Annotated in this window: 47 protein-coding genes; 24 read left to right on the top strand and 23 right to left on the bottom strand. The window is 35.8% G+C overall.

Annotated features, from left to right (window positions below; genetic code table 11):
* Window positions 1-350 precede the first annotated feature (350 nt).
* The 5 genes from MM213_RS18775 (at window position 351) to MM213_RS18755 (ending at window position 5,527) form a co-directional block, all read left to right on the top strand.
* Window positions 351-1,349 carry a 3-oxoacyl-ACP synthase III family protein gene (locus tag MM213_RS18775; protein ID WP_241414432.1) on the top strand — a complete coding sequence of 333 codons (999 nt, stop codon included), beginning with the start codon at window positions 351-353 and terminating at the stop codon, window positions 1,347-1,349.
* 1 nt (window position 1,350) lies between these two features.
* Complete coding sequence (locus MM213_RS18770; RefSeq protein WP_241414431.1) at window positions 1,351-1,905, top strand: hypothetical protein; 555 nt, start codon at window positions 1,351-1,353, stop codon at window positions 1,903-1,905.
* Between the two features lie 185 nt (window positions 1,906-2,090).
* A complete protein-coding gene (locus MM213_RS18765) occupies window positions 2,091-3,686 on the top strand; it encodes a toxin-antitoxin system YwqK family antitoxin (protein ID WP_241414430.1) in 1,596 nt (531 codons plus the stop codon).
* A gap of 41 nt (window positions 3,687-3,727) precedes the next feature.
* Entirely contained in the window at window positions 3,728-3,898 is a 171-nt protein-coding gene (locus MM213_RS18760; protein WP_241414429.1) for a Lacal_2735 family protein, read from the top strand.
* Window positions 3,899-4,132: 234 nt separating this feature from the next.
* Window positions 4,133-5,527 (top strand): DUF6600 domain-containing protein, encoded by a 1,395-nt coding sequence (locus MM213_RS18755; RefSeq protein WP_241414428.1) that lies wholly within the window; start codon window positions 4,133-4,135, stop codon window positions 5,525-5,527.
* Window positions 5,528-5,588: 61 nt separating this feature from the next.
* Here the strand turns inward: MM213_RS18755 and MM213_RS18750 are convergent, their stop codons facing one another.
* The 6 genes from MM213_RS18750 to MM213_RS18725 form a co-directional block, all read right to left on the bottom strand.
* Window positions 5,589-5,825 carry a hypothetical protein gene (locus MM213_RS18750; protein WP_241414427.1) on the bottom strand — a complete coding sequence of 79 codons (237 nt, stop codon included), beginning with the start codon at window positions 5,823-5,825 and terminating at the stop codon, window positions 5,589-5,591.
* 2 nt (window positions 5,826-5,827) lie between these two features.
* The gene (locus MM213_RS18745) at window positions 5,828-6,253 is read right to left on the bottom strand and encodes a hypothetical protein (protein WP_241414426.1); all 426 of its coding nucleotides are present in this window, start codon (window positions 6,251-6,253) and stop codon (window positions 5,828-5,830) included.
* Window positions 6,246-6,752 (bottom strand): DUF4920 domain-containing protein, encoded by a 507-nt coding sequence (locus MM213_RS18740; RefSeq protein WP_241414425.1) that lies wholly within the window; start codon window positions 6,750-6,752, stop codon window positions 6,246-6,248. The genes MM213_RS18745 and MM213_RS18740 overlap by 8 nt, the downstream gene beginning before the upstream one ends.
* A 75-nt stretch (window positions 6,753-6,827) precedes the next feature.
* Window positions 6,828-7,481, bottom strand: a complete 654-nt coding sequence (gene msrA / locus MM213_RS18735) for a peptide-methionine (S)-S-oxide reductase MsrA (protein ID WP_439647570.1) — start codon at window positions 7,479-7,481, stop codon at window positions 6,828-6,830.
* 33 nt (window positions 7,482-7,514) lie between these two features.
* Window positions 7,515-7,766: a hypothetical protein gene (locus tag MM213_RS18730; protein ID WP_241414424.1), complete on the bottom strand. Its 252-nt coding sequence runs from the start codon at window positions 7,764-7,766 to the stop codon at window positions 7,515-7,517.
* A gap of 5 nt (window positions 7,767-7,771) precedes the next feature.
* Window positions 7,772-8,314, bottom strand: coding sequence for a class I SAM-dependent methyltransferase (locus MM213_RS18725; protein WP_241414423.1), 543 nt, complete (start codon window positions 8,312-8,314; stop codon window positions 7,772-7,774).
* 423 nt (window positions 8,315-8,737) lie between these two features.
* Here MM213_RS18725 and MM213_RS18720 point away from each other — a divergent pair, with 423 nt between their 5' ends.
* Window positions 8,738-10,435 carry an LTA synthase family protein gene (locus tag MM213_RS18720; protein WP_241414422.1) on the top strand — a complete coding sequence of 566 codons (1,698 nt, stop codon included), beginning with the start codon at window positions 8,738-8,740 and terminating at the stop codon, window positions 10,433-10,435.
* Here MM213_RS18720 and MM213_RS18715 read toward each other — a convergent pair.
* The 5 genes from MM213_RS18715 to MM213_RS18695 form a co-directional block, all read right to left on the bottom strand.
* Window positions 10,432-11,634, bottom strand: a complete 1,203-nt coding sequence (locus MM213_RS18715) for a hypothetical protein (protein ID WP_241414421.1) — start codon at window positions 11,632-11,634, stop codon at window positions 10,432-10,434. The two genes, MM213_RS18720 and MM213_RS18715, sit on opposite strands and share 4 nt — an antisense overlap.
* Window positions 11,634-12,875: a YaiO family outer membrane beta-barrel protein gene (locus MM213_RS18710; RefSeq protein ID WP_241414420.1), complete on the bottom strand. Its 1,242-nt coding sequence runs from the start codon at window positions 12,873-12,875 to the stop codon at window positions 11,634-11,636. Before MM213_RS18710 ends, MM213_RS18715 begins: the two co-directional genes overlap by 1 nt.
* 17 nt (window positions 12,876-12,892) lie before the next feature.
* Complete coding sequence (locus MM213_RS18705; RefSeq protein WP_241414419.1) at window positions 12,893-14,317, bottom strand: glycosyltransferase family 2 protein; 1,425 nt, start codon at window positions 14,315-14,317, stop codon at window positions 12,893-12,895.
* A gap of 16 nt (window positions 14,318-14,333) precedes the next feature.
* On the bottom strand, window positions 14,334-15,866 hold the full coding sequence (locus tag MM213_RS18700) for a HEAT repeat domain-containing protein (protein ID WP_241414418.1): 1,533 nt from the start codon (window positions 15,864-15,866) through the stop codon (window positions 14,334-14,336).
* 62 nt (window positions 15,867-15,928) lie between these two features.
* The gene (locus MM213_RS18695; RefSeq protein ID WP_241414417.1) at window positions 15,929-16,291 is read right to left on the bottom strand and encodes a response regulator transcription factor; all 363 of its coding nucleotides are present in this window, start codon (window positions 16,289-16,291) and stop codon (window positions 15,929-15,931) included.
* 239 nt (window positions 16,292-16,530) lie between these two features.
* Here MM213_RS18695 and MM213_RS18690 point away from each other — a divergent pair, with 239 nt between their 5' ends.
* The 5 genes from MM213_RS18690 (at window position 16,531) to MM213_RS18670 (ending at window position 22,552) form a co-directional block, all read left to right on the top strand.
* Entirely contained in the window at window positions 16,531-18,225 is a 1,695-nt protein-coding gene (locus tag MM213_RS18690; RefSeq protein WP_241414416.1) for an amidohydrolase family protein, read from the top strand.
* Between the two features lie 12 nt (window positions 18,226-18,237).
* Complete coding sequence (locus tag MM213_RS18685; protein ID WP_241414415.1) at window positions 18,238-19,620, top strand: amidohydrolase family protein; 1,383 nt, start codon at window positions 18,238-18,240, stop codon at window positions 19,618-19,620.
* A gap of 35 nt (window positions 19,621-19,655) precedes the next feature.
* Complete coding sequence (locus MM213_RS18680) at window positions 19,656-20,957, top strand: amidohydrolase family protein (RefSeq protein ID WP_241414414.1); 1,302 nt, start codon at window positions 19,656-19,658, stop codon at window positions 20,955-20,957.
* 81 nt (window positions 20,958-21,038) lie between these two features.
* The gene (locus tag MM213_RS18675; RefSeq protein WP_241414413.1) at window positions 21,039-22,223 is read left to right on the top strand and encodes a C40 family peptidase; all 1,185 of its coding nucleotides are present in this window, start codon (window positions 21,039-21,041) and stop codon (window positions 22,221-22,223) included.
* Window positions 22,220-22,552, top strand: a complete 333-nt coding sequence (locus MM213_RS18670) for an antibiotic biosynthesis monooxygenase family protein (protein ID WP_241414412.1) — start codon at window positions 22,220-22,222, stop codon at window positions 22,550-22,552. Before MM213_RS18675 ends, MM213_RS18670 begins: the two co-directional genes overlap by 4 nt.
* 212 nt (window positions 22,553-22,764) lie before the next feature.
* Here the strand turns inward: MM213_RS18670 and MM213_RS18665 are convergent, their stop codons facing one another.
* The gene (locus tag MM213_RS18665) at window positions 22,765-25,929 is read right to left on the bottom strand and encodes an AsmA-like C-terminal region-containing protein (protein ID WP_241414411.1); all 3,165 of its coding nucleotides are present in this window, start codon (window positions 25,927-25,929) and stop codon (window positions 22,765-22,767) included.
* A gap of 378 nt (window positions 25,930-26,307) precedes the next feature.
* Here MM213_RS18665 and fsa point away from each other — a divergent pair, with 378 nt between their 5' ends.
* From fsa to MM213_RS18640, 5 genes are all read left to right on the top strand, one after another.
* A complete protein-coding gene (gene fsa / locus MM213_RS18660) occupies window positions 26,308-26,967 on the top strand; it encodes a fructose-6-phosphate aldolase (protein WP_241414410.1) in 660 nt (219 codons plus the stop codon).
* Window positions 26,968-27,082: 115 nt separating this feature from the next.
* Window positions 27,083-27,286 (top strand): fructose-6-phosphate aldolase, encoded by a 204-nt coding sequence (locus MM213_RS18655; protein ID WP_241414409.1) that lies wholly within the window; start codon window positions 27,083-27,085, stop codon window positions 27,284-27,286.
* A gap of 2 nt (window positions 27,287-27,288) precedes the next feature.
* The gene (locus MM213_RS18650; protein ID WP_241273456.1) at window positions 27,289-28,002 is read left to right on the top strand and encodes a cell division ATP-binding protein FtsE; all 714 of its coding nucleotides are present in this window, start codon (window positions 27,289-27,291) and stop codon (window positions 28,000-28,002) included.
* 299 nt (window positions 28,003-28,301) lie between these two features.
* Window positions 28,302-29,750, top strand: a complete 1,449-nt coding sequence (locus tag MM213_RS18645; protein WP_241414408.1) for a S41 family peptidase — start codon at window positions 28,302-28,304, stop codon at window positions 29,748-29,750.
* 122 nt (window positions 29,751-29,872) lie between these two features.
* The gene (locus tag MM213_RS18640) at window positions 29,873-30,322 is read left to right on the top strand and encodes a GNAT family N-acetyltransferase (RefSeq protein ID WP_241414407.1); all 450 of its coding nucleotides are present in this window, start codon (window positions 29,873-29,875) and stop codon (window positions 30,320-30,322) included.
* Here the strand turns inward: MM213_RS18640 and MM213_RS18635 are convergent.
* Window positions 30,309-31,418 (bottom strand): glycerate kinase family protein, encoded by a 1,110-nt coding sequence (locus MM213_RS18635; protein ID WP_241414406.1) that lies wholly within the window; start codon window positions 31,416-31,418, stop codon window positions 30,309-30,311. The genes MM213_RS18640 and MM213_RS18635 overlap by 14 nt on opposite strands.
* A gap of 1 nt (window position 31,419) precedes the next feature.
* On the bottom strand, window positions 31,420-32,778 hold the full coding sequence (locus MM213_RS18630) for an alanine/glycine:cation symporter family protein (protein WP_241414405.1): 1,359 nt from the start codon (window positions 32,776-32,778) through the stop codon (window positions 31,420-31,422).
* A 306-nt stretch (window positions 32,779-33,084) separates the two neighbouring features.
* On the opposite strand from MM213_RS18630, the gene MM213_RS18625 reads away from it, so the two are divergent.
* The 3 genes from MM213_RS18625 to MM213_RS18615 all read left to right on the top strand — a co-directional run bounded on the left by MM213_RS18625 (window position 33,085) and on the right by MM213_RS18615 (window position 37,579).
* A complete protein-coding gene (locus MM213_RS18625) occupies window positions 33,085-34,548 on the top strand; it encodes a Gfo/Idh/MocA family protein (RefSeq protein ID WP_241414404.1) in 1,464 nt (487 codons plus the stop codon).
* Window positions 34,549-34,680: 132 nt separating this feature from the next.
* Window positions 34,681-36,546 carry a DUF4139 domain-containing protein gene (locus tag MM213_RS18620; protein WP_241414403.1) on the top strand — a complete coding sequence of 622 codons (1,866 nt, stop codon included), beginning with the start codon at window positions 34,681-34,683 and terminating at the stop codon, window positions 36,544-36,546.
* A gap of 427 nt (window positions 36,547-36,973) precedes the next feature.
* Window positions 36,974-37,579: a hypothetical protein gene (locus MM213_RS18615; RefSeq protein ID WP_241414402.1), complete on the top strand. Its 606-nt coding sequence runs from the start codon at window positions 36,974-36,976 to the stop codon at window positions 37,577-37,579.
* Between the two features lie 265 nt (window positions 37,580-37,844).
* Here MM213_RS18615 and MM213_RS18610 read toward each other — a convergent pair whose 3' ends face one another.
* From MM213_RS18610 to MM213_RS18595, 4 genes are read right to left on the bottom strand one after another with little or no spacing between them, the layout of a single operon-like run.
* Window positions 37,845-39,230 carry a TolC family protein gene (locus MM213_RS18610; RefSeq protein ID WP_241414401.1) on the bottom strand — a complete coding sequence of 462 codons (1,386 nt, stop codon included), beginning with the start codon at window positions 39,228-39,230 and terminating at the stop codon, window positions 37,845-37,847.
* Window positions 39,231-39,236: 6 nt separating this feature from the next.
* A complete protein-coding gene (locus MM213_RS18605) occupies window positions 39,237-40,586 on the bottom strand; it encodes an HlyD family secretion protein (protein WP_241414400.1) in 1,350 nt (449 codons plus the stop codon).
* 12 nt (window positions 40,587-40,598) lie between these two features.
* Window positions 40,599-42,299, bottom strand: coding sequence for a peptidase domain-containing ABC transporter (locus MM213_RS18600; protein WP_241414399.1), 1,701 nt, complete (start codon window positions 42,297-42,299; stop codon window positions 40,599-40,601).
* Window positions 42,289-42,969 (bottom strand): TetR/AcrR family transcriptional regulator, encoded by a 681-nt coding sequence (locus tag MM213_RS18595; RefSeq protein WP_241414398.1) that lies wholly within the window; start codon window positions 42,967-42,969, stop codon window positions 42,289-42,291. The genes MM213_RS18600 and MM213_RS18595 overlap by 11 nt, the downstream gene beginning before the upstream one ends.
* Before the next feature lie 211 nt (window positions 42,970-43,180).
* On the opposite strand from MM213_RS18595, the gene MM213_RS18590 reads away from it, so the two are divergent.
* The 3 genes from MM213_RS18590 to MM213_RS18580 all read left to right on the top strand — a co-directional run bounded on the left by MM213_RS18590 (window position 43,181) and on the right by MM213_RS18580 (window position 48,244).
* A complete protein-coding gene (locus MM213_RS18590; protein ID WP_241414397.1) occupies window positions 43,181-46,426 on the top strand; it encodes a TonB-dependent receptor in 3,246 nt (1,081 codons plus the stop codon).
* Window positions 46,427-46,556: 130 nt separating this feature from the next.
* Window positions 46,557-47,234, top strand: coding sequence for a Crp/Fnr family transcriptional regulator (locus tag MM213_RS18585; RefSeq protein ID WP_241414396.1), 678 nt, complete (start codon window positions 46,557-46,559; stop codon window positions 47,232-47,234).
* Entirely contained in the window at window positions 47,228-48,244 is a 1,017-nt protein-coding gene (locus MM213_RS18580) for an alpha/beta hydrolase (RefSeq protein ID WP_241414395.1), read from the top strand. Before MM213_RS18585 ends, MM213_RS18580 begins: the two co-directional genes overlap by 7 nt.
* 184 nt (window positions 48,245-48,428) lie before the next feature.
* Here MM213_RS18580 and dinB read toward each other — a convergent pair whose 3' ends face one another.
* The 3 genes from dinB to MM213_RS18565 all read right to left on the bottom strand — a co-directional run bounded on the left by dinB (window position 48,429) and on the right by MM213_RS18565 (window position 51,581).
* Window positions 48,429-49,514 (bottom strand): DNA polymerase IV, encoded by a 1,086-nt coding sequence (gene dinB, locus MM213_RS18575; RefSeq protein ID WP_241414394.1) that lies wholly within the window; start codon window positions 49,512-49,514, stop codon window positions 48,429-48,431.
* On the bottom strand, window positions 49,514-50,779 hold the full coding sequence (locus MM213_RS18570) for an anthranilate synthase component I family protein (RefSeq protein WP_241414393.1): 1,266 nt from the start codon (window positions 50,777-50,779) through the stop codon (window positions 49,514-49,516). Before MM213_RS18570 ends, dinB begins: the two co-directional genes overlap by 1 nt.
* 79 nt (window positions 50,780-50,858) lie before the next feature.
* Window positions 50,859-51,581 carry a YceI family protein gene (locus MM213_RS18565; protein WP_241414392.1) on the bottom strand — a complete coding sequence of 241 codons (723 nt, stop codon included), beginning with the start codon at window positions 51,579-51,581 and terminating at the stop codon, window positions 50,859-50,861.
* 240 nt (window positions 51,582-51,821) lie between these two features.
* On the opposite strand from MM213_RS18565, the gene MM213_RS18560 reads away from it, so the two are divergent.
* Window positions 51,822-52,337, top strand: coding sequence for a gamma carbonic anhydrase family protein (locus MM213_RS18560; protein WP_241414391.1), 516 nt, complete (start codon window positions 51,822-51,824; stop codon window positions 52,335-52,337).
* A 19-nt stretch (window positions 52,338-52,356) separates the two neighbouring features.
* On the opposite strand, the gene MM213_RS18555 is transcribed toward MM213_RS18560, so the two are convergent.
* Complete coding sequence (locus tag MM213_RS18555) at window positions 52,357-53,820, bottom strand: hypothetical protein (protein ID WP_241414390.1); 1,464 nt, start codon at window positions 53,818-53,820, stop codon at window positions 52,357-52,359.
* Window positions 53,821-53,827: 7 nt separating this feature from the next.
* On the bottom strand, window positions 53,828-55,003 hold the full coding sequence (locus tag MM213_RS18550) for a hypothetical protein (RefSeq protein ID WP_241414389.1): 1,176 nt from the start codon (window positions 55,001-55,003) through the stop codon (window positions 53,828-53,830).
* Between the two features lie 222 nt (window positions 55,004-55,225).
* Here MM213_RS18550 and tnpA point away from each other — a divergent pair.
* The coding region (gene tnpA, locus MM213_RS18545; protein ID WP_439647569.1) for an IS66 family insertion sequence element accessory protein TnpA at window positions 55,226-55,415 on the top strand (190 nt) is incomplete at its 3' end.

Here is a 55,415-nt window from a genome sequence, read left to right as displayed (position 1 = left end):
AATTTTAATTCATTTCAATCAGCTGCGATAGCTTTTGCGCAGTAGTATAGATAACTTTGACCTATACCATAGAAACAAGTTGCTGTAGAATATTTACCGATTAAACGAGAAATATTCTGATAGTGGAGTCATGTCGGGTAATCTGCAATTTTACTATTCAACACAATTGGCAAAAAACAGGTAAAAACAAAAGAAACCAAATCTGCCTGAATAGTTTCTCAATCTAAAAAAAGTTAATTACTCCCTCTTTTTCAAAACAAATTATTCTTCAAGCTATTTCACTATTATATTTGTAAAGAATTTTAAACTATATTTTAGTAAGCATTAAACCCAATTTAAACTTATTGTTTATGAAAAAATCCAGAATAACAGGTGTTGGCCACTATGTACCGGATCAAATTATCACCAATGACTATTTATCTTCCATCATGAATACAAATAATGAATGGATAGTAGAAAGAACTGGAATTGAAGAAAGGAGATGGTTTACCCCTGGCAAAGACACTGTCACAAGTATGTCATTAGCAGCTTCTAAAATGGCACTCCAAAGAGCAGGAATAGAAGCAAAAGAGATAGATTTTATAGTATTTGCGACCATCACACCAGATTATTTTGTACCGGGCAATGGAGTTCTGCTACAACGAGAGTTAGGAATACAAGGAAAACCTGCTCTAGATATTAGAAATGCCTGTTCTGGTTTTATCTATGCCCTATCTGTTGCAGATCAATTTATAAAAACAGGAATGTACAAAAACATTCTGGTAGTTGGAGCCGAAATACAATCATCAGCATTGGATAAATCAGATGAAGGAAGATCAAGCGCAGTAATCTTTGCGGATGGTGCTGGCGCTGCAATCCTTCAAGCTGTAGACCAAGACCAAAATGGCATACTGTCAACACATCTTCATGCCGACGGAGATTATGCTGAGGAATTGTATCTCAAAGACCCCGGTAGTAGTCGAGAAGTCCGCCTTTCTCCTGAAATAGTCAATGAATCAAGTTTCAAGATGTTTATGAATGGAAATACTGTTTTCAAGCATGCTGTGGTGAGATTTAGTGAAGTTATAAATGAGGCATTAGAAGCAAACGGCAAAGACAAATCGGAAATAGACCTCTTGGTTCCTCACCAAGCTAATTTGAGAATTAGTAATTATATACAACAAAAAATGGGCTTGAGTGATGAAAAGGTATTTAATAACATTATGAAGCTGGGCAATACAACAGCCGGAACCATCCCTATTGCACTAAGTCAAGCATGGGAACAAGGCAGGTTAAAAGAAGGAGACTTGATAGTACTTGCCGCATTTGGTAGTGGATTTACTTGGGCATCTGCGATACTCAATTGGTAAGATGGAAGAATCTGAAAAGATTGATATTGAATTAATAAAAAACATTAAACTGTTTGAAGATATACAAGCACAAAAAAACATCTTTCTTAATCTCTTTACAGAAATAGCTAACCAATTTTCCCAATCGATATTAATTCAAGCTTTTGTAAATTCAAAAGGAACAAAAGTATCCCAAGGAATAAATCTTGAAAACTGTCCTTATCAAGTTCTCGATATATTCAGAGATTTCGATCGAAATAATGGATACAATATTAGAATTCTTAATTGGTGGGGTCATGGCTTGTATATTTTGATTCAATTTGGGAAGAATACAGCTGAAAATCATAAAACAGATATTGAGATTAAATTCAAAGAATTCAATGTTGGATTAGCTTCAAATGCTTACGATTACAAGGAAATACTATCCTCAAATCAGACTCTTGACTCAATCAATTTAATCAATCACATAAAAGAATTTGATGGTCTTTTAATATTTAACAAAATCCCATATAACCAATCTGTTGAAAATCTAAAGTTCGATTTATTGGAAAAAATCAAATTCATCTTGGACAAATAATACAGGGTATTCTTTTAAATATAAGGTAAATTGAAGTAAATTAGAACCGAATCAAATCAATTGCGTAATAATTAATCGAATTATTGAAATGAATGTTTTAGCATTACTTTTGACCTCCTTTATTTCAATGGTCTCAATAATCAACATTGCTCAAAAGTAAAATGGAAAAAATGAAATCAGATTTTATGAAATATATACTTGGCTGTTTGCTCCTTATAACCCTACCGTTTTCTCTTTTTGCCCAAAGCAATTCCAATGTTGTCACCCTATATAATTCAGATTCCACTTTTGTGGGAACAGGGTTGATGAAAGACAATAAAATGGATGGATTGTGGAAATTTGAAAACCCCAAAAAAAGAATCCTGATTCAAACATCAAATTTTACTAATGGCAAAAGGGATGGCAAAACAATTGCCTACCATGATGGTAAAATAAAACGCTTAGAAGCTGAATATAAGCTTGATAAACTCAATGGTTCTTATAGAGAGTATGATATTTTTGGAAATTTGAAAATTGAATTGGTATTTCAGGATAGCATACCTGTGGGACCGTATAAAGAGTATTATCCAAAAACAAGCCAAGCGACAAATTTTAACCCAAACATAGAAAGAATGGAGGGTCAATACGTCAACGGGAAGAAAGACGGAGTTTGGATCACCTATTTCAACGTTCGCCCAGCTGCCATAGCCATCAAAGAAACCTATAAAAATGGATTTCTGGAAGGCCCATACATGGAATATGATTATGATGGTACAATGATGGTAGAAATAAATTATGTAAATGGAAAGCCTGACGGTTCTTTTAAAAGATTTGCTAACAACAAGATGATTTGGCAGGAAGGTCAGTTTGATAAAGGAAGAAAAGTTGGCAAATGGCTTTCATACTTCCCCGGAACAAAGACACTAGAGTCGGAAGAATACTATGATGATAGAGGAAATAAGACTGGAGAGTGGAAATACTATTATGAAAACAAAAGAACTGCTAGGATAGAAAAATACGAAAATGATATTCCAGTAGGCACTTGGGAAGAATACTTCCCTAATAGAAATTTATCCAAAAAGAAAACATACGAACTAGGAGTTCCTGTTGGAGATTATATAGAAAACCATTCCAATGGATCTGTGTCAGTAGAAGGTCAGTACAAAGGCGGAGTAAAAGATGGTCTTTGGAAAAATTACTTTCCTGATGGGAAATTGTATTCTATTGGGGAATATAAAAACGACCTTAAATCAGGACTTTGGAAGTATTTTAATAAAATCGGAATATTAATAGCTGAGGGAGAGTATAGCTTAGGCTCAGAGAATGGCCAATGGTTCTATTATTATGATGGGGGTCAGTTGAAATCAGTGGGAAGTTACTTCCTAGGTTTTGAAGAAGGTAAATGGGGATTGTTTTATGACAATAAACAACTCACCCAAGAAGAATACTGGAGTAATGGAAGATTGATGAATCTAGGCGATTATTTTACTTACAATGGATCCAAAACTCTTGATAAAGGCACCTTAAAAGATGGGAATGGAACCAGAATCACATATTATATAAATGGTAAAAAAGAATCTGAAGGAAGCTATAAAAGCGGAAAGCCTGAAGGTAAATGGTCTTATTATCATGAAAATGGAAGAGTCGCATCCGAAGGTGAAATGGTAGATGGTAAAAAAGAAGGAGTATGGAGATACTTCAATATGAATGGGCGACTTGAACAGATCATTACTTTTGAAGATGATGAAATCAAAGAACCAAAAGATCCAGAAATTGAGATAAAGTTCAAAACCTTTGAATAAGTTATAACAATCTTAATAGTAATCAGTTTCATTAAAAAAATATGTTCGGATTATTCAAAAAGAAAACAGAAGTAGAAAAGCTTCAGGAAAACTACAAAGCGTTACTTGAAAAAGCACATAAAGTATCCCATTCAAATAGAACTGAGTCGGATAAATTAATGGCGGAAGCTGAAGAAATAGCAAAAAAAATAGATAGCCTTAAAAGTAAATAACAATATTTAGAAGCTATGCTCTAATATTAACTTATTGAACTCACGTAATTTTCGTGAGTTCTTTTTTTGATTACACTTTTGCCAAATTTCATAATGTTTTTTTATATTTTTTCCAATGATTACTGATTTGCTAAAACGTTTTTATCAAAATTTTATCAATTTGATAAATTATTTATCAAAACATTTTTTCAAAAAGGCACGTAAAACAAACTATAATACTAAACCAAAACAATTATGAAAAATCTAACTCTAATCCGATTGGGACTTGTTTTGATGCTAGGCATCGGAATGTCTCTAAACAATAAAGTAGAAGCTGCACCTTCTCCTATGGGGGTTAGTTTTCAAATTTTCTACAATGAATTAAGTCCATATGGTGACTGGGTAAATGATAGAAACCATGGATTTGTATGGATACCAAATGTAGGTGGCAACTTCCATCCTTATGGCACTAATGGTTATTGGGAAATGACAAATTTTGGAAACACTTGGGTTTCTCATTATGACTGGGGATGGGCTCCATTCCATTATGGAAGATGGTTTTGGACTGATTTCTATGGATGGGCTTGGGTACCTGGATATGAATGGGGACCAGCTTGGGTGAATTGGAGAACTGGTGGTGGATATTATGGATGGGCACCTCTTGGACCTGGTGTTGGAATCAACGTCTCGATAGGCTTTCATAGCAATCATTGGAGATTCGTGCCACAAAGAAGATTCAGACATCGTCATTTCTACAATTACTATGTCCCTTCTCGAAACGTAGTAAGCATCTACAATAGGACTACTATTATCAACAACACTTATGTCTATAACAACAGAACTTATGTGTCTGGCCCTGCTAGAAGAGATATAGAAAGAGTTACTAGAACTTCAGTACCAGTCTATCAAGTAAACAACAGCTCAAGACCTGGAAGAGCATCAGTAGGCAATAATAGAACCTTGAGTGTTTATAGACCTGAAATTGACAACTCCAGAACTGCGAATGCACAAGCAAGACCTTCAAGAGCTTTGACAACAGATGAATATAGAAGTAGCCGATCGGCAAATCAAAGCAGATCAGCTGTAAACAGTAGAAGCGCTGACAACAACAATAGAAGTGTTAATAACAACAGTAGAAGCGCTACTTCTAGGGAAGCTAACTCCAGGGTAAATTCGCAAAGTAGAACAACAACTCAGGAAAGTAGAGCTGCATCTTCAAGCAGAACTCAAGCTGCACCACGGAATACCAGAGAAAGTTCGGTACAGAATTCTACTAGACCATCAGACGTGAGATCTGCTCCTCAGCAAAGTCAAAGTGCTCCTAGAGTAAATCAAAACAGTAGAAGTTCAAGAGAAGCTACAGCACCTGCTACGAATAGATCAAGTCAGCCAACAAATGTTAGGCAGTCTGCTCCTAATACAAGGAATACAGGAACTGTAAATTCTGCTCCAGCTAGGCAAACAAGAACAGCACCTGCAAGATCTAGTAGTCCTGAAAAGGTTAGGCAGTCTACTCCTAATACAAGGAGTTCCAATACTGTAAGGTCTGCTCCAGCTAGGCAATCTACTGCTTCTCCTGCAAGATCTAGTTCAAACACTAGATCATCATCAGGAACCTCTTCGAGAGGTGGTGGTAGAGGAGATATCTAAATCATTCATAATTTTAAATAAAAAAGGGATGCCAATTATTTGGCATCCCTTTCTGTTTTTTCTAAAACTTCTTTGGTACTAATCCTCTTCCCTGATCGATAAGTTCGTCTAGTTCATAATCTTTCCCTACCCCCCATCTCAAAAGTTCCTCAATGGTATATATTTCTGTGGTATCTAAATCTTTTACTTTGAAATTGGAACCTGAAATTCTGGAAATAACTTCCAACTTTCTGTTTTCTCCCATGTTCCGAAATTCATAAACCCTACCTACCCTAAGGTTGTCTAAAGCAATTGCCATGTTCAATCAATTTTCAATAAGTTAATCCTTTTAACTGGCCCTGGACAAAAATTGTTGTGACAAGCTAAGCAAGAATTTACCAAAAGTTGATAATTGTCCAACAACTCTTCTTTATTACTATTCTCCAACTCCTTAAGACTTGCCAAATAAGCCATTCCCATAGATTGAAATGTTTCTGATTTCACATTGGCATCAGTAGGTTTTGCAGTCAATATCGCTTTATGCTTTTCAAGATACTGTTTTATTGACTTTCCTTCTTCTACTGAGACTTTCATTTCCTCCATGTCTATAAACATATTTCTCATCAATAGCGCCAGAGGTGCATCTTGATTTGGATATTTTATAGTTTCAGAGACATTCTTTTTTTCTTTTTGAGAACACGAAATAACTATTGCCAATAAGAAAATAAAAAATAGAAATCTATGCATTTTCCTTTATGATTACACCTACTGCCTCAAAAGCATATTCTTCTTTAGGTGCTGTGATCTCTTCGATCTCTGCTTTAGATTTACCAGCATCCTCTGCATAGTGTCTCAAAGTAGCTACATCAGTAACTGTCTTGGTAGCTACGCCTTCGATGATTACTGGATAGCCCTGAGATGTCAAAGGAACAAAAAAACCATAATCTTTGAATGTCACCCTCATAGTCTCACCACTTGGTAAGTCCATAGTCATCCAACATCCTTTTTTGGAACAAACCTCTTTGATTTGGCCGACTACTTTCCCTTCAAATTCACCTGAGCCTTCCAATTTATCATACATTTGAGCTACTGATAACACCCCAATCTCCTCCACTTCAGCTCCATAATTACCAGGAACTTGGCTTGTCTCTTCTACAACTTCTGTCTCAGTATTTTGATTTTCAGAATTATTGCAAGCAAACATAAAAGGGATGACTGCAAAAACTAGGATCTTGATTCTTTTCATTTTAATGCGGGTTATGTTTTTATGATGTAAAAGTAACCAGATTTTGAAATTACCTCAATATCAATGTTCTAAATTTTATTTATTTTTCAATTTATCAGCAAAAACCTTCTTAAATTTCTCAACTTTAGGCCTAATGACTATTTGACAATATGGCTGCATTCCGTTGTCATTAAAATAATTTTGATGATAATCCTCCGCAACGTAGAAATTGTTGAATGCTGTAATTTCAGTTACTATTTTGTTGTCAAATGAACCTGACTCATCCAGTTTTTTCTTGTAAAATTCCGCAACCTCTTTTTGCTTATCTGAATGATAAAATATTGCTGATCTATATTGCGGACCGACATCAGCACCCTGTCTATTCAGTGTTGTTGGGTCATGAGTTGACCAGAAAATTTCCAAAATCTCTTCAAAAGATATCACCATAGGATCAAAAGAAAATTGGATGACTTCTGCGTGGCCGGTGGTTCCAGAGGTAACCTGTCTATAGCTCGGATTATCTATATGACCACCACTATAGCCCGATTTGACACCTTCTACACCCTTTAGATCTTGATAAATAGCTTCTATACACCAAAAGCATCCTGATCCTAATGTTGCTAGTTCCATTCCATTTTGCACTTCTACTTTTGTTTTGGGAATTTCTTTCATGGACTTTGTTTTTTGTTGTGCTTGAATATTGGATACTCCAATAATACTTAGTATTGTGAGGAAAAATATTTTTTTCATAACCCTTTGTTTTTCTTAAAACAACAAAAGATGCTATGTAGTTTTGAATTTTGTGTAAATTCTGATTTTTCCAATTTCTAAGTTTCTCTCAGATGAATCAACAAATACTTTACCTTCATTTATCAAGCGATTGGTTTCAGATTCCAAATCTTTGAAAAAATGACTCCAATCTTGGGGGTAAATCCATTTTATTACTTCCAAGGGGTGAAAAGGTTCTCCATTTTTCATCCTGCCCATTTCCAAAATAGCAACTTCGAGAATTGATATGTTAAGAGTTTTCTTCAAAACAATTAATTACAAATCATTATAAATGCAGGAGGAAAATTCTTTAATGTAAAACTTGTTTTTATAGTAGAAAAATAGTCTGCAAACTGATACTTCAACAAATAAGAATAACATATCTGAATGAATTTACCTTTTTCAGTTACTGACTCTTTACTTTTGCGATAAATCTGCGCTCTTATATCCTTCGGTATAAGACTAAATGGCAATGAAGATAATATAAAATCAGCCTTTTCCCCACCAAGATATTTGTCAATATTCTCTGCTGAATCACAGATAATCTCAATGTTTTTTTGCGGAAACATTTTCTCAAGGTTATCGCAAAAATTCTTTGAAATCTCAAACACTAAAAGTTTGGCATCTGGATCCATTCTTTCAACAATACCTTTGGTTATACTACCATCTCCTCCACCCAATTCAACCAGTATTTTCGCACCCTTGAAATCAGCAAATGACAACATTTTATCAACCAATGGTTTTGAACTGAATGTAACAGCACCTGTGGTTGAAATATTTGTAAAAAGCTCTTTAAAGAGCAAACCTTTCTTCATAACTTAACTTGTATAGTTACGCAATATAGGTAATTTAGAAAATTAATAAACGAAAAAATTCATATCCCTCCAGCTCTCGCAGTTATCACCCTAATTATGAGCCAAAAAGCAGAAATACGATCAAATTTACTTTTGAACATAAATAACATTTTAACTAACTTTTGGAAAATAAGTATTCCTTTTTTCCTTTTGATGCTTACACTTCGAGTAGTTGAAATTATTTGGGTTTTTTCAATTCATCAAATAGAAAAAGAACGAGTTTGGACAAGTATTAATGGGGTTTTATTTGATTTAGAGTGGATTTTTTATGTACTCGGAATTCTTTTCATATTCTTCCTAGTACTTTATGGATTTTTTCCTAAAGTCGCCTCCATTCTATTTAAAATAACATTATCAATTTTTGTAATAATACAAGCAGGGCTAATGTTTTATTTCACCAAGATGCTTCTTCCTTTGGGAGAAGATTTATACGCCTATTCTATCACGGACATCATTGCAACTATAAAAGCTTCTGGGGAATTAAACTTCATTAATCTTTCAGCTATAGCGATAATTTTCGCTTTGATTTTTTTTATTCTTGGTCTTGGAAAAAAACTGCCTATCAATTTAAAAAGCTCACTAATACTCACTAGTGGCTGCTATTTATACTTATTGGTTTTTAATTTTATACCTCAAGAGGGAATAGGTTCTGCCTCTGAACTGGACAGAAACCTTAAAGTAAACAAATCCTTCTATCTCTATAATCAATCATACAATTATTTTACAGCAAGAAATTCAATGTACTATGACTTTTTCCTCACCTCAAGTGGCGGAAATTCTTTAGTAGATAAGAAATATGTGTCCACAGAATACCCTTTCCTGCACGAAAATAACTATCCTGATGTACTAGGTAAGTTTTTCAATGAATTTGATACAATGCCTGACATTGTTTTTGTATTGATAGAAAGTTTGGGAAAAGCTTATTCTGGAAAAGATGCTTACTTGGGAAGTTTCACACCATTCTTAGACTCTTTGGAAAATCACTCTTTATATTGGAAGAATAACCTCTCTACTACTGGGAGAACTTTTGGGATATTGACTGGTACTTTTGGTTCTTTACCATTTGCGAAAAACGGCTTTATGGAATTAGCCCCAAACCTTCCAAAACATTTGAGTTTGATGTCAATTTTAAAACACAACGGCTACACTGTAAATTATCATATTGGTGCCGATAAAGCATTTGACAATGTAGGTACATTTTTAAACTATCAAAATGTCGATAGAATCTTAGACATTAGTTCATTTGATCCTGATTTTAAAGAAACACCTTCTAATACAGGGTTTTCCTGGGGATACCCAGATAAGGCAATGTTCGAAAATGGTATGAGAAAAATAAGTAGAGAAACTAATCAACCTCAGTTATCTATTTTCCAAACGCAAACTTCCCATGATCCTTACATTATACCAGATGAAAAAATCTATCGGGAAAAGTTTGTGGAACATTTAAAAAACACCTTAAAAATCGAGCCTCAAAGAATGAATGAATATCTAAAGTACACAAATGTATATTCTAGCATAATTTATACTGATGATGCTATCAGGGAGTTTTTTAATGCTTATAAAAGAATGCCAAATTTCGAAAATACAATCTTTATATTCACCGGGGATCACAGATTACCAGAAGTACCTATGTCCACTAGGATTGACAGATTTCATACTCCTTTGATGATTTACTCCCCAAAACTAAAAACCTCTAGAATGATGGCTGGTGTCACTACTCACTTTGAGATCACACCGACAATATTGAGCTTGTTATCAGCTAGATATGAAATAAAGCAACCTACACTGGTAGCTTGGAAAGGTTATGTTTTGGATACCGCTATAAATTTTCAATCAAAAATCTCACAACCTTTGATGCGGAATAAAAACCAGCTTCTTGAATACATTAGCGGAGAATATGTATTATCTGACAATCAATTGTTTATACTTTCTGATGGAATGAATTTAGACCCTATCACGGACAATACACAAAAGGAGAAACTAAACAGGGAATTTGGAAATTATATCAACGATAATAGACACGCTACAGAATTTGACAAAATCATTCCTGATTCATTGACTGTCTATATGCCTAAAAACTAATGTTTGGTCTTATTCGAGTATGTTTCTTTCGTTATTTCTTTCATTAGAGGATAGTAGTAGTTCCAAAAGAAACTTCTTCTCTGTGAAAAATCATCAGCATGCAAAAACATCCTCCACATTCTCCCCAAACCTTGAAACTTATAAGAATTATCAGTGATTCTATTATCTGAATAATCTCCAGCAAAATAGTAAAAGGAGCCATTTCCCTTTCTTCTTTTGATGACTGCCGGAAAATATCTGGGAAGCCCCATTTCATTGAGCAATTCTATACCTTTTGGAGTAGGGTGGACATCATAGTGAGAAATCACTTCATATTCCCTACTTATCAGAAGTATATCAAACCAATATGGGTATTTTACCACTTCAGAAAGACCATATTTTTTTTGATTCAAGATATTCGTAACTACACTCGGTACAGGATCTCTCAAGTGTTCATTGTCGCGCATCACTTCTATCCTGCCATTTTCATGTAAGAAAATTATGCCTGAACCATTGAAATCCCAAATACCATCGTGCTGGTTTTTGTAAGTTGTGATCATCCAATCTGGAATTTCTTCATTGAGAACTATATTCAGTTCATCAAAATATCTCCCAATCCATCCAGTCCATTTTACTTCCATCAAATTCTCAAACTCTGTCCTTACCTGTTTGCTTGTAGGTGATGCGATCGAATTAAATTCCGTAATGACAACTTTCTCTGCCTCATAAGCACTTTTGATCATGTAAAGATCATCTGCATTCATTCCCCCATAGATTTTCTTTGACCTGTCTTCCCCTACATTTTCAGTGAAATCATTTTCATAAACACCATAAGTATCTGATATATATAATAAATCTAAATCTTGGACAAGTCTATCTTTTACTGAAAGAGACATATTTGAAAAATCATTGATTTCATGCTCTCCTTGATCACCCCGTAGATAATAGCCAAAATACCCTTTTTCACCCAAATATTTCGAGCCATTCGTTTTGGTATATTTCAAATGATTGAGAACCCACTGAATACTTTGAAATTCCCCTTGTTCCTTATTCGGAACTGTCTTATCCAAAATTACCACTTCTAAACCCGCACTTGGCTTTCCTTGCCAAGAAAGATAACTCAACAAAGGAAAAGCAAAAAACACCAACATAAAAAAGATGATCCATTTGAAAAGCAGTCTAAATTCAATCGGGAAATATCTATCCAAAAACTTCTTCATCAAAACCTAAATTCAGTTCCTATTGAAATATTTAGATTGTTTCTGAAGTTTCCTTGATTGATCTCATCTCTGGAATACCCCACAAACCCAAAACCCATCCACCGATCAGTCCACAATTGCTGATATCCAACTCTAGCTCTGTATGAATTCAATAATTGTGATTGAAAATCCCTGTTCTCTTCGTCGGGAGAAACACCTGTACTAAATTGAATACTAAAGAAATCTTCGGCACCTTTGAAGTAATATCTCGTTTGAAAATTTCCGCTTACAGAACTTCCATCAGCCCCCGGAATAACATTTAACCTAAGATTGAGCCACCAATTGCTAACATATTTACCAAGAGAACCTGTAAGAATATGAGTAACTTCACCAAACTTCAGGTGGCGATATCCTGCGTCTATTTCAAAAGCTTTAGGGAGATTCCAATAAACACTTGCCCCAAACCTATACCTTGGAAAAAAGAATGAATCAGAGTAACCAACATTGAAATAACCATAGGAATTTTTCTCCAAGGAAGGATAGGCATCTACTTCAAATTGGGTTCCATTGGCATCAAATCGAGAAGAATTTGTCACTCTGGCAATAAGTGATCCTGTCAATTTAGTAGTGGTTCTTCCATATAAGGAATAAGTGTTCCAAGCGCTAATCTGACCTCTGAAATTATCATAGTCGTAAGTAGCACCTACAGCATTATTTCTCCCCAGTCTTTGAAGAGTTTGGATGTAGGTCAAAAGACCTTCTATTTTGTTGTCCTTTTCAAAAACCTCGCGAGCAACTTTCAGTGCGTCATTATATTCCTCTTTGTAATAGAACAATCTTGATTTTCTATACATCAAAAGTGAGGACTGTGGACCGATTTGTTGAATTCCCTTATCAATGATTAACTCTGCCTTTTCATAGTTTTCAGACCAGAATAGATTATCGATATAGGCTATATAAGCATCTTGATAAGCTGGACTTGCATCTATCGCTCTTTCAAAATATACAGAAGCAGAATCATAAGCACCATCCCAACTATATGATCTTCCTACCAAAATCAAAACATCTGCATAAGAAGGGTATTTTTCTAGAATCCTCAAAGCAATAGTTCTGCCTTCTTCCCTCTTACCCTCCAAAATAAGTTTTCGAGCATCCAAGAACAACTCGTCTGGGTCGAAGGAATCCTGCGCACTTACATTTTGAACAACTGTAAACAAAAGCACTAGGACAATAAAGAAATTAAACAAATTGTATTTCCCCATAATGATTTTTTTATAACTTATTCAGCTACTTTTTGCTTATCAGTAGCCTTATCGAATCCTTTTCTGATCATGACTCCCCATCCACCTTTTCCTTTTATAAAGTCCCAATGACCTTTCAATCCCCACCATACTAATTTGGGATGGATAATAAAAGGTTCTAGCAAAATTGTCTGAATCAATTTATTGAGGTCTTTCGAGCTTTTATAATTATTGTATGCAATTTCTTCATAGAGAATACTGAAGGAAGAAATCATTATTGCAAAAAAGTATATTAAAATAAACAAGCCTATAAAATACAATGCACTGATATCACCTGTTACAATCATTGCCAAAGTATAAAGAATACCTAAAAATTCTAAAATCGGTGCACTTTTTTCAAAAACGGACCAAAAAGGGTATGATACCATTCCCATAATTCCATAATCAGGATTAAATCGAATCTTTTGGTGGAGTTGAAGTGTTTCAATTGTTCCACGCATCCACCTATTTCTCTGTCTTGACAATATCTGTTCAGACTCAGGAACTTCTGTCCAACAAAGTGGATCTGGCACAAAGCCTACTTTGTATGGGATTTTGTTCTCTTCCATATATCTCCGCATCCTTACCACAAGTTCCATATCTTCACCAACTGTTTTTGGAAAATACCCTCCCACTTTTAAAACCAAATCTCTTTTGAAAAAACCAAAAGCACCTGAGATCAACATCAAGCCATTGATTCTAGTCCATGCCATTCTTCCCATCAAAAATGACCTGAAGTACTCAATCACTTGAAATCTTCCCAACAAACTATCAGGAACTCTGTATTTTGTAACCGTTCCATCTGTGATATCGCAATTATTCGCTACTCCTATTACTCCACCAACTGCAATTACTTGCCTGTTGGTTTCCTCCATAAATGGACGCATCATCCGGGTTAAAGAATCACTAGAAAGTATACAGTCCACATCTATACATGCAATAATCTCATTACTAGATATGTTTATTCCTACATTCAATGCATCTGCCTTTCCACCATTTTCCTTATCAACTACGGTAAGTTTAGCATATGACGGATTGGTAGATTTATAAACTCCTATCACTTTCTGAGCCGATATAGCTTCATGGTAGGCGTAGTTTGTTTTTTTCAATTGAAAGTTTTCAATTAAAATTGATATCGAATCGTCCTTTGATCCATCATTTACCAATATCACTTCAAACTTTCCATAATGAAGTGAAAGCAGACTCTTTACATTTTGTACAATCGTATTGCCTTCGTTGTAAGCCGGTGCTATGATAGAAATACTCTGGGCTAGAGGTGAGGTTATGATATCTTTATAATCAGCAAACTTATTTTTCCTCAAATGATCTCTCATTTCCAATGCTGACAATACTGTAGTAAGTAAGTAAACCAATATAATTGCAAAACTATATAACAGAAAAAAAATCCCTAATATATCAATCAATATGTTAAAAAGAAGACTATACATCGCTTAGAAGTGGGTCTTGTAAATGGTTTTGGATGGCAATAAACGTCTCATTACTTTCATCCATCACAAATTGATCAAAACTATCTTTGTTCAATTTTACTAATGCACTTAAAATCTCTTTTTGAAGGACAAAGCTGTCCACTGATTTCAGTCTTTCCTGAAGCAATAATTCAGACTTCTCATCTCCGATATTTTTCAAGGTTTTTATTGCCTGCAAACAAAGGCGCTCTTTATTTGAAAACAAAGATTGATGAACATGATCTAACTCTGTCTGTGCACCAAGAGAATTAAAACCTTTCAATATTTCTATTTTTTCTTCTTCAGATGCGGCAGGATACATTTCTGCTAATTTGGCTATCCTATCCATTCTCCCTAAATATCTCACTAATTTGATTCCAAAGATCCTAACGGAAGGATTTTCTGACTCCATTAAGTAAATGATCTTTACGACATCTTTGGAAGAAAGGTATTTAATGATCCTCAAATAGATCATCTGCTGCCATGCAGATAATGGATAGGTTTGGTTTGCTAATACATTCAGGTTTTTATCCAAAGAAAGGTTCAATTGTGTAGCGACAGCACTAGACCTTATATGAAAGTTTTTGTGATTCACAAGTTTTTCTATCTCTGGAAGTGCTTCTTTTAAGTCCATTTCATTGATTTCTACAATTGCCGATGTCACCACATCCCAGCTTTTACTTTTGAGTCTATTTATACTGAAAAGATGAAGATCAAGCTTTCTATAAAAAAGTTTTAGCTTCAATTTAAATTCACCTTTCATGTTTTTATTGAGGCTAATAATCTCTTGGATCAAGACCATTTTGAACAATGGTTTTGAAAGGTAATTCTTCGGTAAATAAGATTCAATCTCTGCTTTAGAATAACTTTCAATCTCTTCAAGACTTTTGTCAAACAAAATGATAGAAATTGGCTCGTAAGTCAATTCTTTAAACTTTTTTGACAATTCATTTCTTTGCTTATTCCTTGATTTAATAAAAATCATGATAACTACCAAAATGATTGAAGAAAGTAGAAAAAGCACCAAAATGGATATCAAAATAATCACTTTAATATCTTGGAGAAGTTTCAGTTTAAGCTTGTGAAATGGTTTAAAATCAACTTTTGAACCTAGGATTATAAGTTCTCCATCTGACACCTCCGAAGCCCCATTTGTCATCGGTATAAAAATTTCATTTCTGATCAAGTTATTCAAATAAGAATCTACCGCTTCCCTATCTACTTCTTTATCAAAAATTATATACTTAACATGAAACTTTAAATTATACCTTTCTTCAAGGATTGATTTTAACACTAAAGCATCATTGTAAGTCTGAATAGTATCTGACAACCAAAAATTATTATTTTTAAAAAACCCTTCATTTTCAATTTCAAACAATTCATATTGTTTTACTTCAACTGAAAGCTGAAATAATAAACCTTGAATATTAGACTCCAAGATCAAAATCTCTTCTATTTCAGAAGTTGAGAGCGAGTCTACTTGTCCTTTACAAATGTATGAATTCAAAAAAATGAAAGTTAAAAATAGAAGTGCACTATTCTTTGAACAGAAGAATTTCATTAATTAAGTTAATTATTTAACAAGCGCTTTACCCTTATTGCCAACTCATTAGGATTGAATGGTTTTGGTATAAAATCCGAGGCCCCTAAATTAAATGCTTCCATTACGGTACCTTCTTCTTCACCCAATGAACTTAAAACTATAATTGGGACTTTAGGACTGAATTTCTTTGCATGATTGATGATCTCTATACCGTTTTTGAAAGGAATCATCACATCTGTTATGATCAAATCTGGTGATTCATTCTCAATAGCAATAATACCTTGAAGACCATCCTCAGCCATTATAACTTTATAACCATCCTTTTTGAGTCTAAACTGTACTAAGCGTGAGATAAGCTTATCGTCTTCAATTATCAAAACATTTTTCATCCTTCTACATTTTTCCTTATTCGAAAGATACGTGGTTTTTTTTATAAAAAAAGTTATGCCAAATCACATCCAAAGTACAATTTTAATGGAGATATTTATAAATATATGAATTTGATTTACAATTTAATAAAATTGCCGTTCCTAACATTTTTAAGCATAAAGAAAAAATAAAGATTTTTCAAAAAAGAATCTTTTACTAGATTACAATTTAATAATTCAACCAATCATCAATCTATAGAATGAAAATCTACACAAAAATTAAGTTACAATGTAGCTTTTTGATGGTGATGTTTTTCTTAGCAAGTTCCAACTTACTAGCTCAAAGTGATCCCAGCGGGACCAAAAGGGTAACTGGAAACTATGCTATCAAAAACGCTACTATCACAACATCACCAGGGAAAACTATCAGTGGAGCCACCATCGTTTTGAAGGATGGTCTTATCTCAGCAGTAGGAACAAATATCACAATTCCTGCTGGCACTGACATCATTAATGGGGATTCGCTATTTATCTACCCAGGATTTATAGACGGAGCTAGTTCGGCGGGTATTTCAAGACCAGCAGATCTTGAAAGACCATCAAACTTTGATTCCTCCAACCCATCAGACGAGCTTGCTGGGATCACTCCTTGGAGAAATGTTCTTGATCAACTCGATATGAATAGCAACTCCATCAATGATTGGAGAAAAGCTGGCTTTACAATAGCGCAAATGATACCTGATGGAGGTATGATCTCTGGGAAATCAGCTATTGTAGTATTTGGAAGTCCAAATTCAACAAATGTTTTGATGCAAAACACAGCTGTCAGTGCACGATTTAGAGGCTCCAGGGGAATGTACCCTGGTACTCCATTAGGTGTAATGGCAAAGTTTAGGGATGTTTATAAAAACGCTGAATTATCCTCAAAACATACCAATCTTTTCACTTCAAACTCAGGATTGAATAGACCAGAGATAAATAAAACACTCGTGGCAATGTATCCTGTATTGGATAAGAACATCCCAGTCATCTTTGAGGTTTCCAATGATCTTGAAATTAGAAGGGCACTAAGACTACAAAAGGAACTTGGATTCAAACTGGTACTCTCAGGAGTAACTGAAGTTGAAAAAGTAATCCAAGAAATCAAGGCTGCTAATGCAACTGTGTTGTTGGCTTTGACTTTGCCAGAAGACAAAACTAAAAATAAGTCTGAAGACCTAAGTGAAGAAGCTGAAGGTCGCACAAACCGCGTGAAAGAGGCATATGAATCAGCTCTAAAACAAGCAGGGATTCTTGAAAAAGAAGGTGTGAAATTCGGTTTCACTACTAACGGATCAAAATCAGGAGACTTGATGAAAAACATCAAAATCATGATCGAAAATGGTCTAAGTGAAGATGCAGCTTTGGCAGCTTTGACGATCAATTCTGCAGAAAATTTAGGTATCCAAAAATTCGCAGGAACATTAGATAAAGGCAAGTTGGCCAATATGGTAATTACTACCGCTCCATTGTTTTCAGAAGATGCTCAGATCAAACACGTAGTGGCCGATGGTTATGTTTTTGATTATGAAACCAAAGCAAAAAAAGCCTCCAATGGAAATAAAAACGGCAAAACGAGCGAAGCAGTAGCTGGAACTTGGGAATACATGTCAGAAACTCCAGCGGGTAGCTCTGGTGGCACGATGACCATAGGTCGTTCTGGCGATAGCTATGAAGGGACAATTACTTATGATGACCCATCTGGAAATGGAAAAGCAGAAGCGCCAATGAAAAATATCATTGCAAAAGATAATGCATTGAGCTTTTCATTTGACGTTTCCGCAGGTGGTATGGAAATCAAAGTGTCAGTTTCTGGTGATATTTCAGACGAGAAATTTACAGGAAAAATGTCACTTGCTGAATTTGGGAGTTTTCCACTGACCGCAACGAAAAAGCCAAATCAATCCAATCTTTAAACCAGAATAAAAATGAAAAAGCTTAATTATATCTTAGCCGCATTTTTGGTAATGGTTTGGATGCCTTCAAAGGGACAAACCCAAAAAGGCTCTGTGCTTATCAAAAATGCAACCGTAATTACCATTACCCAAGGTGATCTGGAAGATACAGATGTCCTTGTAGAAAATGGAATCATCAAAAAAATAGGAAAAGGACTTACTGCAAACAATGTCACCACTGTAGATGCCAAAGGCAAATATGTGATGCCAGGAATCATTGACGCTCACTCACATGTAGCTCTTGATGCCGTCAATGAAGCTACAGCACCTATCACATCTGAAGTACAAATGGCAGATGTAGTAGATCCGTATGATATTGGAATCTACAGAGCGCTTGCCGGTGGGGTGACTATCTCCCATGCAATGCATGGCTCAGCAAATGCAATAGGCGGTCAAAACATCACTTTGAAACATCGCTATGGAACATTCAACCCAGAGGATCTTTACATGAAAGAAGCTCCAAGGACAATTAAGTTTGCTCTTGGAGAAAATCCTACAAGAGTACATGGTAGAGGTAAAAACATCCAACCAAGAACTAGGATGGGTGTAGAAGCTATCATCAGAAATGGTTTCAACGAAGCCTTGCAATACAAAAAAGGATGGGAAAACTACCAAAATGAATCAAAGCAAAAAGGTGCAACGCCAATTCCTCCAAAATATGACGGAAGACTCCAGACACTTGTTGACATACTTGATGGGAAAGTAATCATCCATTGTCATTCATACAGAGCTGATGAAATCTATGCCTTAATCAATACATGTAGAGATTTTGGAATTACTAACATTGTATTTTCCCATGTAAATGAAGGTTTCAAAGTGGCTCCCGAATTGGCAGAATATACAATGGGGGCATCTGTTTTTGCAGATTGGTGGGCTTACAAGTTTGAAGTGTATTATTCTACTGCTTACAATGCCGCTATTTTGACCGAAAATGGTGTAATCACCTCCATCAACTCTGATTCAGGAGAATTGATCAGACATTTGTATCACGAAGCTGGCAAAACACAGAGATATGGACAGTTGAGTGATCAGCAAGCATTGGAATTGATCACCATCAATCCTGCTAAGCAACTTGGTATAGCTGACAAAGTGGGATCAATAGAAGAAGGCAAACAAGGTGATTTGGTTATATTCAATGACCACCCACTTTCTGTGTATGCCATTCCTCAGATGACATTTGTAGATGGAGTGAAATATTTTGACATCGAAGAGGATCAAAATGACATGAGAATCAGTGTAAGCGCTATGGAAACGGTCGAGCCGATATTCTTGAAAGAGCATGACCATAGCTGTATGCATGGTGTAGATTTCTTTTTTACCAATTTCGGAAGAAATTTATTTGAACATTCTCACTAATTCGATCAAAGGATATTTCAAAAATCTAATATATCATGAAGAAATATAAAGCAATAATATATACAATGGCAATGGCTCTCCTACCCTTGTTGTCGCAAGCACAACAATTCGATGGAGAATTCATCAAGCCAAGAAATGGGAAGTTTCTTCTCCAAAATGCAACTGTAGTCACTGTCACAAAAGGAAACATTGAGAAAGGAAGTGTCTTGATTGTCAACGGAAAGATTGAAGCAGTTGGTAAGGATGTTCCTGCTGGAGACGCTGAAGTGATCGATTGTACTGGACAGTTTATTTACCCAGGACTTTTTGATGGTGGTGGAAAACTGGGTTTGGTAGAAGTCAATTCTGTACCGGAAACACAGGATTTCTCTGAAATCGGAAATGTGACGCCAAATATGCAAGCATTGGTAGCTATCAACCCAAATTCAGAAGCAATTCCAGTAACAAGAGTAAGTGGCGTGACCACAACATTGGCTAACCCAGCTGGTGGAATCTTCCCTGGTACTGCTGCATTGATAAACCTGAATGGATATACGCCAGATCAAATGTACGCAGGTTTTAAAGGTATTATTTTGAATTTCCCTACATCTGCCCGAAGAAGTACTTGGGATAGAAGAAGTGATGAGGAAGTAAAAAAAGATGCTGAAAAAGCCCAAAAAGATCTCAATGACATTTGGGGTAGAGCAGTCAAATACCATGAACTGAAAGCTGCTGGAGGAGAACTAAAGTTTTATCCAGAAATGGAACAATTAGCTAAGGCTGTGACTGGAGAGCTTCCTCTTTTGGTTGAGGTAAATGCAGCAACAGATATTGAGGTTGCTATCAAGTGGATCGAAGAAAAAGGTGTAAAAGCAATCCTTACCGGAGTAGCTGAAGGATGGAGAGTAGCAGATAAGATCGCAGCATCTGGACTTCCAGTAATTACGGGGCCTGTTTTGTCAATTCCTACCCGACAATCAGATAGGTATGATGCTGCTTACACCAATCCCGGCAAAATGGCCAAAGCTGGTGTAAAAGTAGTAATCAGATCAAATGATACAGAAAATACCAGAAACCTTCCTTTCAATGCTGGATTTGCAGCAGCTTATGGAATGGGCAAAGAAGAAGCTCTGAAAGCTGTCACAATCAATGCAGCCGAAGTGTTTGGCATTGCTGATAGAAGAGGATCTATAGAGGCTGGGAAAGACGCTACCCTTTTTGTTTCCTCTGGCGATCCATTCGAAACACGTACGCAAATATACCATGTGTTTATAGATGGATACAGGGTCCCAATGAGCAACAGGCATATCAAGCTATATCAAGAATTCTTAGAAAGATCACCAGGCTTGGAGAAGTAATCTCAAAAATCCTTTTAAAAAATGCGGACTTGATTTTCAAGCCCGCATTTTTTTTATTCATTTGTAAAAAAAATATTTGTTATGAAAATACTCAATGCGAACTTAAGCTATTGGTTTCTGATTTTTCTATGTTTAGCATCTTGTCATACATCAAATGAAGATCCAATGCAGGAAGCTATCGAAATCTTCCGAACAGGTTATGCCCCTGACAAACGGGTCGCATTATGGGACATACAGTGGGATGGAAAAACCCTTAGTGGAGAGACAAACCTTGATCATGCATTAACCCCGTTTTTAGCTCATATAGATTCTCTCGGAATCAAGTATGACAACAATATAAAACTACTTCCTGAGGTTGACCTTGACGGAAAAGAATATGCTGTAGTAACGATATCGGTAGCCAATATCCGAAGTGATGCAAAGCATTCTGCTGAACTAGCTACTCAGGCTACTCTCGGTACTCCATTGAAAGTATTGAAAAAACAAAGCTCTTGGTATCTCGTCCAAACACCTGATGGATATATATCATGGGTAGATGCTGCTGGTATTCAATTGATGTCAGAACAAGAAGTCAATGATTGGTACAAAAGTGAAAAAGTTGTTTTTACAGAACTTTTCGGCCATGTTTTTTCCACAGAAAATGAAGATGAAACTGTAACTGATTTAGTGGCAGGAAATATTTTGGTGGCAGCCAAAGAAGGAGAAAAACATTTGGAAGTGGTGCTACCAGATGGTAGGTCTGGATATGTCAAAAAAAATCATTTGATGTCTTTCGACAAGTGGATGGGGTCTAGAGAAACGAGCGAAGAAAACCTAATTCAAACTGCAAAATCAATGATGGGCGTTCCATATCTTTGGGGAGGTACATCTATTAAAGGTGTAGATTGTAGTGGATTTACCAAGACAATCTATTTTCTCAATGGCGAAATCATCCCAAGAGATGCTTCACAACAAGTTCATGAGGGAGAAGAAGTGGATTCTAATAGAAAATGGGAAAATCTCAAAGTAGGGGATTTGTTGTTTTTTGGAGAAAAACAAAGCGAAGATAAAAAAGAACGTATAGTCCATGTAGGCATGTGGATTGGAAACAATTCATTTATCCATTCTAGAGGAAGGGTTCGTATAGGGAGTTTTGATCCTTCAAGTCCTGATTATGATGAATATGAGCTCAATCGCTACCTAAGAACCAAACGAATCGTAGGTAAAGAAAGTAAAAACATCAAGAATGTCGAAGACCTTTTTGAGTCTATTCCCAAAAACTCATGAAAATAGCAGAAACGCCAAAACCTCCATATTTCGCAGTCATATTCACAAGCCTTCTCAAAAATAATCAGGAAGGTTATCATGAAATGGCTGAATTGATGGAAACTCTCGTCATCAAACAGGAAGGTTATCTTGGTCACGAGTCCGCAAGAGATGGGCTAGGAATTACTATCAGTTATTGGAAAAGTTTGGAAAACATAAAAGATTGGAAAGCAAATTCCGAACATCTTATTGCTCAAAAGTTAGGAAAAGAAAAATGGTATAAACAATTCAAAACTAGAATTTGCAGAGTAGAGAGAGAATATGGTTTTTCTGACACTTTGAATACTTGACAAAGCAATCAAATAAATTTTTTATCTATTAATTTTACGTGCTAGTTTTCTTACCAGTAGCCAAATAAATTGATATATATTTAGTCAATTGATGCAATAATTACTAATCAACCAATAAAAACTACATGTATGATTTTATTGGGAAATTCACCTATTGATGGCATTGCAGATTATCATATAATAATTTCCAACTTTAGTTTATACCATTCATTCTACTTGCCATCCTTTTTTAAGCTGACCTTATAATCATCCGGAGTTCCCTTCATATTGATATTGACAAATCGAACTCTTTTATCCTGATCTCTGTAGACTATGGCATCTTCTTGATCGGGGTCAACTTCAGCTTTGTTCTTACCTCCAAAAAGAGCTCTAAATCCAACTTGTGTTACCAAAGCCAAAGGTACCCTGATAAAATAATCCATGTTCAGGTCCAGACTTTGGCTACCAGATATCTCAATAAAACCTAGACTTGAATTGATATTCATTCTCGGGATATTGAGAATGCCTCCTTTAAGTTCAAATGTGTTGCTCAGGGTGTCAAAACGTACATTTTTCAAATTCCTATCTGAAAAATAGCTAGACATGGCATCCAAAGGGGCGAAATTCACCAAACTACCTTGGTAAACTGTCAAATCCATTTTTGCTTCAGATTTCTCTATTATTGGTGTAAGATCTGGATACACCAAAAATTTGCTTGTAATCTTACCACTTACTTTGCCATGAAGATTTTCATTGATCAGATAATCTTGTCCAAAATTTTCAAACTTAATCAAAAGCTTATCCAAATCCAGTTTGTTTGCAGTCATTTCACTGCTGAAATAAATTTCATCTGGATTAGAACCATTGAAATAACCTTTAACCCCGAGTGAACCATCTGCAATCCCAAATCCAAGTGTATCAAGATACAAAAAGTGCTCCTCGTTAGTTCTTGCTTTTGCAACAATATCATTTAACCAAAATGTGTGGTAATTTAACTTATCAATATCAGCTTTAAACTCCATTTTGGAAAATGGCAACTTGAATATATTGAATGCTTCTTGATGATTGGTATCTACTTCAATCCCTTCAAAGCCAAGTAATGCGTCCATATCCAAAACTTGTGATCTCAGATGAAAGTAATTTTGCTTTTGTGGATTGTTTGGAATTGAATCTTTTTGCCCTAAAAAATAGCCTAGCTGTATTGAAAAATCTGACATTCCCATTTTCCCACGGAAATTATCCATTGTTAGGTAATCATTTTCATAGTGCACCCTTCCGGCAAAATCTTCCAATTTCAATGGATGAATCTTCATTTTCCCATCCAAATCTTCCAAATAAAAGTCTGCTGATTTGAAATCTCCTTGATAGTGCAAATCAACTTTCCCTTTCAAGTTAAGGTTTGAAATCACTTCCTTACTATAATCTTCAGGAAGATAATTAACGCCATCATAACTCAAAAGGTCATTAAGCCTAAGTTGCTTTGATGTCAATTTAAAATCAAAACTGCTATCCCCTACCTTTTTATCTTGAAACCATTTTTTGTAATTAACAATTTTACCTGTGAAGAGAAAATCACTTTCGTCAATTTCTCCTTTGAAATCCTTCACTTCAAGATATTCATCTCGGATAAAAACATCTGCATGAAAATCATGCAATAGATGAGGGTAGTTTTTGAATTTGGCGTACAAATCCTCAATAAAAAACTCTCCTTCTGGTAGGTAATCATATTGATAAAGCTCTTTCCCTGTAGTCTCAAATGCCAACTTAATCTGAAAATCAGTAATTTCTTCATTTATTCTTGTATTACTTGAATCTGATAGGGTCAATTCTTTCATATTCAGATAATTAGACTTCGCATTAAGTTTTGCTTTGATTGGTAAGTCATTGGCATGAAGTAATACTGGGAAATCACTCAATTCTCCTGAAAACGCCATGTCAGACTCCCCTATTTTAAAACTCAAAGAATCCAATACAACCTTGCCTTTCTTCATATAAGCATATCCATTGGCATTTTTGATAGGAAGTCCATATTCAGGTATCTGAATACTTAGGTTCCTTAAAGTCAATTCACTTTGGAGACTTCCCTCTACACTAGATATAGAACTCATCGTCAAATCCATATCAATTAACTCATCAAAGTCCATATCCAAAAGAACTTGACCTTCTATCCCCTTCAGACCATCCAACTCGAAAAACTCACCCAAGAATCCCAAATCAAGATCAGCATTCACATTAATTTTGACATATGGATCTTCGAAATTTCTGATGATTATCCTTCCCTGAAAAATCCCTTCATCAGGTCTTGCATAAAAATTTTGCAGCTGGATTTCTGAAGTCTTTAGACTTCTCTCCTTTCCATTGGTATAAAAACCTGAAAACCTTAATTCATCTACTTTCTTTTGTATTCCTGAATTGAGAAAATAAGCATTATCTGCACCAAATTCCACAGCAACTGCTGGGCTTTGTCCATTTCCAGCGATACCTTTTACAGAGCCTGAAAAATAAACCTCTCCTTCATTTTTATATCTCTTGAGTATCTGAGCGGCATCATTTGGTAAAAATGCTGCAAAAATATTGAAATCAGGTTTCTCTCCATTTAAACTCAAGTCTAAATCCATCCCTTCTTCTATCATATTTACCTGACCACTTAGTGCAAGTACAGCCTCTTCTAATCTAATCCTTGAAGGTGAAATCATCAATTGTTCCAAATCCTCGAAATAATCAAGCTCCAAATCCAGATGGACTTTTTTATCAGCAAAAAATGTGTTTTTACCATCTTGGTCAAGATCAAATATCAAATCAGAAACTACATCTACATAAATATGTCCACTCTTCATACTGAAGCTGGTCAAAAGCTGGTCAATATGAAATACTAAATCCTGCTTACTTGACAAATCTGAATATGTAATATCAAATTTATCAAGTGTAAGACCTGCCAAGTCAAAAGCTAACTCAGCTTGATCTTTGTCATCTTCTATATTTTGATCTTTCACTCCTTTGGCCAAAAGTAGATTGATATCTCCATTCTCAAATTTTATAATATCCAAATGACCATTAGAAATCTTCAATTTTTTCACTTTGTACTCACTCCGAATGATGTCCCATACGTTGAAGCCAATGTAGAAATCTTCAGCTTCATAAATAGGTTTGTTGTCTTTTGCTTTCGAATCAAAAAATTTAATGTTTTTCAGATCTATTGATATATAGGGAAAATTTGCAAATGGAGAAATGTAAGAATCTTCGATTGTAATCTCACCAACAAACTCTTCATTGATGGTAGTCAAAACATTTTGCGTCAACACTTTTTGCTTACTATAAACAACCCAAATTGAAATGACAAAAATCAAGGTTGGGACTAAAAAAAACAGGGATATGATTAATAATCTTTTTTTCTTCATTTGTATTTTATTACTCTAATTCTAACGCAAAATTAATGTAAAAGTATAACTAATTAATCTACATTATCTTAATCTAAACACGCAATTTGGCTAAATTTAAGATTTTAGAATTGGGAATCTAGATTCTAACATCTATAATCTACATGATAAATATTCTTTACTTAGATGCCTTGGCAAAGGAAAGTATGCAGTCAAATTATACCATCATCCAAGTTTCTCTAACTAGCACACAAACTTATGATATCTTAGAAACTCAAATTCAAACAATAAAAGTCTAAAAATTAGTTCTTTTTTGAAGAAAGGAAATATTTGATCTTCTAAATACTAGATATTCCTTTAACTTTGTTGAATTAACATTAATCATTAAACCTATAAAAAATGAAATTCTTTATTGACACTGCAAACCTTGACGAAATCAGAGAAGCATACGACCTTGGAGTCCTTGATGGCGTTACTACCAATCCGTCATTGATGGCAAAAGAAGGCATTAGCGGAGACGCAAATGTTAGAGCTCACTACAAAGCAATCTGTGATATTGTAGATGATAAAGTAAGTGCTGAGGTAATCTCTACTGATTTTGAAGGCATGATCAAAGAAGGTAAAGAGTTGGCTAAAATCGATGATAAAATTGTGGTAAAAATCCCAATGATCAAAGATGGCGTAAAAGCAATCAAGTATTTCAACTCTGAAGGAATCAGAACAAACTGTACTTTGGTGTTTTCTGCAGGTCAGGCAATCTTAGCCGCAAAGGCAGGAGCTTCCTATCTATCACCATTTATCGGGAGACTTGATGATATTTCTTACGATGGTCTTGAGTTGATAGAGCAAATTGTACACATTTACCATACTTATGGCTTCGCGACTGAAGTTTTGGCTGCATCTGTAAGACATTCTATGCATTTGATCAAATGTGCTGAAATCGGTGCTGATGTAGTAACTTGTCCTTTGAAAGTAATCACTGGCTTGCTTAAGCATCCATTGACAGATTCTGGATTGGCTACATTCCTTGCTGATCACGCAAAAGCTGCTGGAAAATAAAATAAAAACCCACGGATTAGCATTTTGAAGTTTTATTGTGAATTATCATAACAATTTAGGTTCAAAAGAAGTAATCCGTGGGAATATTCATCGTTATACAAACCGACCCAAATAGATGTACATCATAAAAGTCAAAGGCAAAGCTAAAATACCAGATTATATACAGATCAGAGATGAGAACTTTGTATTAGTAGCATATTTTAGAGCTGACAGACCTATGAAGAATGTTGAGAAATTTGGTTTGGAAGGAAAAGAAGAAGCCTTAGAGGCTTTGATCAAAAATCTTCCTTTTGGAAAACTTCAAAAATTGGAATTGTAAGAATGGATTTCACAGGAGAACCGATCATAAAAGTACAAGATGCAGGAATCTTTCAAGGATTAGATGCAGTATTGCACAATGTAGATTTCAGCATTGAAAAAAATGAATTTGTTTTTCTAATAGGAAGAACAGGAAGTGGAAAAAGCTCCTTGCTCAAAACCCTCTATGCCGACTTACCTCTTAGGATGGGAGAAGCCGAAATAGTCGGATTCAACCTAAATAAAATAAAAAATAAAGACGTCCCTTTTCTAAGAAGAAAATTGGGAATTGTTTTTCAGGACTTTCAATTATTCCCTGATAGATCAGTAGCTGAAAATATTTTTTTTGTGATGAAAGCTACAGGATGGAAAGACAAAAGCAAGATGAAAAGCAGGATGGCTGAAGTCCTTATGCAAGTAAATCTTGGTGATGCTGCCACCAAAATGCCACATCAATTATCAGGAGGAGAACAACAAAGAGTCGTGATCGCTAGAGCCTTAATCAATGAACCCGCAATACTACTAGCTGATGAACCTACTGGTAATCTGGACCCTGATGTAGCGGACGGTGTATTTAAACTTTTTCAGGAAATCAACAAACAGGGGACTGCAATCCTGATGGCTACCCACAACCATGATTTACTCAGAAAATATCCATATAGAGTATTGAAATGTGAAAAGGGATTGCTTTTGGATAGCAAGACTTCTGACATTTCTATCAATACTTCTTCATATTGATGAAACCTTGCCCCTCCAAAGTGATATAGACAATAGAAAACTTTTAACATCTGATATTACAGTAATTTCTCGTATCTGGGAATAGCAAGCTTTTTTTGTAGGTATTAAACTACTTATATCAAGTATTTAATGGAAAGAGTGCCTTTCTTTTGAACAGGTAGAAATGAAAATTTAATTAAAGAATATCAATGTTTTATTTTTTTCTATTAAATTACTCCCCTTCAATCTATCTTTTTGTAAAATCATCTTAGTGAAAACAAAAACAGATTGTAAAAAGTTAAATCTCCAAATTAAAAGTTATGATTTCATTCAAACACAAGTTTAGAACTTATTTGTTCTTTGTTATTTTGGCTACTGTTATTTTTTCTTGTAAAGAGGATGATGACATCAAGCCAGATGAGAAGGAAGAAGTAGTACCTTCTCCAAATGTTGCTATCAACAATTGGATACAATCTGTGATGAGGGAAGTATACTATTGGCTAGATGATATGGGAACTCCAATTTCATTGAATTCTGAGCCTACTGCTTATTTCCAATCTTTACTTTTCAAACCAACAGATAGATTTTCGGTAATTTACCCAAATTTTCAAGAATTAATGAGTAGTCTATCGGGAGTATCTACTGAAGCAGGATATGAATTCAGTTTAATGCGTGAAAGTCCTGACAATCAAAATGTCATAGCGCCAGTTACTTATATAAAAAAAGGAAGTCCAGCTGATATCGAGGGGTTAAAGAGAGGAGATATTTTAACTCAAATCAATGGGACAACAATGACTTTAGGTAACTATCAATCATTATTGAGAGGTATTTCATCAAGTCACTCTGTAACTTATCGAAGATTTGACGAAGGAAACAACACTTACGCTGCAGGTCAATCAATTAATCTTACTACTACATTGATTGAAGAAAATCCTAACTTCTTAGACACAATATATACTATTGACAATCAGAAAATCGGATATTTTATTTATAACTTCTTTTCCCCTGGGGTTGAAAATTCAGAAGGAGAAATGGATACAAGATATGACCTTCAAATGGATGAGGTCTTTGCCAACTTTAAGGCTGAAGGTATTAATCATTTAATAATTGATTTTAGATATAATGGAGGAGGATATGTTTCTAGTTCTGTCAATTTAGCTAGTTTGATTGCTCCGAATATTACCTCGACAAGTGTATTCTCCAAAACAAAATTTAACAGTTTTCTTTCAAGATTTTCTCAATTCCAAAATGTTCAAACAAACTTTAAAGAAAAAAGTCAAAATATTGGAAATTTACTTTCAGAAAATAAAGTATTTGTTATCACATCTACTAGAACTGCATCAGCAAGTGAATTAGTGATCAATTCACTGAGACCTTACATGGAGGTAGTCTTAATCGGAGACGTTACCAATGGTAAAAATGTAGGTTCAGTACCTTTTGAGGATGAAGATAATCCTAACAACAATTATGGTTTGTTGCCCATCATCACAAAAAGCTTTAATAGCCTTGATCAATCTGATTATGGAAACGGCTTTTCGCCGGACTTCAATATCAACGAACTTGATTTCATTAACTTAGTAGACCTTGGAAACCTCAATGAACCTTTATTAAAAGCTACTATGGATAGGATTTTAAATAGGCCACCTGCAGGTAGAAGATCCAAAATAGAAAGGGAGCAAATATCTTCCTCATTGGACAGAAAAATCAGACAAGGACTTTTACTTGAAGATTCGAAATCAGTAAAAGAAGCTTTCGAAAAAATAAAATAAAACAAAAAATACCGAATTAAATTTAATTTTCTAAAACCCGATATTGTTAAAAACGATATCGGGTTTTTCTTTTATTTATCAGCCTATAATCGTATTATCGCTAATTAAAACCGAAATTACCCATGGATTATAAGATAAGAGATTGCGAAGAAAAAGACCTTGAAGATTTGGTGAGATTGTGTGCTGCACATGCAGAATATGAAAAAGGAGAGTTTGAACCCACAGGTAAAGTAGAAGCGCTCAGAGATGGGATTTTTGGAGATCCCAAAAGACTTAACTGCTGGGTGGTGGAATTTGATGGAAAAGTAGAAGGATTCGCTACTTATACTTTTGATTACTCTACTTGGGATGCTGCTTCATTTTTGTATATGGATTGCCTCTACCTGAATGAAAGCATCAGAAGCAAGGGAATCGGCACTGAGATCATGAAGAGAATCCAAGCTGTTGCAAAAGAAAAAAACTGCGTAAATATCCAATGGCAAACACCTGAGTTCAATGCATTGGCCATCAAGTTTTATGTCGGGCTAGGAAGTACCGGAAAGCAAAAAATGCGCTTTTTTATGAAGCCTTGATTGATTTGTAAAGATCAATCGTTATTTGCTTTAAGTTAAGCTCAGCAGTATTTCTGAAATCGGGTTTTGAGAAATCCAAATCAGGCAATGACATCACCAAATAAAAGCCATCTTTTCCACCTTCATCTCCAGAGGTGATTAGGATGGTTTTCTTTTGATGTTTTTTTGAAATCTGCAACAACTCATAACTTCCCTTCCCTCCTGCTGATTGACTATCATATCTCCCCTCTCCTGTAATTACCAATTCTGCAGTTGCTATCTTTTTTTCTATTTCTACTTTTTCAAAAAACCATTTTGAACCCATTTCAATAGTCAAATCAAAGAAATGCGCCAAACCAAAAGCAACTCCACCTGCTGCCCCAAAACCAGGCAAATCATTGATTTCCTTGGAACTTTTCTCTCTAAAAATCCTAATCAAATTTTCGCAATAGGTCAAATAAGCAGCATGCTGATCCGATTCCAGCCCTTTTTGTAAACCAAAAACAGGAACAGCTCCAGACTCGCCAAAAAACTTATTGTCAACATCACAAAGAATAGTGAATTTCAAATCTCTTTTTATAATTGGCGCTTGGATGTATTTGATTTTCGAAAGTAGATTGTCAGAAAACATACTCAATTCCCTGCCTTTTTCATCCAAAAAAAGAAATCCTAAAGCTCTCAAAATCCCAACACCCAAATCAATGCTTGCACTTCCTCCCAATCCCAAGATGATATGTCTAGCTCCATTTGATACGGCATCTTGGATCAATTCACCTGTCCCATAAGAATTGGCTATCCAAGGATTGATTTCTTCTGAATTAAGAAATTTGATACCTGACACTGTAGAGATGTCCAAGTAAGCTTTTGCATGCACAGTATCCAAAAAGTAATAACCCAACCGCGGTCTCCCTATTGCATCCAGTGCGAAAAGCTCTTTCTGCTCCAATTTCAAAGCATTTCCCAACAAGAAACAAGTCCCATCACCACCATCAGCAATGGGACATAGTTCAATATCAAAATCTTTGTCACAATCCTGCAAAGTCTCTCCTATGATAGCAGCTGCAATATCTGCTTCCATCGTTCCTTTGAAAGCATTAGGTGAGATTAAAATTTTCATGTCAATACTTTTTCTCAGCTTTCATTCTTTTGAAATAATCCTTAGAAGCAGCTTTTACTTTTGGAGCCAAATAGATCGTAGAAATCATCGTCGGAATTGCCATTACAGCATACATCCCATCGATAAAACTCACGACCACTTCCAGTGAAGCCACAGCTCCAGCTACTATAGTAACGAGGTAAAAGTAATTATAGTAATTGGCCTTTTTTGGACCAAAAAGGTAATTGAAACACTTGTGTCCATAGTATGAATAAGTAAACATCGTAGAAAGCGCAAATACCAAAACTGCCAACATCAATAGGTACTTTCCAAAACCAGGAAGTGCCATTTCAAATGCCGATAAAGTTAATTTCACACCATCATTTTCTGTACTTTCCCATACACCTGTCAATAAAATAACCAAAGCTGTCAATGTACATACCACAATTGTATCAATAAATGGCCCAAGCATAGCGATCAAACCTTCTCTTACCGGTTCATTGTTTTTGGAGGCACCATGTACCATAGGAGCTGTGCCAATGCCTGCTTCGTTGGAAAATGCAGCTCTCCTTGCCCCAATTACTATCACCGCTCCTACTGCACCACCCATCACTGCATTTCCAGTAAAGGCATCCACAACGATAAGTTTCAACATTTCAGGTACATCACCTATATATTGGATCATAATGATGATCACTGTGATGAAATACAATCCAACCATAAATGGTACAAGCTTCGAAGCCACCATTGCTATTCTTTTTATTCCTCCAAGAATGACGACAGCTACAATCAACATCATTGATATTCCCAAGATCCATTTGGTAGTATCACCACTATCCAAATTGTTAGGTTGTAAAAGCACTGTTCGGAGTACTGCAGTCAATTGGTTTGCCTGAAAAATAGCCAACAATCCCAAAACACCAGCTACTGAGAATAATACAGACAATGGCTTCCATTTTTTTCCCATTCCTTCTTCGATGACATACATTGGGCCACCTTGAACTTCTCCATTTGCATCTTTACCTCTAAACATAATGGCAAGTGTACAGGAAAAATATTTTGTAGCCATCCCAACAAATGCCGACATCCACATCCAGAATATTGCACCAGGGCCACCCATATTAATCGCAATAGCTACCCCACTGATATTTCCCAATCCCACCGTAGCAGCAATGGCAGCAGAAAGGGCTTGCGTAGAACTGATCTGTCCAGGCATATTTTGGTCGTCAAATTTGCCACTTACCAACTTAATAGCGTGCCCTAAATGTCTGAATGGCAGAAATCCAGAGTATAAAAACAACAGTAAACCACCACCCATCAAGAGGACAAGCATAGGCGTGTCCCAAATCCAATTACTAAAATCAACAATCAATTGTCCCATTATTCAAATGTAAATGAAATAGCATATTAAGAGCATTTTTTTGATTTTGCAAAACAAAAGTTTTCAATAGCTACTAGAAACCTTTGAACAGAACTTAAATCGCTGAATAGATTCCATAATAAGTTGAAAAGTATCTACAACAACTTAGTAAGATTCAAATCAAAAAAAAGAAATTAACCCATTCATCAATTTTTTTCAAAAAGAGGATAAAAATAATGAAGATTTTTTCGAAACAATCGCATATTTTAATATCTTGAAAATCAATTAACATCTAGTATCAATTTCACTTTTACCCAAATAAATCTAATGAAAAAAGATAAAAAAACTCCTGAAAACAATTCAAGGAGAAATTTCATCAAAGCTTCGGCGACTGCACTGGCAGGATTTTATTTTGTACCAAGACACGTGCTTGGGGGGCCAGGATTCATAGCTCCATCAGATAGATTAAGAGTAGCAGGTATAGGAGTTGGCGGAATGGGAGGAGGAGATGTCAGAGGGGTTTTCAACAGTGGAAAAGTTGATTTTGTATCTCTATGTGATGTAGATGACACCCGCGCAAAGCAAAGTGTCGAAGCACACCCTAAGGCAAAGTATTACAGAGACTACAGAGAAATGCTTGAAAAAGAGCATAAAAACATAGATGCAATTACAATTTCTACACCAGACCACATGCATGCCATTCAGGCAATGGCAGCAATGCAACTTGGCAAACATGTCTATGTCCAAAAGCCGCTTTCGCATGACATTTATGAAGCTCGCATGCTTACCGAAGCTGCTGACAAGTATAAAGTAGTAACCCAAATGGGAAACCAAGGTTCCTCTGGAGAAGGTGTTCGAAAAATGGTAGAATGGTACAATGCCGGCCTTATCGGAGAAGCGACGAGAGTTTATTGTTGGACTGATAGACCTGTATGGCCGCAAGGGATTCCATGGTCAGGTGAAAAAGCAACACCACCTGCAGATTTGGATTGGGATCTTTGGTTAGGGACTGCTCCACAAAAGGATTACGTAGCAAATCTAATCCCATTCAATTGGAGAGGATGGTGGGATTATGGAACAGGAGCTTTGGGGGATATGGCCTGCCATATCATGGAACCACCATTCAGAGTATTGGGATTGGGATATCCTGAGTCAGCAGAATGCAGCGTAGGATCTGTGTATGTTGGTGAATTCCAACGTGGATATTTCCCCGAAAGCTGCCCTCCTTCTTCCCATATCACATTGAAGTTCAAAAGAGAAGGGAAAGAAGATTTGGCTTTTCATTGGATGGATGGGGGAATCCAGCCAGCAAGACCTGAGGAGCTAGGTCCAAATGAAATGATGGGAGATGGTGGAAATGGGGTAATTATAGAAGGTACCAAAGGTAAAATGATGTGTGGAACTTATGGTAGAGATCCTAGATTACTTCCAACTTCAAAAACAAGCGAGATCAATGTTGCTGAAACATTATACAGAGTTCCTGGAGGAGATTCTGGGCATTATAACAATTGGGTTGATGCATGTATTGGTGGATATGGTAGCAAGGAATTTGGCCAATTGAGTTCTCCATTCTCAGTTGCAGGTCCATTGACAGAGTCTGTTTTGATGGGAAATCTAGCAATCCGAAGCTACGATTATAGAACTCCAAGAGAGAATGGAAATGGGTTCAATTATCCAGGAAGAGGCATCAAGCTTGTTTGGGATGGTCCAAATATGAAAGTGACCAATTTTGAAGCCGCCAATCAATTTGTGAAAAGAGAATACCGAAAAGGCTGGGAATTAGGAGTCTAATCGACGGGTCTAAATTTAAACTAAATATTAAAGGAGCGAAAAAATCATCGCTCCTTTTCTATTTTATATGAATCAAATTCTTGGTAGATTTAGATTCATAATATTGCAAATTCACAAACCAAATCTCCTATTATGCTCAACTATATACTTTTATCATTTGCACTCGTGACTAACTTGTTCGCAAATCCAATAGAAAAATCAATCAAATCTGAAATTAAAGAAGTAACAGTCTTTCAAAATGGTGCTCAGATCAATGAGAGAAGTAGCATTAGTCTCGGTGCAGGAGAGACAATTTTGACAATTAAAGGAAAGTCGCCTTACATTGATAGCAAAAGTATTCAAGTAAAAGGTTTTGGTGATTTCACTATTCTTTCGGTAAATGTACAATCAAACTATTTGGAAGAAAAAATCAGCAACTCGCTAGATAGCCTTCAATCAATCCTCGATGACGAGAAGATTACCCTTCAAAAACTAGATGCTCAAGCAGAAGTTTTGAGGGAAAAAATGGCTGTTTTGAACACCAATAAAAATCTTGGAGGTCAAAATAACGGCTTGAGTATGGTTCAGCTAAAACAAGCTCTCGATTTTTTCGAAAAAGAAATTGCTTCTATCAAAAATGATGAAATCGTAAATAGGCAAAAATCGAATCAAACAAAAGAGAAAATACAGAGGCTGGAAATGCAATTAAACGAAAGTAGCAATAAACCAATCGTACCAGTCAATGATATCATTATCAAAGTAAGTGCAGACAGACAAGTATCTGGAGAGTTGACTATCTCCTATCTTGTGAATAATGCAGGATGGTTTCCGAAATACGATGTCAGAGCCAAAGATATTTCCAAACCTCTAGATTTGAGATACAAAGCTGAAGTATGGCAAAATACAGGAAATGATTGGAACAATGTAAAACTCAAATTTTCCAATGCAACACCACAAAAAAGTGGCGTAATTCCTGATTTGAAAAAGTGGGATCTCACTTATGCAAGACTTACTGTATTTGATCAAAATAACTACAGGAATATAGGTTCTGTAAATGGCATCATTACAGACAGCAACGGTCAGGCAATCCCAGGAGCAAATATCACAGTCAAGGGTTCATCAATAGGCACTACTTCAGATCTAAATGGCCGATATAGTCTGACCTTACCATCTTCAGCTCAAAGATTGATATATTCATTTATTGGTTACAGAAGTAAAGAATTAACAATTTCAGGTGATCTGATGAATGTAATTTTAGAAGAGGACATGCAATCCCTGAACGAAGTGGTAATAACAGGGTATGGAGGATTAGAAGCAAGAGCTCCTGGATTAAGAGTCAGAAGTTCAAATGCTTCTAAATCAGATTTGGTCGAATCATTTGATTTAGAAACAACCACTATCGAAAACCAAACTACCGTTGAGATCGCTGTTGACAAACCCTATACTATAACTTCCAATGGAGATAAGCTTTTGGTTGATTTGAAAAAGTATGAAGTTAATGCTGTTTATGAATATTTTGCTATACCAAAAAAGGAAAAAGATGCTTTTTTAGTAGCTAAATTAGTGGATTGGGAGAAATACAATCTCCTGCAGGGTGAGGCTAATCTATACTTTGAAGATACTTATATAGGAAGAACTATTTTGGAAGCAGAAAGTCTGAATGATACATTATCTATTTCTCTGGGTCGGGACAGAAGCATTGTGATCGAAAGAGAAAAGATAGATCAAAGTTCAACTAAGCGACTAATCGGCTCCAATTACACCGAAACAAGAGCCTATAAAATCACAGTGAAAAACAACAAATCCTCCAAAATCAATTTGAAGATCTTAGATCAATATCCCATATCAATTGTAAATGATATTTCGGTAAATCTACTCAAATCATCAAATGGAAATATAGATAAGGAAACTGGAATAATCGACTGGGAACTTATATTGAATGCTGGTGAGCAAAAAGTTTTAGAGTTAGAATATGAAGTTAAATATCCAAGAAGAGAAAAAGTGATTTTGGACAGGTGATTTTGTATTGATTTTAAATTCAATTGGGATGGGGTAAAGCACCATCCCAATTGAATAAATAAAGAGTATTATGTCTAGTCGAATTTAGTATTGGACTAAAGCCTTTTGAGTATTTTTCATTTTAGTTTCCTTCTAGCTAAAATCAGTATGCGAATCAATTGCCAAAATCAAGGTTTGTCGCATACCATTTCAAATGGAATAGAGCTTTTGTCTTTATCTCAATAATAGTAATCCCTTAAGCAAATATTATTTCCTCAAAGAAATCAACTAGCATTTTATTTTTTGTAAAACATAAAAAAAATATTTTTTTTTACTATCATAAACATCAGAACCTTACACATTTAATTTTTTTTTTATTTAAATTTATGATAGCTTTTGAAAATTTTCAGCATCATATATCAAAACCTTTTAACTAAAATTAAATCCTATGAAGAAGCATTACTTATTATTAATTGCTATTTGCATTGGGCTATTTTCAGCCTGTAGCATGTTTGAAGGACCTGAGGGACCTAAAGGAGACCAGGGTGATAGAGGAGAACAAGGAATACCAGGTGAACAGGGAGCTCAAGGTCCACAAGGACCGCAAGGTCAGCAGGGGCCTCAAGGTCAGCAGGGGCCTCAAGGACCACAAGGTCAGCAGGGAGTTCCTGGCGGTATCAATTTCGAGATTTTCAATTATCCAGTACACAACTTTAACACTAACGCAAACAGGTTTATAGACATCCCTTCTATTGGCCCTCAAATGAATGATGTTACGTTTTTAGCATTCTTGATTGATACTTCCAATGGCGTGACTTACCCTGTCCCAGGTCCGGGAAGTTCTGCTTCTTCGATGTACAGGTTTTGGTGGTTGAGGATTGGCACTGCCATAAGTGTAAGGATAAACAGATACCAAGGACCTGGAGAATCTTATAGCTTGAGATTTCTCAAATTGCCTTTGGTCAACAATCCTGGTGGTAGAGCAACATTACCAGATATAGACCTTACAGATTATGACGCTGTAGTGGAATATTACCAGAATTTAAACAACTAAACAAAATTGCTGTAATCATTTCCAAAAGGCTAAAAACAAAAAGATGCGGTAGTTTTTTATAGAACTACCGCATTTTCATTTAAATAACATCAAGGTTGAAAAGTATGTTTGATTCTTGACTACCTGAATTTCTAAATGCTGGGATATCTGATGCTAAGAGTTTGACTGAGTCTCCATCACAATCAAGAAGGTAAAGAGAATTAAATATCATTTCTTTACCTCTACGTTGTTCAATATACCCAAGCCAAGCATAAATTACCCTCCACTATTCATCAAAGCCAAGGCCTGCTGCATTGAGCATTTTGGCATAGGCGATTTTTTTCTTTGCCGCAAGGTCATTGAGGATCAGCCTTCCATCCAATACACTTACTTCACGGGCGTTGATCAAGAACAAAGAACTTTCACCAATACTAAATCGAGTTTGTTCACCTTCCAACAGTCTCTCCAGCCCAATAATATTGGCATTATATACATTCAGCTGCTGTTGCAAAGTTTGAAATTTATTGATCTCAGCTTCTAATTTTGATCTTAATTGGAGGAATTTAAAATCCCTTTCGTTTTGTTTAAAATCTATTTTAGCTTTAGTCAAACCCAAACCTCCCCTTTCTTTTCTCAACAAAAGCGGGGTTTGAATAGTGAAACCCCATTTGTAATTATTTTCAAAAAAGGGAGCTTCATTAAATTGACCAATTGACTCTGTCAGGAAATTATAATTGACTTTTACAATAGGCTTGAGTTGCTCAGCTTTCCATCTTCTTTCAACTTCCAATGACGCCAGGTCATAATCAGTCAATCTCAAAAGTGGATGGCTGGCAATTAGTCCTCTGAGTGTATTTTGATCATAATCATATGGGATTTGATTTAGGACATTTTCTGGAAATGTACTTAAAGCAATATTCATAGGATTATCTTCTTCGTCCCAAAGGAAAGTTTCCAATTCCTGTGAGGCATTGAAATAGTCAATTTGAGCAGATTGAAATCTGTAGATTCGATTCATCACTTGCGTATATGCCTCGATGGTATCTATTGCCGGAAGATCACCTTGAATAAAACTGGTTTTGATACCTTCAAAACGTATCTCTGCAAGCTCTACACTTTCCTCTAAAATCACCATGTTCTGATACGCAGCGCTCCAATCCCAATAAGCCGCTGAGGCATCAAAATAAAGATCATTTAGGATTTGTTGTCTTTCTGTCTGGGTAACATCCAAGTAAATCTCTGCTTGCCTCAGGGCAGCTCTTCTTCGATCTATGAACAATCCTTGCCCTAAGTTTACAGAAGCACCGGCAGCAATCAATCCATTATTTGGGACCGTTCTTTCAGGATTTAGATATGTACCTGAATTTTGTTCAAAAACTCCCTTCAACTCCACACCTGCCATAGTAGGCACTTTCACTCCAGCTTCCCGCTTATCATAGTATTCGGTCTCATTGAATTGCTTATTATCATAATTTCCAAAAAGCAAAGGATCAAATCCACCTCTAGCAATCATCATTTCTTGCTCACCAAAACGCAGATTGATATCAGCCTGCTTTGCCACTGGATGATAATATCGCACCCACGCTAGAAATTGCTCATAGCTAAGTTCTTCTTGTGCTAAAGCAGGAAAAACATACAAAACACTTAAACAAGTGAATATCAATCGCCTCATTGTCAATTACTTTTTCTTGTTGGCTAGTTTTTCTTTTCTTGTATAATAATCTGCTGGGAATCCGTTTAGTTGACGCCAGATTTCATACCAAATAGGGACATCATTCAAAAGCGCTATACCATCTGCTCCAGACCCAATTTTCAAAGCATATGGCCAAGGATCTTCCTCAGGATCTTCGACGACAAGTACTCTATACTTATTGTTTGGTCCGGTGAAGTTATCGATTGCTTTTACTTTTCCGCCAAATGTACCGTTAGAAAATTGTGGCCAACCAGAAAATACAATTGCCGGCCAACCATCGAAAATAAACCTAACCTTGTTACCTGGTCTTAGTAGAGGCAAATCGACAGGCTCTACAAACATCTCAACAGCAAGTTGCGCATCTGCTGGAAGGATACTTATTATCTCTGCTCCTTCTTTTATAGTCTCGCCAATACCTACTTGTATAGCTTGGGTAATGTAACCATCCTGAGGAGCCAATATATGCCTATATCCAGTCCTGAATTCATAGTTGGTATATTGATTTTCCAATTTGGTAGCGGTAGCTTCTGCCTCGTATTGTGCTGATAAAGCAGAATACTTATCAGACTCTGCTTTTGCCATTCTATCTCTGAAATCATTGTCAATGGCGTTAAGTTCGATTTGTGCTGCAATCAATTCATTTTGAGAGCTCAAAAGACTATTTTCTGCTGAAATCAAACCAGCTTTCACTTCTTGAAACCTCAACTTTCTTGTTTCAAAGTCAGTCAATGACCTAAGTCCATCATTGAGTAGCTTCTCAGCTCGTTCTAGTTGCTCTTGCCCTACTTGAAAGTTAACTTTCGACTGCTCAAATCGAATACTATCAGATTGAACTTTCAATTCAGCCATCCTGAGTCTATTGACCGCTTGCTCTTTTCTTAATGCATTGTTGGCACGCAATGCTTCTACCTGAACCTCCTGTGCTATTACCTTTTGCTCATAAGATTTAGCAGAAAGATTCTTTGCTGTAACTTGAAGTTGTGTCCTTTCAAGAAGTTGAGGATCAAAATACTCGTCCTTTGTCTCTGAAATCAATAAAATTGTATCGCCACGGCTTACATAATCGCCCTCAGAAACATACCATTTTTCAATTCTACCAGCAATGATAGAATGAACTGTCTGAGGTCTATGATCAGGCCTGAGAGCGGTGACATACCCATTTGATCTTACATTCTGAGTCCATGGCAAGAAAAGAAATAAAATCATGCCCAACAAAAACCATAAAAGTATTCTTATCCTTTTCTTGCTCTGATCAGTAGGTTTAGTCATAGAGAAACTCTTGAATCCATCAAAAGAAATCCCTTTTTCTGCATTGTTTTTAGAAATGTTTAACATTACTCCTAAAGATTAAAGGTTTTTATATTCAAAATATGCATCACTTGGACCATCAAATGAAATTTTTCCGTCTTTGAGCTCTATGATTCGAGGTGACTTTTTCAATATTTCCGGATCGTCAGATACCATCACTGTAGTCCAAGGTCCTTTCATTATGTAATCACCTACCTTATCCTTGATGTCATTATCAAAATAGCTAAACAAATCTTCTAAAATCAAGGCTTTCGGCGTTCCAGCCAAGCATCTTGCCATGATGATTTTACTTATTATTTTTTTGCTAAGACCTTTACCTTCTGGCATCAAGCCAGTATGCCAGTCTTCTTGCAAAGCGTAAATGTAATCTTTGAGACCTACCAAATCTATCACGTCCCTAATTTGCTTGTCATCGACTTCCTTGCCCAAAGTAATATTCTCATAAATAGTGCCATGGAAAATAGACTGGTGTGTCAAACTATCACCAATAAAACTTCTGAATTTATCTAGGTTCATAGTTTCAATAGGCAAGCCATTGACAAGTATCTTTCCTGAATATTCCGAATATAAGCCAGCTAACAAATACATAATTGTACTCTTGCCACTCCCACTTGATCCAGTCAGGATTACTTTCTCACCAGTTTTCAATTCTAAAGAAACATCATCTAAAATCTTGAATTGCCCATCTCTAGATTGATAAGAAACATTTCTCACTTTAAATTCGAGACCTTGGAATTCAGAAGTAAGTGATTTGTCAGTACCTTCGATTTTCTCAACAGGTAAGTCTAAGATCTGACCCAATTTTTCGGTTGCTGTCAGTGTATCATAGACAGTTTCCAATGTCAAAATCAATTTTTCTACTGAATTTACAACTAATACAATTATAATTTCAGCTGCTACGAATTGTCCAATACTTATTTCATTATTGATTAGCAAAAGGCTACCTGCTACAAGCAAAGAACAAACTATCAGCACTTTGAATGCAATTAGAATCTTATATTGAAAGATCAAAACGGCGAAATGCTTGTTTCTGTACTCGACATATGTTTGCAACAACTTATCAACCCTCATAAATGGAAGGTTTGAGTTTCCAGCCAACTTGAATGTAGCCATTGTCCTTCCAATTTCTTCAAGCCAGTATGCTACCTTATATTTTGAAGTTGATTCTTTAAGGGATGTTTCCATACCCGCAGGACTGGTAAAGTAAAATATCAAAATCAACAACAAAATTAGTACAAACCCAAAAATTATAAAAAACGGATGGTACATTGCCAAAAGTAGTAATCCAAAAAATACTTGGATAGAAGCAGCTGAAAAATCAATTAGAATTTTGGCCATTCCTTTCTGAAGATTTACTGCATCAAAGAACCTATTTACAAGATCAGGCGCATGTTTGTCATGAAGATTGTCCAGTTTCAATCTTGGAAGTCGATAAGCAAAGCCAAAGCCTGCTTTTGTAAACACTCTTTGCTGAAGCTTCTCCGTAAGAAATAACTGACTGATCTGCAAAAAACCTCCAAACGAGATCCCTGCTCCCACAACTATCACCAAAAGTATCCAAGATGTACTGATTCTACCACCAAGGATAAAATTCAATATAGCCTGAATTCCTAATGGCAAACTCAAGGAAACAATTCCATTTAGAATAGCATAAAAATATATGGCATACACTTCTTTTTTCTCTTCATTGAGAAATCTAACAAACCTCTTTAAGGGTGTTAAGGCTACATCAATTTTCATTTTCTATTGCTTTAAAGACTAACTTTTGGAAAAAGTCCACTCTCTTGTTGTCCATTGGGTGAATATCAGTGAGACTTGGAATGTGTTTTGAATAGTAAGATTGCAATAAACTTGATTCCATCACTGTGGAAACAAGCGTTTTTGGAAATTCATATTTTGGGTTTATTTCTAAAATGATAGAGGCTATTCTTTCTCCTAATCTATTATAAAGATTGAAAAAACCATTTTTATAATCATCATCCACCTCCTTGGTCAAATATGCTTTGGTGGATTCATCTACCAAAACTCGCTTTAGTGAAACTGGATCAATATAGTCATTCACTATATAAATTGGACCCTTCACCAAAATCTTGATAGCTATCGACAACCTCTCTTTTGGATCCTTAATGTTCATGGTACACAGAACTAGATTTTGTTCTAAATAACCCCAATACCATAAAGTCAAAAATAGCATTAATTTGTGTTTGTTTTCAAAATACCGATAAATTGCTGACTCTGTACAACCTACTCGAATAGAAAGCTTTTTAAAAGTAAAATGTTCTAATCCTAACTCGGGTATCAATTCCAAACTTTGAGTTACGATTTCTTTACCGAGATCAGAGCTAAAAGGGTCTTTGATGTAAATATCGGAATTCACATCAACCCTCATGTTTTTTAGTAGTTTCTCCATATTTCAATTTAAAAACAACACTACAACGAAGACCGGATATAAATAGTTTATAAAAATAGCTTTTTTGTTTGTGTTACTCACAAAAAAATGTGAAATAAAAATTTCTTTAAAGTTAAGATTAGATTAACAATACCGAAATGTCGTATTACGACAATTCAAGAGCGATGGGGCTGCTTAATTTTATACATCTAAAAACTTAACTACCCCAAAAATGAAAAAATTATTACTCTTGACTTTGATTAGTTTTCTGATCATTTCATCAGGAAAACTCAATCATGCTGTAGCTCAAAATGCCTCTGCATCTATTTACGGAAGCGTAAAAAATGCATCGGGCGAAACATTGCCTGGAGCTAATGTAATCGTAAAAAACGAATCCACTGGCTTCACTACAGGAGCAGTAACAAACCTTGAAGGAAGATTTCAGATCAATCAAATACCACTTGGCGGACCTTACACAATTGGGGCTTCATTTGTAGGTGAAGGAAATGTAGTCAAGCAAGGCTATATGCTTAATTTAGGAGATCAAGTCAAAGTTGATTTTGATCTTAGGGATGGTGACAGTCAACTGGAAACAATCACAGTAACTGCTGCAGATTATGCCCCAAACAGAGTATCCCCAATAGGCGGTGCAACTAGATTTGGACTAAATGAAATAAAAAACTTACCTACTAGTGGACGAAGTTTTCAAGACTTGGCAAACTTAGCTCCAACTACGGCTCCTGGGGGTTCTCTGTCTATAGGAGGAACGAGAGAAAGTTCTACTTCAATTACACTTGATGGCGGAAACCAAAGGTTTATGATGAATGGTGGTTTGATCTCCCAATATACAGTTTCTATGGAAGCTATTCGCGAATATGAAATCACCACAAATGAATATAGTGTGAGAGAAGGACGACAAGGTGGCGGTGCTATTAATGTGGTCACAAAGTCAGGTACTAATGAACTATCTGGCTCAGCATTTTTCTACAATAGAAATCAAGCTCTTACGGCTAGTGAAGACTATATTGGAAGACCTATCAATGATTTTAATATCAATCAATATGGATTTTCGCTAGGTGGGCCAATCATCAAAGATAAACTACACTTCTTTACTGCCCTTGACTTTGAAGACAGAAGTGAACCATTTGCAATTATTGATGTCAGAGATGCACAAACTGAGAGGCTGGAACAAATCACTCAGCAAAACCTTGATAGATTCATAAACATTCTTGAAGAGCAATATGGCCTTGATCCAAATAGACAACAAACAGGCTTATTCAACAGAAAACCTACAAACAGGACCATCTTTGCAAAGCTTGATTGGCAAATAAACAAAATCCACAAGTTGACTTTCAGAAACAATATTTTCTGGGGAGGAAATGAATTCGTCGTTGGTGGTGATCAAACTGCACTCGCTGATTCGAGAGGAGACCTTGAAATATTTGGACTGAATAGCCAATTGGCACTTCGTTCTACTTTTTCTCCAAAGCTTACGAATGAACTGAAGGTTCAGTACTTGAGAGCTCAAAGGAATTTTGTCGCTAGATCGTTTGCTCCTAGAGGTTTTGTAGGCATTGAGTCATTTCAAGAAGATGGTACTAGGCTCTTTAGACAATTTCAATTTGGAGGAAACAGAATTGCTCCTGAAGAACAAGGAGAAAAACAAATTCAGTTGGTAAACACTACTTATTTACAAACAGGAAAAGTATTCTGGACATTTGGTACAGATAATCTAATCACATTTACCAATACTCTTAATACCAACGAACAGGGTGGATTATTCCAATTTGGAAGTTTAGATGACTTGGAAGCAAGGACTCCCTTTCAATACAGCAGATTAGTGCCAAACAATCCTGATGGTAGATATACACCAAAACTACAACAAACTGCATTGGATCTTTCTGCATTTGCGCAAGCAGAATTGAATTTCACCAATAAGTTTAGTGGCTCTTTGGGAGTTAGATGGGATGCTACTGTTTTCATGACTACGCCAGAATATAATCCTTTGATAGAGGCTGAACTGGGGAGAAGAACTGACGTTGTCGCCAAAGATTACAATAATTTCCAACCTAGATTGGCATTTACTTATGACTTCAACGAAGATCAGAAAAATGTCTTGAAATTGGGTTTTGGTGGATATTCTGCAAACATTGTTCACTGGGCGCAATTGAGCAATATTTTGCAAACAGGAACTCAGCTAACGGATTTATTACTTACTGGTGCCAACGTGCCTACTCCTAATTACCCTAGCTACATTCAAGATCCTTCTTCTGTACCTGGCGTACCGGCAGGTGGTCAGGGAAGATCTCCATATATCAATTTGATTGGAGAAAATTTTGAAGCTCCCTATACCTGGAAAGGAAACATAGCTTATAGAAGGTTCCTTACCAATGAGTTTTACTTCGGCGCTAATGCATATTTTGCTAGAACTGTAAATAACTATAGATACCAAGATTTGAATTTAAGAAATGAGTTTGCATTTAGACTTCAAAATGAAGGAAACAGAGGTGTTTATGCAAATCCAAACCAGATTACAAATGTAAATTTGACATCTCCTGGAGTAGTAGTGTACCCTATTAATCCTTCAGTGGTAAATGCAAATCCAAATTTGGGTAGAGTCTTAGAATTGAATGGTGATTCTGATATTTGGCAAAGAGGAATCATATTTGAATCAGGATACGTTTTCCCTAAAGGAGGTTCTATCACGGGATCATTTACAATAAACAGAACAGAAGACAACAATTCTTACAACTGTTGTATTGCTAGAACATCTGTGACTACAGCAATCTTTGACGACCCAAGAGACTTAGTAGCAAATCGTGGTGGTGCAAATACAGATTTCAGACATAAAATTGTATTGTTTGGATCTTCACCAACATTTAAAAACATGACAATCTCAGCAAGATATGTTGGTCAGTCTGGAACTCCTTGGTCTCCTTTGGTTTTTGGAGATATCGTGGGAGATGGTGCCGGTCTATTAATCAACGCAAATAAAAGAGCATTTATCTTCAACCCTGAGACCATCAGGAATACGCCAAACATAACACCATTCGAGACATTGATAGCAGACGGAATGGACGTCGTGTTGGGCAATCCTGATAACATTGCCAGGGAACTGTTGATAGACAATCTGGGTGAAGTCGCTCCGAGAAATGAAATATACAATCCATTTTGGCACAACGTCGATGTCCGATTTACTTATAGACTTGACAATAATGTAATCCCTGGACTTGGCAAAAGCAATGTTGAATTCATTGCAGAGGTATTCAATTTCACAAATTTGCTGAACAGTGATTGGGGTGGTGCCTCCACAGTACCAGGTAGTAACCAAATCTTACTACAGTCACTAGGCTTGGATCCTATAGCTACTGCTCAAGGTAGACCTCAGTATGCTTACAGAGTCAATCCTACTTTTGGCGAAACGGTAAAAGCAAACGCACCATACCAAATTCAGTTGGGCTTGAGATATACATTCTAAATTCTTCTGCTTTTTATTTCAAAAAGACCTGTGAGATTTCGCAGGTCTTTTTTTCTGTATTCAATAAAATCACATATGGGTAACTTTGAAGTAATATTTGAATCTTAATTTCGGGAATTCCCACAAGTATATGCCAGAGAAATTAAAATTACATCTAATAGTTGATTCCATTAAAGAATGTGGAAACGAAATCAATATCATTCATCTCAACCCTGATAAAGAAATCATTGAAGGTCTGGCATACGTACAAGAAGGGATAGCAAAAATCTATGGAATCAATGAAAAAGGACTAAAAATAAACACTGACCTCGTTTTAAAAGGAGAAATATTTCTGGTGCAAAATGGAAATTATCAATCAAGAGACAATTTCTACCTAGAAGGCCTCAAGTATTCAAAAATATTTTTTCTGCCAATAAGCCATCTTTCATCAATCCAAAAAGAATTTCTGCCTGAAATACAAATGAAATTTTACAATGAAAGGCTAAAAAGAATACATCAACAAAAAGTAAGAAATTATGATTTGGAACTGGAAGAGCGTGTGTTTTACCTTCTTTTTGATTTTTGCTTGATTTTTGGAAAAGCTTCTGAAGGCTTTTATGCAATGCCTAATTTTTTTACCCATGACGAGTTGTCAAACATATTGAGGAATTGTAGACAAAATATCACGGGTTGCTTAAATGATCTCAAACGCGAAGGAATCATTCAGTACAATAGAAAAGAAATAAAGATTGAAAAAACTATCTTTGAAGAAAAGAAAGTGAAATACCTAAGTGGTCTAAAGAAAAACAAAGAAATAGTACAATGCTGAAAAGAATACTCCCAACCATCATGGCCATAGCGATAGTTTTGGCTGTTTTTTATATGCTTGGCCCCAAAGCCTCAGTTCAAAACCTAGCTGGAAAATACCCAGAGATCCCGACAACACTTGTTGATTTGGAAAACTATGTAATCCAAAAAGAAGACACTGTCAAAGGTCTGAAACCAGGAAATGAAGCAAAAATCATTTGGGCAGACCCTTTGAACAAAGAAAAGACTCCTTACAGCATTGTGTACATCCATGGTTTTGGAGCAAGTGAAATGGAAGGGAACCCTGTCAACCGCATGCTGGCAGAGCACTTTGGTGCAAATCTTTACCTTGCAAGACTTCCAGAACATGGAATCAAAAGAGAGGATGCCATGAAGCATATGTCGGCGCAAAAACTAATGGATAGCGCAAGAGAGGCTTACATGATCGGAAAAAGCCTTGGTGATAGTGTCATTGTAGTCGGAACATCAATGGGTGGCGCATTGACTTTGAACCTAGCGTCTGAAAGACCAGATATCAAAGCAGTAGTACTATACTCTCCTGCTGTAGGTGTATATGGCGGATTATTGGATCAATTTTTTGAACCTTGGAGAAAATATGTCGCCGAAAATTTCAAATTCGAAAAAGGTATGAACACTATGACACGTGAAGGTGATAAAGCTAAATACTGGTCTGAAGAATACCATGTCAACAGCTATGAAAGCTTGGCTGTTTTGCTAAAAAGCACGATGAATGATACTACTTTTGCCAAAATCAAACAACCTCTATTTCTGGGATATTATTATAAGAATGAAAAAGAGCAGGATTTTGTAGTTTCAGTTCCAAGGATGCAAGAGATGTTTGATCAATTGGGAACCTCGGAGTCATTAAAAACCAAAGAAGCCTTTCCTGAAACAGGAGATCACGTCATCGCCTCATCGATCACTTCCAAAGATTGGGAAGCTGTTTTACAAAGTACAATTGACTTTCTGGAAAACATAGCAAAAGTGAAGCTGGAAAAAATAGAGAATTAAGATTCAGAACATATGTATCAACTCTTTGCAGGAGTTGATACATATTTATTGATTATTCTTTGCTCTCCTCGGTCAGGATAGTTTTACAGCTATTTTAATCACAAGTATAACTACTGGAGGTAGAGATTATATCGCCATGACACAGTGCTCGTTGTCTCAAACCTTAAATCTTGTGTCTCATATATTATGTCTCATTTTCAAATTCAAACCACAACTGCTTTCCAAAATGGATCTTTTCTTCTAAGAGATTGAGATTTGAAATTCCAATACCAAAGAGCCTGACAGCGTCTGACAAGCTTTCTTGATTCAATAACTCCATGACAGTTTCCCAAATTTTTTCATGATCGGGATATTGATCAAAACTCTTACTACGGGTCTGAATCGTGAAATCTTTGTATTTGATTTTCAAGGTGACAGTTCTTCCTTTGATACCAGTCCTTTCTATTCTTCGAATCAACTCTTCGTAAATACTCTTCAATGCTTTCTCCCACTCATTTAGAGTTGGCAAATCTTTCTCAAAAGTATTTTCTGCGCTAATTGATTTCCTTTCTCTATTTGGCTGTACTTCACTTATGTGAATCCCTCTTACTATGTTGTAAAAATGCAGCCCTGATTTCCCGAATTTTTTTGTTAGAAACTGAAGACTATATTCTTTCAAATCTTTTCCTTGATGAATACCGAATCTCTTCATTTTCTCTGCAGTCACTTTTCCGATTCCAAAAAATTTTTCAATAGGCATTTTCTCTAAAAATGCTTCTGCATCTTTGGGTAAAATGACCGCTTGACCGTTTGGCTTATTGATATCAGAAGCGGTTTTTGCCAAAAATTTATTATACGAAATTCCAGCAGAAGCATTCAACCCTGTCTTTTCCTTGATTTTCTCTCTGATTTCTTTTGCGAGTAAAGTGGCAGATGGATTTCCCTTTTTATTTTCCGTAACATCCAAAAAAGCTTCATCCAAAGACAATGGCTCTACCAAATCTGTATATTCAAAAAATATCTCACGAATCTGATTCGAAATCTCCTTGTACCTTTCAAATCTCGGTCTTACAAAAATCAAGTTTGGACATTTTAACGAAGCCATTTTTCCGGACATTGCAGAGCGGACACCGTATTTTCTAGCTTCATAAGAAGCTGCAGCAACCACGCCTCTTTCTCGATTCCCTCCTACTGCTACAGGCTTCCCCGTTAGTTCAGGATTGTCTAACTGCTCCACTGACGCATAAAATGCATCCATATCCACATGAATGATTTTCCTAACACTTTCCATTAGTTTTTAGACGTTTCTTGGAAAGAAAGTACTTCCATGATGGCGGAAGCTTTGAGAATGCACTCTTCATATTCATACGAGGCATCAGCATCAAAAGTAATGGCACTTCCAACAGCAAAGTATCCCTTCTGGGACTTTTTGTCGAAAAGAATGCTTCTGATAATCACATTAAAATCCATATCTCCATTTTCCATCACATATCCAACGGTCCCTGAAAACCATGATCTTTTGAAATTTTCATATTTTTCTATCAACTCCATGCACTTTATCTTTGGTGCTCCAGTCATACTCCCCATCGGAAATGTAGCATGAAAAAGTTCTCTCAAACTTACATTTTCTTGGGAAAGAGAACTCACAGTTGAGATCATCTGAAAAACTTTGGGAAAAGCATAGACGCCAAACAGTTCATCGACTTTCACTGATCCAGTTGTTGAAATCTTAGAAAGATCATTCCGCATCAAATCGACAATCATCAAATTTTCTGCTCTTTCCTTTTCGCTGCTGAATAAACGTTCCTTTAATATCTCATCTTCCTTTGAATCTACTCCCCTTTTTATAGTTCCTTTGATAGGTTGGGCAATCAATTGCTCCTTCTCTTTCTTCAAAAACCTTTCTGGAGATGCACAAAGCAAATAATTATCTTTGGCTTTGTAGAGAGTGGAAAATGGCATTGGGGATTTTTTCATCAAATCAAAAAAACCAACGATCGGATTCCAATCTTCTGTCTCAAAAGAAAAAGCCATACAATAATTCATTTCATAGATATCTCCTTCCACTATGTGATTTTGGATCGATTTGATAGATTCTGTGTATTCCTCCTTCGAAGTTTGGGCTATTACATCAACTTTTTTGTTTGTTTCAATATTGATCACAATTGAATTTATTGAATCGAAAACATAATTTGGATTCTCAGCATTTATATGAATTGAGTCATCTTCAAAATAAATTTTCAATTCTGGAATGAAAAAAACTGATTCTGGCAAATCAATAATCGCAACATTCTCGCTGTTGAGCTTTTCTACCTTATTCTTAAAATCATAACTTAAAACCCCAACAAGGTCGTGTGTATGATACATACCAAAAGCCATTTCTATGTCAAAGGATTTTTGTGAAGCAAAAAAAGATTTTCTAAATGCATCCTGAGGGTAGTCCACATTATTACTATCAAAAAAAGCAAAAACTGGATAATTTGAATCTCCCCAAATAAGAAGTTTCTTAATCCATGTTTGTAAATTATCTTTTGAAAAATTATAGGTTTTGATCATGGAACAAAATTAACCATTTAACACAAAAAAAGAGGAAACCTTACGATTTCCTCTTTTCTGATCATAAAAATATGCTTTTTTAGTTTGCTTTGATATCAAAATTAACACTAACATTGTTGTAGATAAACTGATCCTTAGCTTTATCAGTAGCAGAACTTTCGTCACCGTACATTAAGCCCCAGTTTGTTCTATCAATGTTGAAACCTGCTTTTGCAGTCACCACACCATTGTTCATAGACACTACTGCTGGGAATTTGATATTTTTGGTATTTCCTCTCATTGTCAAGTTACCTGAGATCCAATGTGTAGGAGTACCAGAGATCAATTCAGAATCTTTCTTTGGAGTATTATCTGTTTTGAACTCTTCAGAATCTTCGATTTTGTCATCAGAAGCGTAAGTTTCTATTTTAGTCACTTCAAATTCTGCCTGTGGATGGTTCTCTGCATCAAAGAAATCAGGAGATTGAAGATGTCCGTATAACTTACCATAATTTTCGTCTGATTCTTCGATATCGTCGATTTTCAAACCTGTGATATCAAATACGAATTTTCCACCAGTGATAGCATCGCCATCCACTACCAATTCACCAGAAGTAACTGGGATTGTACCAAAATGCTGACCAGCTGGCTTATAGCCTCTCCACTCAACTTTACTCGCATCTGCGTCGATAGTTAATGCGCTACCAGTAGCTTCTCCTACTTCCTGAGCATCAGTAGTTTCTACTGTATCACTTGGTCCACCACAAGATACTGCGATCAAAGTTGCCGCCAAAAACAAGCCTGTTTTTTGTAATAATTTCATAATAAGTGTTTGAATTTTAGTTTCTGATTTTAAATGTATATACACGAAAACCAATATTCTGAGAAAAAGTTCATACCTCTGAAAAAAAAATATATTTGAGTGTTATGATTTTGTGTATTAGTGGGTTTAAAAAGTTGTAAAGAATGAAGATATAAGGTTTTATTGATAAATAAATCCCTCCTTTATCTTAAAATTATATCGTTTATATTTGCTCTTTGTGAATGAAACCAACAAATTCAAATGGCTTTAATCAAAACTATCAAAGGAAAAAGTCCCCAAATGGGCGAAAATTGCTGGTTGGCAGACAATGCTACTGTCGTCGGTGATGTCATCATGGGAAAAAACTGTACTGTATGGTTCAATGCAGTAGTCCGGGGAGATGTGCATGAAATCAGAATCGGTGACGACACCAATATACAGGATGGAGCTGTGATCCATTGTACCTATCAGAAAGCTGGGACTTATATCGGCAATAAAGTTTCCATTGCCCACAATGCTATCGTGCATGGCTGTACCATTCATGACAATGTCCTGATCGGTATGGGTGCTATTGTAATGGATGATGCTGTTATACATTCAGGGGCAGTGATAGCCGCAGGAGCCGTCGTCCTTGCAGGCACAATCGTGGAAGCCAACAGCATCTATGCAGGTATGCCAGCCAAAAAAGTGAAGACCACTGGTCCTGAAATGCTAGAAGTCATAGAAAGAACAGCCAAGAACTATCCGATGTACGCGGAGTGGTTTAAGGAGGAATAAAACCCTCCCTATTTTATCCTTATTTGTAATCAAGCCATATGGATCTAAGTTGATTGACAACATCTTCAGTGAATTTGATTTCTTTAGCTCTTAACTCCTCTCTGCTTGGTTCATTTTTATTTTTCGAGGTATTATTTTCTGAAAGCCAAGGGTGTAATCTTTTTCCGGAATTAGCGAGAAATTGTTTTTCTAGCGGTACTTTCTTACCCAAGTCTGATTTAACTTTAGTGTAAACCTTATCAGAAACACTGTTACTACCTTGCCAATATTTCGGATTGTATAGAACCATACTTTCAAGTCCAATCCTAGACATGGCCCTCCTAAAATTCTCTAGATCATTTTCATTAACTGGTTTGTGATTATTTAGATACAACTTTTCTGAAATAGATGCTTCATTACCATGCTCAAATGGTCTAGGACTAAATAAATTTCTTTGCCCAAAAAACTTGGCTTCCAAACCTATTTCAGTCGGTAAAATTGTATTGTTTTTCTTATCATAGACAACAGAAAGAACTCCACTAATCTCTCGATTTCTTGCGGCTCTTTTTAATTCTAAATTCAAATATCTATAACTAGAGAAATTGTATGTCAACCTATCGACCATCTCACCACTACCATTCAAATAAAGTACCCCCTCACCCATCAGAAATAAGGGAAGGCTGTCATCAGCTTTGAATTGATCTTTGACATTAAAATAAATCACATCCATTTCGTTGTCAATTCCATACTTGTAATCATAGTATTTCGTGCTTTTTTCATCCAAAGGGCCCGAGACCTCTAAGGCTCTGTATATCTCTCTGGCATAGAAAGGCAATATTTGATATGTCTTTTCACCATTTGTTTGATTGCTGAATCTGCTTGCAATGGTGTCTCCAGCTAGATTCCAATGAAAACTTCTCCTGTTTTCCAATGGAACTAAATGATTGTAAGTATCTCCAGAGGAATTATGATTTGCAAAGTCCCACGGTTTCCACTTCTTATTTCCAGAAAGTAGCGAAAGTCCATCCGCTTCGTAAAAATCTAAAACTTTTCCTTTTTGACTAACCAAAAAATATCCTGAAAATACACCTAAATGAGGAGAAGATATATACTCAGAGCTCATCTGTTTTGCCAACTGCTTTACATGGTCCCTAGGATCTTTATAAAATTTAATCTCAAAAGTCTGTAAATCAACTTCTTTATATTCCAGAACAATCTTTGTCAATTTATTCTCTACAACTTGGAAGACAGTATCCTTGTAAAAAAGACTTTTCAAGTAAAATGATTCACCAATTGGGAGTGAAACCATTCCCACACTATCTGCCAAAGCTTCTACTTCTCCTGCTTGATTCAAAACAGGCATAAAAGGAATGGCTATTGTGCTTTTCCCATCTTTGAAAAAAAACTGAGCACTACCTCTATCTTGAGAATAAAGTGGAATAGCTGTAGTAAAAATCAACAAGAATAAAATTTGAATTTTTACTAATTGATGGAGTGCTTTCATAATGGTATCAATTTTCTGGTATCTCAAACCTTAAAAGTTTAATTGAATCTTCTTCTTTGTCTACTCTGTATTTAAACTCACCGTAATAGTACGGCGCTTTATATCCTACAAAAAGGAAGTCTTTTGGAACTTCTACATCTCCTATCAAAGTATCATCACGATAGATCTGTAGCCCATCAACTAAGGGATTGGATTTGGTGTATACCCTAAACAAAAGTCCAGTCTCTCGAACATAATCTACTGAATGATAATAGCTATATCGATCCCTGTCCAAATCCCAAACCGCATCATATTCATCAATATCTGCAGCTTTAAAGTTTTCATAAGCTGTATTCATTTCCTTGCCGGCTACTCCAAAGGCAAAATGTACTTCTCCAGAATCATTCAATTTATATAAAATACTATCAGCTTCATATCCTTGGATATAGGTATTGGCATCTAAATATGAAAATGGCACACCTCTCAAAGTAGACAGAAAATTATACTGATGATAAATAGGAGAATACCTTCCATGAATAGCGACTCTACCATCGTCTGAATGGATTTTACCAAGAATTCGTGCTTGTTTATAATACTCTTCGTGCCAGAGGTAGTTAAAATCCGGATGTGGAATAGCTACTGGAAAAACTAAATTACCCTGATAATCGTGCCCCAATTTTAAATGTTCATAAGAAAGTTCATATAGCCCAATGTAGTCAGCTTTGGGATTCTGCTCCAACTCCTTGAAAGGTGTTTTTTCGTGATAAAAATCCAGTACAACTTTCTTTTCTATCTCCCAATTTTTATTGATTAGGTTAAAATCATAATTAGTACCCAATATGACTAGATAATCATCCATAATTGTATGTTTGATATTCATACTTCTCAATAAGTTCGGACCATCCCCCTTCCCTAAATAAGTCGAATGATGAATCAAATCATCTGAGAATACGTAAGCTGAATCTAACCTCTTGTCCAAAAGGGTCAAACTGTCATTGAAAATAACCCAAGCACCATAACCTGGATAGAAAAAAGAATCGTTCGTCAATGTATCTATTTGGATTTGGATAAATTTACGATCTGTTTTTCTAACATAATTGATTTCAGACCCTAAGTAAATTATCCCATGATCACTATCTGATTGGCAGCTTGAAAGAAAAATTAAAGAGATGGCAACAATTAATATCCTAAGTTTTTTAATCATTGGTATTTTACTTTAACATGGTGAAAGCTGTTTCAAAGTTAATTTTATAAATATTTAAGCTTTGTAACAATTCGACTAATAAACCTTTCTTTTAAGAAAGATAGAAACAAATTTTTAGTTATTTTTTTTATATAAAAATATAAAATTAATTATTATGAATATCCGTATCCGTCCGATAAACCCCATCTTTTCTAATTACTGTTTGGGTTGTAATCTTGCGTCATGAAAAAGATTAGCAACGACGAATATTACAAGCTGTTCACCAAGTGGCAGGGATCAGGACTAAGCAAAGCTGCATTTGCATCAGAAGCAGGTATTTCAAGAGTATCTTTTTATTATTGGTGCAGGAAGTTTGAAGGGCAACAGGATAACTCTCCTTTTGATTCAGGTTTTTCTTTGGTCAACCCTGAGA

The sequence above is a fragment of the Belliella alkalica genome (genome assembly GCF_022549785.1).
In the GTDB taxonomy this organism is placed as follows: Bacteria; Bacteroidota; Bacteroidia; order Cytophagales; family Cyclobacteriaceae; genus Belliella; species Belliella alkalica.
The sequence above is the reverse complement of the archived record's forward strand: the minus strand, read 5'-3'. Positions and strand labels throughout refer to the sequence as shown.

Coding starts and splice junctions, on each gene's coding strand:
- MM213_RS18775 (WP_241414432.1), top strand. CDS start 351: ATGAAAAAATCCAGAATAACAGGTGTTGGCCACTATGTACCGGATCAA.
- MM213_RS18770 (WP_241414431.1), top strand. CDS start 1,351: ATGGAAGAATCTGAAAAGATTGATATTGAATTAATAAAAAACATTAAA.
- MM213_RS18765 (WP_241414430.1), top strand. CDS start 2,091: ATGAAATATATACTTGGCTGTTTGCTCCTTATAACCCTACCGTTTTCT.
- MM213_RS18760 (WP_241414429.1), top strand. CDS start 3,728: ATGTTCGGATTATTCAAAAAGAAAACAGAAGTAGAAAAGCTTCAGGAA.
- MM213_RS18755 (WP_241414428.1), top strand. CDS start 4,133: ATGAAAAATCTAACTCTAATCCGATTGGGACTTGTTTTGATGCTAGGC.
- MM213_RS18750 (WP_241414427.1), bottom strand. CDS start 5,825: ATGGCAATTGCTTTAGACAACCTTAGGGTAGGTAGGGTTTATGAATTT.
- MM213_RS18745 (WP_241414426.1), bottom strand. CDS start 6,253: ATGCATAGATTTCTATTTTTTATTTTCTTATTGGCAATAGTTATTTCG.
- MM213_RS18740 (WP_241414425.1), bottom strand. CDS start 6,752: ATGAAAAGAATCAAGATCCTAGTTTTTGCAGTCATCCCTTTTATGTTT.
- msrA (WP_439647570.1), bottom strand. CDS start 7,481: ATGAAAAAAATATTTTTCCTCACAATACTAAGTATTATTGGAGTATCC.
- MM213_RS18725 (WP_241414423.1), bottom strand. CDS start 8,314: ATGAAGAAAGGTTTGCTCTTTAAAGAGCTTTTTACAAATATTTCAACC.
- MM213_RS18720 (WP_241414422.1), top strand. CDS start 8,738: ATGTTTTATTTCACCAAGATGCTTCTTCCTTTGGGAGAAGATTTATAC.
- MM213_RS18715 (WP_241414421.1), bottom strand. CDS start 11,634: ATGAAGAAGTTTTTGGATAGATATTTCCCGATTGAATTTAGACTGCTT.
- MM213_RS18710 (WP_241414420.1), bottom strand. CDS start 12,875: ATGGGGAAATACAATTTGTTTAATTTCTTTATTGTCCTAGTGCTTTTG.
- MM213_RS18695 (WP_241414417.1), bottom strand. CDS start 16,291: ATGAAAAATGTTTTGATAATTGAAGACGATAAGCTTATCTCACGCTTA.
- MM213_RS18690 (WP_241414416.1), top strand. CDS start 16,531: ATGAAAATCTACACAAAAATTAAGTTACAATGTAGCTTTTTGATGGTG.
- MM213_RS18685 (WP_241414415.1), top strand. CDS start 18,238: ATGAAAAAGCTTAATTATATCTTAGCCGCATTTTTGGTAATGGTTTGG.
- MM213_RS18680 (WP_241414414.1), top strand. CDS start 19,656: ATGAAGAAATATAAAGCAATAATATATACAATGGCAATGGCTCTCCTA.
- MM213_RS18675 (WP_241414413.1), top strand. CDS start 21,039: ATGAAAATACTCAATGCGAACTTAAGCTATTGGTTTCTGATTTTTCTA.
- MM213_RS18670 (WP_241414412.1), top strand. CDS start 22,220: ATGAAAATAGCAGAAACGCCAAAACCTCCATATTTCGCAGTCATATTC.
- MM213_RS18665 (WP_241414411.1), bottom strand. CDS start 25,929: ATGAAGAAAAAAAGATTATTAATCATATCCCTGTTTTTTTTAGTCCCA.
- fsa (WP_241414410.1), top strand. CDS start 26,308: ATGAAATTCTTTATTGACACTGCAAACCTTGACGAAATCAGAGAAGCA.
- MM213_RS18655 (WP_241414409.1), top strand. CDS start 27,083: ATGTACATCATAAAAGTCAAAGGCAAAGCTAAAATACCAGATTATATA.
- MM213_RS18650 (WP_241273456.1), top strand. CDS start 27,289: ATGGATTTCACAGGAGAACCGATCATAAAAGTACAAGATGCAGGAATC.
- MM213_RS18645 (WP_241414408.1), top strand. CDS start 28,302: ATGATTTCATTCAAACACAAGTTTAGAACTTATTTGTTCTTTGTTATT.
- MM213_RS18640 (WP_241414407.1), top strand. CDS start 29,873: ATGGATTATAAGATAAGAGATTGCGAAGAAAAAGACCTTGAAGATTTG.
- MM213_RS18635 (WP_241414406.1), bottom strand. CDS start 31,418: ATGAAAATTTTAATCTCACCTAATGCTTTCAAAGGAACGATGGAAGCA.
- MM213_RS18630 (WP_241414405.1), bottom strand. CDS start 32,778: ATGGGACAATTGATTGTTGATTTTAGTAATTGGATTTGGGACACGCCT.
- MM213_RS18625 (WP_241414404.1), top strand. CDS start 33,085: ATGAAAAAAGATAAAAAAACTCCTGAAAACAATTCAAGGAGAAATTTC.
- MM213_RS18620 (WP_241414403.1), top strand. CDS start 34,681: ATGCTCAACTATATACTTTTATCATTTGCACTCGTGACTAACTTGTTC.
- MM213_RS18615 (WP_241414402.1), top strand. CDS start 36,974: ATGAAGAAGCATTACTTATTATTAATTGCTATTTGCATTGGGCTATTT.
- MM213_RS18610 (WP_241414401.1), bottom strand. CDS start 39,230: ATGAGGCGATTGATATTCACTTGTTTAAGTGTTTTGTATGTTTTTCCT.
- MM213_RS18605 (WP_241414400.1), bottom strand. CDS start 40,586: ATGTTAAACATTTCTAAAAACAATGCAGAAAAAGGGATTTCTTTTGAT.
- MM213_RS18600 (WP_241414399.1), bottom strand. CDS start 42,299: ATGAAAATTGATGTAGCCTTAACACCCTTAAAGAGGTTTGTTAGATTT.
- MM213_RS18595 (WP_241414398.1), bottom strand. CDS start 42,969: ATGGAGAAACTACTAAAAAACATGAGGGTTGATGTGAATTCCGATATT.
- MM213_RS18590 (WP_241414397.1), top strand. CDS start 43,181: ATGAAAAAATTATTACTCTTGACTTTGATTAGTTTTCTGATCATTTCA.
- MM213_RS18585 (WP_241414396.1), top strand. CDS start 46,557: ATGCCAGAGAAATTAAAATTACATCTAATAGTTGATTCCATTAAAGAA.
- MM213_RS18580 (WP_241414395.1), top strand. CDS start 47,228: ATGCTGAAAAGAATACTCCCAACCATCATGGCCATAGCGATAGTTTTG.
- dinB (WP_241414394.1), bottom strand. CDS start 49,514: ATGGAAAGTGTTAGGAAAATCATTCATGTGGATATGGATGCATTTTAT.
- MM213_RS18570 (WP_241414393.1), bottom strand. CDS start 50,779: ATGATCAAAACCTATAATTTTTCAAAAGATAATTTACAAACATGGATT.
- MM213_RS18565 (WP_241414392.1), bottom strand. CDS start 51,581: ATGAAATTATTACAAAAAACAGGCTTGTTTTTGGCGGCAACTTTGATC.
- MM213_RS18560 (WP_241414391.1), top strand. CDS start 51,822: ATGGCTTTAATCAAAACTATCAAAGGAAAAAGTCCCCAAATGGGCGAA.
- MM213_RS18555 (WP_241414390.1), bottom strand. CDS start 53,820: ATGAAAGCACTCCATCAATTAGTAAAAATTCAAATTTTATTCTTGTTG.
- MM213_RS18550 (WP_241414389.1), bottom strand. CDS start 55,003: ATGATTAAAAAACTTAGGATATTAATTGTTGCCATCTCTTTAATTTTT.